37 protein-coding genes and 1 pseudogene (2 of these 38 only partly in view) are annotated in these 57,671 nt (G+C 35.5%); 20 read left to right on the plus strand and 18 right to left on the minus strand.

Translation table 11 applies throughout. From position 1 onward, the window contains the following. The 3 genes in view from BLP44_RS18705 to BLP44_RS18715 are tightly spaced (at most 18 nt apart) and all read right to left on the minus strand, a layout consistent with a single transcriptional unit that may run on beyond the window. Nucleotides 1-1,105, minus strand: partial view of an efflux transporter outer membrane subunit gene (locus tag BLP44_RS18705; protein WP_091135132.1) — the 5' portion only. Its footprint begins 302 nt before the window's first position; the window shows 1,105 of its 1,407 coding nt (coding positions 1-1,105); its start codon is at nt 1,103-1,105; its stop codon lies off the left edge, out of view. Between the two features lie 18 nt (nt 1,106-1,123). After that, nucleotides 1,124-4,294 (minus strand): efflux RND transporter permease subunit, encoded by a 3,171-nt coding sequence (locus tag BLP44_RS18710; protein ID WP_091135134.1) that lies wholly within the window; start codon nt 4,292-4,294, stop codon nt 1,124-1,126. Between the two features lie 5 nt (nt 4,295-4,299). Then, complete coding sequence (locus BLP44_RS18715; protein WP_008467540.1) at nt 4,300-5,454, minus strand: efflux RND transporter periplasmic adaptor subunit; 1,155 nt, start codon at nt 5,452-5,454, stop codon at nt 4,300-4,302. Between the two features lie 266 nt (nt 5,455-5,720). Between BLP44_RS18715 and BLP44_RS18720 the strand changes: the two genes are divergently transcribed. The 4 genes from BLP44_RS18720 to BLP44_RS18735 all read left to right on the plus strand — a co-directional run bounded on the left by BLP44_RS18720 (nt 5,721) and on the right by BLP44_RS18735 (nt 9,382). Next, nucleotides 5,721-6,767 carry a sensor histidine kinase gene (locus BLP44_RS18720; protein ID WP_066034295.1) on the plus strand — a complete coding sequence of 349 codons (1,047 nt, stop codon included), beginning with the start codon at nt 5,721-5,723 and terminating at the stop codon, nt 6,765-6,767. After that, entirely contained in the window at nt 6,764-7,495 is a 732-nt protein-coding gene (locus BLP44_RS18725) for a LytR/AlgR family response regulator transcription factor (protein ID WP_091135136.1), read from the plus strand. Before BLP44_RS18720 ends, BLP44_RS18725 begins: the two co-directional genes overlap by 4 nt. 18 nt (nt 7,496-7,513) lie before the next feature. After that, nucleotides 7,514-7,807 (plus strand): DUF3861 domain-containing protein, encoded by a 294-nt coding sequence (locus BLP44_RS18730; protein WP_008467546.1) that lies wholly within the window; start codon nt 7,514-7,516, stop codon nt 7,805-7,807. Nucleotides 7,808-8,152: 345 nt separating this feature from the next. Next, complete coding sequence (locus BLP44_RS18735; RefSeq protein ID WP_091135138.1) at nt 8,153-9,382, plus strand: PQQ-dependent sugar dehydrogenase; 1,230 nt, start codon at nt 8,153-8,155, stop codon at nt 9,380-9,382. 161 nt (nt 9,383-9,543) lie between these two features. On the opposite strand, the gene BLP44_RS18740 is transcribed toward BLP44_RS18735, so the two are convergent. Then, entirely contained in the window at nt 9,544-10,158 is a 615-nt protein-coding gene (locus BLP44_RS18740) for a thioredoxin family protein (RefSeq protein ID WP_091135140.1), read from the minus strand. Between the two features lie 6 nt (nt 10,159-10,164). Then, a complete protein-coding gene (locus BLP44_RS18745; protein WP_035691815.1) occupies nt 10,165-10,641 on the minus strand; it encodes a TlpA disulfide reductase family protein in 477 nt (158 codons plus the stop codon). 328 nt (nt 10,642-10,969) lie between these two features. Here BLP44_RS18745 and BLP44_RS18750 point away from each other — a divergent pair, with 328 nt between their 5' ends. Then, nucleotides 10,970-11,887, plus strand: coding sequence for a DsbA family protein (locus tag BLP44_RS18750; RefSeq protein WP_091135142.1), 918 nt, complete (start codon nt 10,970-10,972; stop codon nt 11,885-11,887). Nucleotides 11,888-11,956: 69 nt separating this feature from the next. Here the strand turns inward: BLP44_RS18750 and tnpA are convergent. Both tnpA and BLP44_RS18760 read right to left on the minus strand, forming a co-directional pair. Next, a pseudogene (gene tnpA, locus BLP44_RS18755) lies at nt 11,957-12,419 on the minus strand (IS200/IS605 family transposase). 432 nt (nt 12,420-12,851) lie between these two features. After that, nucleotides 12,852-13,325 (minus strand): CinA family protein, encoded by a 474-nt coding sequence (locus BLP44_RS18760; RefSeq protein WP_008467556.1) that lies wholly within the window; start codon nt 13,323-13,325, stop codon nt 12,852-12,854. Between the two features lie 331 nt (nt 13,326-13,656). Between BLP44_RS18760 and BLP44_RS18765 the strand changes: the two genes are divergently transcribed. From BLP44_RS18765 to BLP44_RS18775, 3 genes are read left to right on the plus strand one after another with little or no spacing between them, the layout of a single operon-like run. Next, a complete protein-coding gene (locus BLP44_RS18765) occupies nt 13,657-14,145 on the plus strand; it encodes a hypothetical protein (protein ID WP_091135144.1) in 489 nt (162 codons plus the stop codon). Between the two features lie 33 nt (nt 14,146-14,178). Then, a complete protein-coding gene (locus BLP44_RS18770) occupies nt 14,179-14,577 on the plus strand; it encodes a hypothetical protein (RefSeq protein ID WP_091135146.1) in 399 nt (132 codons plus the stop codon). A gap of 37 nt (nt 14,578-14,614) precedes the next feature. Next, the gene (locus BLP44_RS18775) at nt 14,615-14,887 is read left to right on the plus strand and encodes a PrgI family protein (protein ID WP_091135148.1); all 273 of its coding nucleotides are present in this window, start codon (nt 14,615-14,617) and stop codon (nt 14,885-14,887) included. 72 nt (nt 14,888-14,959) lie between these two features. On the opposite strand, the gene BLP44_RS18780 is transcribed toward BLP44_RS18775, so the two are convergent. The 5 genes from BLP44_RS18780 to BLP44_RS18800 all read right to left on the minus strand — a co-directional run bounded on the left by BLP44_RS18780 (nt 14,960) and on the right by BLP44_RS18800 (nt 22,652). Continuing rightward, complete coding sequence (locus BLP44_RS18780) at nt 14,960-15,328, minus strand: SpoIIAA family protein (RefSeq protein ID WP_066034288.1); 369 nt, start codon at nt 15,326-15,328, stop codon at nt 14,960-14,962. Between the two features lie 465 nt (nt 15,329-15,793). Then, nucleotides 15,794-17,563 carry a RagB/SusD family nutrient uptake outer membrane protein gene (locus BLP44_RS18785; protein ID WP_091135150.1) on the minus strand — a complete coding sequence of 590 codons (1,770 nt, stop codon included), beginning with the start codon at nt 17,561-17,563 and terminating at the stop codon, nt 15,794-15,796. A 5-nt stretch (nt 17,564-17,568) separates the two neighbouring features. Then, entirely contained in the window at nt 17,569-20,853 is a 3,285-nt protein-coding gene (locus BLP44_RS18790; protein WP_091135152.1) for a SusC/RagA family TonB-linked outer membrane protein, read from the minus strand. A 69-nt stretch (nt 20,854-20,922) separates the two neighbouring features. Further along, entirely contained in the window at nt 20,923-21,846 is a 924-nt protein-coding gene (locus BLP44_RS18795; protein ID WP_091135154.1) for a FecR family protein, read from the minus strand. Nucleotides 21,847-22,127: 281 nt separating this feature from the next. Next, nucleotides 22,128-22,652 (minus strand): RNA polymerase sigma-70 factor, encoded by a 525-nt coding sequence (locus BLP44_RS18800; protein WP_091135156.1) that lies wholly within the window; start codon nt 22,650-22,652, stop codon nt 22,128-22,130. 265 nt (nt 22,653-22,917) lie between these two features. Here BLP44_RS18800 and BLP44_RS18805 point away from each other — a divergent pair, with 265 nt between their 5' ends. Both BLP44_RS18805 and BLP44_RS18810 read left to right on the plus strand, forming a co-directional pair. Next, nucleotides 22,918-23,982, plus strand: coding sequence for a phosphatidylinositol-specific phospholipase C1-like protein (locus BLP44_RS18805; RefSeq protein ID WP_091135158.1), 1,065 nt, complete (start codon nt 22,918-22,920; stop codon nt 23,980-23,982). 227 nt (nt 23,983-24,209) lie between these two features. Further along, on the plus strand, nt 24,210-26,141 hold the full coding sequence (locus BLP44_RS18810; protein ID WP_091135160.1) for a metallophosphoesterase family protein: 1,932 nt from the start codon (nt 24,210-24,212) through the stop codon (nt 26,139-26,141). Between the two features lie 279 nt (nt 26,142-26,420). Here the strand turns inward: BLP44_RS18810 and BLP44_RS18815 are convergent, their stop codons facing one another. The 5 genes from BLP44_RS18815 to BLP44_RS18835 form a co-directional block, all read right to left on the minus strand. Beyond that, nucleotides 26,421-28,046, minus strand: a complete 1,626-nt coding sequence (locus BLP44_RS18815) for a glycosyl hydrolase family 18 protein (RefSeq protein WP_091135161.1) — start codon at nt 28,044-28,046, stop codon at nt 26,421-26,423. Between the two features lie 181 nt (nt 28,047-28,227). After that, nucleotides 28,228-30,876, minus strand: a complete 2,649-nt coding sequence (locus BLP44_RS18820) for a beta-1,3-glucanase family protein (protein ID WP_091135163.1) — start codon at nt 30,874-30,876, stop codon at nt 28,228-28,230. A gap of 124 nt (nt 30,877-31,000) precedes the next feature. Then, entirely contained in the window at nt 31,001-34,951 is a 3,951-nt protein-coding gene (locus tag BLP44_RS18825) for a family 16 glycosylhydrolase (RefSeq protein WP_091135165.1), read from the minus strand. A gap of 217 nt (nt 34,952-35,168) precedes the next feature. Then, entirely contained in the window at nt 35,169-38,096 is a 2,928-nt protein-coding gene (locus tag BLP44_RS18830) for a triple tyrosine motif-containing protein (RefSeq protein WP_244511815.1), read from the minus strand. 536 nt (nt 38,097-38,632) lie between these two features. After that, nucleotides 38,633-39,292, minus strand: coding sequence for an HAD family hydrolase (locus BLP44_RS18835; RefSeq protein ID WP_244511816.1), 660 nt, complete (start codon nt 39,290-39,292; stop codon nt 38,633-38,635). Nucleotides 39,293-39,489: 197 nt separating this feature from the next. Between BLP44_RS18835 and BLP44_RS18840 the strand changes: the two genes are divergently transcribed. Beyond that, nucleotides 39,490-40,659 carry a DUF4861 family protein gene (locus tag BLP44_RS18840; RefSeq protein WP_091135167.1) on the plus strand — a complete coding sequence of 390 codons (1,170 nt, stop codon included), beginning with the start codon at nt 39,490-39,492 and terminating at the stop codon, nt 40,657-40,659. Between the two features lie 182 nt (nt 40,660-40,841). Here BLP44_RS18840 and BLP44_RS18845 read toward each other — a convergent pair whose 3' ends face one another. Then, nucleotides 40,842-41,912 (minus strand): LacI family DNA-binding transcriptional regulator, encoded by a 1,071-nt coding sequence (locus BLP44_RS18845; protein WP_317040797.1) that lies wholly within the window; start codon nt 41,910-41,912, stop codon nt 40,842-40,844. Between the two features lie 121 nt (nt 41,913-42,033). On the opposite strand from BLP44_RS18845, the gene BLP44_RS18850 reads away from it, so the two are divergent. From BLP44_RS18850 to BLP44_RS18890, 9 genes are all read left to right on the plus strand, one after another. Continuing rightward, the gene (locus tag BLP44_RS18850) at nt 42,034-42,483 is read left to right on the plus strand and encodes a NanQ anomerase/TabA/YiaL family protein (protein WP_008467583.1); all 450 of its coding nucleotides are present in this window, start codon (nt 42,034-42,036) and stop codon (nt 42,481-42,483) included. A gap of 2 nt (nt 42,484-42,485) precedes the next feature. After that, nucleotides 42,486-43,148: a bifunctional 4-hydroxy-2-oxoglutarate aldolase/2-dehydro-3-deoxy-phosphogluconate aldolase gene (locus BLP44_RS18855; protein ID WP_091135171.1), complete on the plus strand. Its 663-nt coding sequence runs from the start codon at nt 42,486-42,488 to the stop codon at nt 43,146-43,148. A gap of 133 nt (nt 43,149-43,281) precedes the next feature. Next, complete coding sequence (locus tag BLP44_RS18860) at nt 43,282-44,094, plus strand: SDR family oxidoreductase (protein WP_066034275.1); 813 nt, start codon at nt 43,282-43,284, stop codon at nt 44,092-44,094. Between the two features lie 30 nt (nt 44,095-44,124). Next, the gene (gene uxuA, locus BLP44_RS18865) at nt 44,125-45,309 is read left to right on the plus strand and encodes a mannonate dehydratase (RefSeq protein ID WP_091135173.1); all 1,185 of its coding nucleotides are present in this window, start codon (nt 44,125-44,127) and stop codon (nt 45,307-45,309) included. A gap of 244 nt (nt 45,310-45,553) precedes the next feature. After that, nucleotides 45,554-47,182: a hypothetical protein gene (locus tag BLP44_RS18870; RefSeq protein ID WP_091135313.1), complete on the plus strand. Its 1,629-nt coding sequence runs from the start codon at nt 45,554-45,556 to the stop codon at nt 47,180-47,182. 127 nt (nt 47,183-47,309) lie between these two features. Continuing rightward, the gene (locus tag BLP44_RS18875; protein WP_091135175.1) at nt 47,310-51,401 is read left to right on the plus strand and encodes a two-component regulator propeller domain-containing protein; all 4,092 of its coding nucleotides are present in this window, start codon (nt 47,310-47,312) and stop codon (nt 51,399-51,401) included. Nucleotides 51,402-51,616: 215 nt separating this feature from the next. Further along, nucleotides 51,617-54,619: a SusC/RagA family TonB-linked outer membrane protein gene (locus tag BLP44_RS18880; RefSeq protein ID WP_091135178.1), complete on the plus strand. Its 3,003-nt coding sequence runs from the start codon at nt 51,617-51,619 to the stop codon at nt 54,617-54,619. Nucleotides 54,620-54,825: 206 nt separating this feature from the next. Then, entirely contained in the window at nt 54,826-56,346 is a 1,521-nt protein-coding gene (locus BLP44_RS18885) for a RagB/SusD family nutrient uptake outer membrane protein (RefSeq protein WP_066034270.1), read from the plus strand. Between the two features lie 278 nt (nt 56,347-56,624). Next, nucleotides 56,625-57,671 carry the 5' portion of a glycoside hydrolase family 88 protein gene (locus BLP44_RS18890; protein ID WP_091135180.1) on the plus strand. Its footprint extends 126 nt past the window's final position, so 1,047 of the gene's 1,173 nt are visible here — the first part of the coding sequence; it begins with the start codon at nt 56,625-56,627; its stop codon lies beyond the right edge, outside the window.

Genomic DNA, 57,671 nt, shown 5'->3' on the forward strand with positions numbered 1-57,671 from the left:
GCAATTGTTGCGACTGAGCTGTTGTCAATCTCATTTTATTAAGTCCGTTATTGAATAAAGGCTGTGTTAATCCTCCAATAATTGAATAAAAAATGGAATGGCTAAAAAAATCGTTCAGTTCTAAATTTGAAAAACCTGTACTTGCTGTAAGTGTCAAACTCGGATAGAAATACGTTTTAGCTAAATTAGTCGACTCAAAAGCAACTCTGAAATTAAATTCTGCTTGACGAACGTCCGGGCGGTTATTTAATAATTGTGCAGGCATTCCGATTGCGATTTTTTCAGGAATAATTTGTGTCCCCAAAACACCTCTATCAATTGGTCCAGGAGCTTGTCCTAGCAAAATATTGATTGCATTTTCGGTTTCGCGAATATTTTGCTTCAAATCTGGAATCAAAACTTCGGCTGCATGCTGATTCGCCTCACTCTGAACAACTGCCGCACCAGTTACGATTGCGCCTTCTTTTAAAGCTTTAATCGTTTCTACATTTTCAATACGGGTTTTTAAAGTCTGTTCTGTAATTTCCAATTGTTTATCGTATGCCAAAAGCAAGAAATAATTATTCGCGATATCAGCAATCAATTGTGTCTGAACGGCTTGTTTTGCAGCATCAGAAGCTAAATAGGTCGCCAGTGCGGCTCTTTTAGAACTGCTCAATTTACCCCAAACATCAATTTCCCAAGAAGTGCTTACGCCTAATTTATAAGTCGTTGTCAGGGTATTGATGTTGATTCCTGCCGGAAAGTTTAATCCTGCCTGAGACTGTTTGTTATGCGTTACATTGGCGTCTAACTGCAGACTTGGATAATATGCCAATTTGCTCTGACGCAGAGAAGCTCTTGCTTGAACAATATTCTCAATGGCATTTTTTAAATTCAGGTTCTGATCTAATCCTTTTTGAATTAGAGCATTCAGCTTTTCATCTTTAAAAACAGTATTCCAAGGCATATCTGCAATTGTCGTAGAATCGGTTGAAGACTGATCTCGGTACAATTGGTCTGTTTTTAATGTCGTGGGACGTTCGTATTTCTTGGTAACAGAGCACGCACTGATAAGCGCAGCTGTTATTACCAGTAAAATATATTTATTTGAACTATTCGTCATTTTTCTTGTAATTAAATTTTACTCTTTGTGAGCTTCTATTAAATGAATTTCGTCTTCATCATCATCGTCATCATCATAGCCATCTTTTGCCGGACCGCTTATTTTTTCCTGTAAAGTTTGGAAAATGATAAACAATACTGGAATTACGAAAACTCCTAAGATTGTTCCAATTAACATACCTCCAACGGCTCCTGTACCAATCGATCTATTTCCTACAGCTCCCGCTCCAGAAGCAAACATTAAGGGAACCAATCCTAAAATAAAGGCAAAAGAAGTCATCAAAATAGGTCGTAAACGTGCTACAGCTCCTTCGATTGCAGCTTGCACTATTGGAAGCCCTTTTCTTCTTCTATCCAAAGCAAATTCGACAATCAAAATACCGTTTTTAGCCAGAAGACCAATCAACATGATTAAAGAAATCTGCAGGTAAATATTACTGTTCAATTTGAAAATAATGGAGAACAAATATGCTCCTGCCAATCCAAACGGAATGGAGAATAATACGGCAAATGGCAAAATGTAACTTTCATATTGTGCACTTAGAAGGAAGTAAACGAATACCAAACATAAAATGAAAATAAAAATCGTTTCTCCTCCAGATGCTAATTCCTCACGCGTTAATCCAGAAAATTCATAACCATAACCCGCAGGAAGATTTTCTGCCGCCACTTCCTGAATAGCTTTAATAGCATCTCCAGAACTGTAACCTGGTTTTGGTGCTCCAGTAATCGAAATTGAGGTAAATAAATTAAATCTCGAAATAGATTCTGGTCCAAAAACTCTCGTCATTTTTACAAACTCAGTAATTGGCGCCATATTTCCTGCACTATTACGGACAAAGATCTTATTCAATCCTTCGGTATTGGCTCTAAATTCTGGTGCTGCCTGAACCATTACACGGTATTGTTTCCCGAATTTGTTGAAATTGGAAGCATACAATCCACCATAGTATCCTTGCATCGTTGATAAAATGGTATTTACCGAAACTCCCGCATCTTTCGCTTTCGCTAAATTAATATCCATCATATACTGAGGGAAACCAGGGTTGAATGGTGTTGTCGCGTATTGAATTTCTGGACGCTCAGATAATTTGGCTAAGAATTCGTTATTTACTTTATAGAATTCAGCTGTTGTATGTCCACCTTTATCTTGCAATTGGAATTCGAATCCTCCACTTTGTCCAAAACCTTGAATAGTTGGAGGTGAAATAAAGAAAATATTTGCTTCACGAATACCGCTTGTTTTAGCAAAAAGCTGTCCGATTACATCATCGACACTCAAATCACGTTCGTCCCAAGGTTTCAATTTCACGATAACCATACTGTAAGCACTACCTGCTCCAGCGGTAAAGTTCTGCCCCACAATGCGAAGTGTATTTTTAACTCCTGGAATGGTTTTCGCAATGCTATCTACTCGCTTTGCAATGACATCCGAACGTTCCATAGAAGCAGATGGCGGTAAGCTGATGTTAGCAAAAACAGTCCCCTGATCTTCTGAAGGAACGAAAGCCGAAGGCGTAGTTTTCATCATATAAACCAATGCCAAACCAGCAATTACAATCGATGCTAATGCAATCCATTTTTTAGCAGAAAGAAAACTTACCGAGCGTTTGTATCTTGCCGTAACATTATCGAATGCAACGTTAAATGAAGTGTAAAAACGCTGCAAATAACTTTTATGTTTATGGTCATCAGCGTGCGGTTTCAATAAAAGCGCACATAAAGCCGGACTTAATGTCAAGGCGTTTACTGCAGAAAGAATAATCGCAACTGCCAGTGTAATACCAAACTGTTTGTAAAAAACTCCTGTAGATCCTGTAATAAAGGTAACGGGAATAAATACCGCAGCCATTACCAATGTAATCGAAATAATCGCTCCAGAAATTTCGTCCATTGCGTGAATAGTCGCTTTTTTAGCCGATTTATATCCGTGATCCAGTTTGGCGTGAACGGCCTCGACGACCACAATTGCATCGTCGACCACAATACCAATGGCGAGTACCATCGCAAAAAGCGTCAATAAGTTAATCGTGAATCCGAATAAATTCAGGAAGAAAAACGTTCCTACAATTGCAACTGGAACCGCAATCGCCGGAATTAATGTCGATCTAAAATCCTGAAGGAAAATAAATACTACAATGAAAACCAATATAAAGGCTTCAACTAAAGTATGAATTACTTTTTCTATAGAAGCATCCAAGTTTTCGTTAACATCCACCATGATGGTGTATTTCATTCCTTTTGGAAAACTTTTCGCTGCTTCTTCAATCAGTTTTTTAGAATTGATGATTACATCACGCGCATTTGATCCGGGAGTCTGGCTAATTGCCATTGCTGCCGATTCCACACCGTTTGTTTTAATAGTTGACGAATAACTTAAAGACCCAAGCTCTACTTTGGCTACATCTTTAAGTCTTAGCATCTGCCCGTTTCCAACCGATTTTATGACGATATTCTCAAATTCCTGAGCGCTTGTTAAACGTCCTTTGTATTTAATTACATATTGAAATGCCTGATTTCCGTTTTCACCAAATTTACCTGGCGCTGCTTCAATATTTTGTTCTGCCAATGCAGCCGAAATATCACTCGGAATCAGTTTATATTGCTGCATTATATCTGGTTTTAGCCAGATTCTCATGGAGTAATCTTTCGCACCAAAAACAGTTACATCTCCTACCCCAACAACACGCTGGATTTGAGGCACAAGGTTAATCTTTGCATAATTTTGAAGAAACGTCTGATCGTATGCTTTATCATCGCTGTATAAAGAAAAGATCAATAAGTTACTACTCTGGCTTTTGGTTACCGTAACCCCAGCCTGAGTTACCTCTACAGGCAGTAAACTAGTCGCGCGAGAAACCCTGTTCTGAACGTTTACCGCTGCTAAGTCAGGATTGGTACCAACTTTAAAGAAAACTTTTATCGATGCGTTACCATCATTTGTTGCTGTAGAAGTCATGTACGTCATGTTTTCTACACCATTAATTTGCTCTTCAAGCGGAATCACGATACTTTTCAGTACCACATCGGCATTGGCTCCGGTATAACTTGCCGCAACGTTCACCGTTGGCGGTGCGATATCCGGATATTGGGAAATCGGTAACTCAATTAGGCCTAAAACACCTAAAATAACGATAATAACAGATATTACCGTCGAGAGTACGGGTCTTTGTATAAATTTTTTAAACATTTCTTTTATTTTAAATCGGCGTAAACTGTTTCTGGGCTTTGATTTTGAGGTTTAATTTCAGTTCCTTCTTTTAATGAAGCAACTCCTTCCAATACAATTTCATCACCAGGTTTCAAACCACTCGTCACCACATAATAGTTTCCTGCTGAATTGTCAAGTACAGTGATATTCGCATTTCTTGTCTTTTTGTCTTTACCAACAACTACTGCGAACATTTTATCCTGAAGTTCAAAAGTGGCGCTTTGCGGTATTATAATGGCATCTTTAACGAAATTCGGAATCTGCACTGTTGTACTGCTTCCGCTTCTGATAACTCCTTTTGGGTTTGGGAAACGTGCTCTAAAATTTACGGTACCTGTTTCTGTATTGATTAATCCGTTTACAGTTTCTATTTTTCCTTTTTGATCATAAGTCGACCCGTCAGAAAGCACTAAAGAAACTTCGGGCATACTTTTTATTTTTTGATTTAATGAACCTCCTGCATCTTTTGTGAAATTTAGCAGTACTTTTTCATTCATGGCAAAATAAGCATAGACATTACCAATACTTGAAACTGTTGTTAAAGGCTCTGCTGTATTTGAACTTACCAAACTTCCTAAACGAAACGGAATCGAGCCTACAACTCCATTTACAGGGCTCGTTACAGTGGTATATCCTAAATTAACTTTAGCATTTACTAAAGCGGCATTGGCCTGAGCTAAAGATGCCATAGCCGACTCATAAGTGTATTGAGCAGATTCTAGATCGTATTTGCTGATAATCCCTTTTTCAACCAATGGTTTCACTTTATTTACAGCCAATTTTGCCGAGCTTACCTCTGCCTGAGCGCTTTTAATGCTTGCCGTTGCAGTACGAACTTGCTGCTCATACTCTGGAGCACTGATTTTAAATAATGGTTGTCCTGCTTTTACGACTGCTCCTTCATCAACAAAAATTTTATCAATATAACCTTCCACTCTTGGGCGGATTTCTATGTTTTGCTGTCCTTGAATACTAGCAGGAAAATCGCTGTTCAAAGTCGCTGATTCCGGCTGTAATGTCACAGTTTTATATTCTTTAATCTGCGGTGCACCTCCGGCCTGAGCCGATTTATCATTTTTACCGCAAGAAGCGATAATAAGTGATGCTGCGAGAATGCTTAAAAATGATGGCTTATTCATTGTGAAAAATGTGTAGTTATCGATTATATGCCAACAAAAGAAATAAAATATTACGCACGAAATTTTTCAAATAGACGAACAGCAAGAGACAATCGATAAAGATAAGATGAGAACCGATGGAATTTTTCAAAATATTAAACAACTGTTTAATTTTTATCTTATCGGCTCTAAAATGCTTTTTAGAGACTCTAAATACGGTTTTAGCGATTGCTCAAAATTTGTATTCAAATAAAATGTAATATTGTCGATATAAACTATAAATTGTAATGACACCGAATATTTTCAGACCTTATTTATTTACCGGATTACACATTCTTGGCTGGTCTTTATTAGGATATCTGATGCTGTTTTATATTCCGCTTACTTGGAATGTTGTGCTTCCGCAAGTATTCTGGCTTTGGCAGAGCATAGTGCTAATTTTACTAATGGTTCTATTTTATTCTACAGCAAAAATCATAGTTCCAAAAACCATCATAAAAGACAATACTTCCCCTTTCTTGCTTTGGGCATTTGCGGCTGTTATTGCCATGCAGCTCATCGCTTATTTCTATACCTCACAAACCGATCTTCATAATCAGATTATGAAAGCCATTGGTTTTAAAAAATATAAAAATCCTTATTTTGACAATTATGTTTTTACTTTGACATTATTGGTTTTAGGAATAAGCACCAGTTGGGCCATGTTACAGCATTGGCAAAAAGCAGCGCAGCATAAACAGAAACTCGAACAAGACAAAACTGTAGCTGAGTTAGCAATGCTAAAAGCGCAAATAAATCCGCATTTTTTCTTTAATTCGCTTAATAGCATCTATTCGTTAACGTATACCAACATTGAGGATTCTAGAAATGCGCTTCATACTTTAAGCCGCATGATGCGCTATTTGCTTTACAGCACGGAAGAAAAAACAACTTTGCTGAAAGAAGCTGAATTTATGAAAGATTTCATTGCTTTAATGAAACTTCGCGCCAATAGCAAACTGACCATTACAACAGATATTCCTGAAAAAATACACGATTACCCAATTGTTCCGATGTTATTATTACCTTTAGTAGAAAATGCTTTTAAACACGGCGTTCATGCCACAGATAAAAGTGAGATTTACATAAAGCTTACACAAAATGAAAGCGAATTGGAGTTTGAAGTAGAAAATACTTATTTCGAAAAAACAGCTGTTTCTGATGTGGGTGGAATTGGTTTAGCCAACACCAAGCGAAGATTACAATTGATTTATCCAAATCAGCATTTTATTTCTTTTGGAGTTACCGATCACGGAACGTATAAAATTAAGTTGAAGATAAATTTAGAGCAATGACAGTATTAAAATGTATAGCAGTAGATGACGAACCATTGGCTTTAAGATTGGTGCAAACTTTTATAGAGCAAACTCCGTTTTTAGAATTAATTTCTACTTGCGACAATGCCGTTGATGCCATGGGACTTATCAGGGAAACAAAACCCGATTTAGTTTTCTTGGATATCAATATGCCCAATTTAAGCGGAATGGAGCTGGCAAGGTTAATACAGGATCAAGCTGGACCATTGCCAAAAATTATTTTTACGACTGCTTACAATCATTATGCAATTGAAGGGTATAAAGTAAATGCTGTGGATTATCTTTTAAAACCTTTCAGCTACGAAGAATTTCTGCGCGCCTCTAGCAAAGTTTTACAATTGTCTGAAGAAGCTAATAATCATTTTAATCCCATTGCTGCTGATGACAAGTTTATCTTTTTGAAAGTTGAATACCAATGGGTTAGAATTTCACTAAAAGATATCACGTACATTGAAAGCCTGAAAGATTATGTAAAAGTACATCTTGAGGATTCTCAGAAAGCTTTGTTATCGCTCATTTCCCTCAAAGCTTTAGAAGAAAAACTGCCTTCGTCAAAATTTATGCGAGTGCATCGTTCTTTCATTGTTTCATTAGATAAAATAAGCGCCATCAGCAAAAACTCCATTTTTATTGATAAAATAGAAATAACAGTTGGCGAACAATATAAGGAAGCCTTTAAAACATTGGTCGATAAATGGCTGAAATAAAATTAGAATTACAAAATCATGGAAAAAAGATCAAACAAATATTACCTTACTTTAAGTCTTAAGGAATATGCAAACGGTGAAACGAAACCAGCAAAAGAACTCGGAATAGAATTTGACAATCACGACGAAATTTTTGGAATCATTGAAAAAATCAAACAAAAAAATATTTTTGCAAACGATTCAGAAGCAGTTCAATTTGCTTTAGGATTAAAATTGTTTAGCGAAATCAAATTAAAAAATCGCAAAAACCCTCTTTTTGACGAATTGAACGAAGTTTTTCCCATTTTCATGAAAAAATTAAAAAGTCTTTAAAATCTTCTTTAAAAATAAGGACTCAGCTCAATTTCTTGTAAAATAATAAATGTTAAATTTCTGCTAAGATGAAGACAATCCAATTCGTATTGGCAATATTTTATCACAATTTTCCGTTCCAATTAAGCATGTCCCACTAAATGCTTTTTCCAAAAGAAGTTTAATTTCTCTTTTGAATTCTACTGCTCCATATAAAATGGCATCAGCATTTAGGCATTCTTAATTGAAAATAAACAGAGAATTCATTCGAAACTGACCATTTCAACCTTAACGAATCTCTATTCTTCTCTTTCGAAATGTTCGATAATGCAAAAATTTATTGTTAACCATTAAAATAAAAGCATTATGATAATTCAAAAAAGTATTTTTCTTCTTGCAGGAATTCTTGTTTTAGGCAGTTGCTCTAATAACGACAATACTGACGGAGGCACAGATCCAGGACCAACGGGGCCTCCTGTAGAAACGGGAGCGGCAAATACGACTTATCAGCCCGCTTTTGCAGGGCAGACACGCGCAGGAAGTATCCAAACTACCACCGAAATTGAATCTAAAATTATTACCAGCGGCTTAAGCGCTCCGTGGGGAGTTGCTTATCTTCCTGACGGACGTCTGCTTGTAACTGAAAAAGCAGGCAAAATTAAAATCGTAACTCAAGCAGGTGTTATCAGTAATGCCTTAACTGGCGTTCCCGCTGTTAATCCAGATAGCCAAGGCGGATTGCTTGGAATTTGTCTAGATCCTGCATTTGCTACAAATAGAATGGTTTATTGGGTATTCTCTGAAGTTGTAGGGGGCGGAAATATTACCGCTGTTGCGAAAGGAAGAATTTCAGACGACGAAAAAGCAATTGAAAATGCAACCGTAATTTATCGTTCTAACACGCCGAACGCAAGCACACTGCATTACGGAGGGCGAGTTCTATTTGATAAAACTGGAAATTTATTTGTAAGCATTGGCGAGAGATCAGTTTTAGAAACACGTCCGTTGGCGCAATCTGTAACAAGCAGTTTGGGTAAAATTGTTCGTATCACAACAAGCGGACAGGCAGCACCAGGAAATCCAGCGTTTACTCAGGCTGGGGCTCTACCAGAACTTTATACCATCGGACATAGAAATCCACAGGGATTAGCTATACATCCAACTACAGGCGAATTATGGCAAAGTGAGCACGGGCCTAGAGGCGGTGACGAAATTAACCGAATTAAAGCTGGAGCAAATTACGGCTGGCCAACAATTACTTACGGAATTGAATATAGTGGTACGAAAATTGGAGAGGGTATTACGCAGCAAACCGGAATGGAACAGCCTGTTTATTATTGGGATCCTGTAGTTTCACCAAGCGGTATGACGTTTTACGCCGGAAAGCGTGTTCCTGAATGGCAAAATAATCTTTTTATTGGTTCTTTGAGCGGTATGCATATTGTACGCTTAGCTTTTAAAGACAATAAAGTGGCTGGAGAAGAAAGATTATTGGCTGGAGAAGGACAAAGATTTAGAGATATTACACAAGGAAAAGATGAAGCATTATACGCCGTTACCGATCAAGGAAGACTTTACAAAATAGATAAAAAGTAAACTTGTTCATCTATACATGCCAAAAAAACGCCCCAAATATGGGGCGTTTCGTGTTTTTAAGATTTTGTTTTTTTTAGTTTCAGGTTTCAGGTTTCAAGTTAAACGCAACGGAATAAAATCTGAAACATGGAACTTGAAACCTGAAACCTGAAACAAAAAACTTAAGCTTTTGCTTTTCTTTTTACCGTACAGCCAATTTCTTTCGTTTGCGTAATTGCTGGTTTCTGTCCGCTTTTTAATGACGCGATTACATCTTCGGCATATTTTATTTTTTGAGGATTATTCCCTTCTGGATCATTATCGATTGCTCCAACATATTCAACAACATTTCCTTTTGCTGTTTTAGAAACGATAAAAATATGAGGTGTACGCTTTGCTCCATACTCATCCGTAATTTTCTGTCCTGGATCAAACAAATATGGGAAAGGATATTTTTTGTCTTTTGCTAAATCTTGCATTTTAGCAAAAGTGTCTGCCGTAGAAGCTTCTGGATCGTTTGGATTAATTGCAATCACTGGATATCCTTGCGGTTTAAATTTTTTATCCAAATCGATAATTCTCTTTTCATATCCAATTGCGTATGGACAAGTGTTACAGGTAAAAACTACAATATATCCTTTTGCATCTTTAAAAGTTCCGAAAGAAACTTCTTTATTGTCCACATTTTTCAGTTTGAAATCTGGAGCTGCATCGCCCGCTTTAAGTGTTACCGCATTTTGTGCGTGAGATAGAAATGCAGAAAATGCTAATGCCAATAATAAGATTATTTTTTTCATAATGGTTTACAGTTTTTTATATTCAGTTAATAATTGTTCATAGGTAAATTCGCTTTCGACAAATTTTCGTTTGTCATTTTTAATAAAAAGTGTTGCAGGAATACTTCCAGACCAACTCGGATCAATTCTATCAATAAATTCTTGTGGGCTGCTTTCATTTAATAAAAAGACTTCATTCTTTAGATTCTTTCTTTTCACAAATGGAACTACGTTGGATTCTAATTTCGATTTAAAATCTAGACTTACTAACAAAACAGCCAGTTTTTCTGCTTTATGATCTGCTGCTAATTTCTCAAAATGCGGTAATTCTTTTATGCACGGCGCGCACCAAGTTGCCCAAAAGTTAACAACATAAGTGCTATCTTTTCCGTTTTTAATTCTTTCATTAAGCTGATTAATATTAATTAGCTTCACATTCTGACTATAAGCAGAAACCGAAATAATACCGAATAAAAACATATAGAAAAGAGACTTAATTTTCATAAGAAGAATGCTTTAGAATTAATTTGTGTCTTACAAATATAAACTAATGAAATCTTACTTTTTGTTAATGAAAGTTTAATGATTTTTTTAGGTACCAAGTTGCAAAGAGGCAAAGTTTATTATACCGATCCAAACCTATTTATTCAGAAATGAAATCCCCTAGATTCTAGTCATGTTTTCTTGACTAATTGACTGGCTATGATATTCTGCTCAACTTTGCAGCATGTTCATAAATCCGAGAGTACCTTTAAAAATTACTATGAAAATACTGTCGATACTATTAATCCTGATTTTCAGTGTAAACTGTCAGTCACAAACAAATTCTAAAATGAGTGAAGACAAAACAAATCCGCTATTATGCGATCCTGTAAGCGGAATGTGCGAAATGCCTGCTGGCGAAAAAACGAATGCAAAAGCGGTTATTCCAGCAGAAAACAAACCAGTCAAGATCATTTACTATACCGATCCTATTTGCTCTTCTTGTTGGGGAATTGAACCTCAGCTTAGAAAATTAAAACTAGAATATGGCGACTATTTTGAAATTGACTATCGAATGGGCGGCTTATTGCCTGATTGGAGCTATAATAGTGGCGGAATAAGCAAACCTTCTGATGTTGCGCATCATTGGGACGAAGCCAGTTTGTATTACGAAATGCCAATTGATGGAAATGTTTGGCTTGAAGATCCGTTAGATTCTTCTTATCCGTCATGCATTGCTATGAAAGCAGCGCAAATGCAGAGTAAAGAAAAAGCTGTAAAATTTATGCGTATTCTTCGCGAAGAATTATATCTAAACAAAAAGAATATCGCAAAATGGGAAAACCTAGCAGAAGCTGCAAAAACTGCCGGATTGAATGTGGAAAAATTAAAAACGGATTATGATGGAGATGCTAAAAAGTTTTTTCAAGAAGATTTAAATCTAGGAAAAACTCTTGGTGTACGAGGTTTTCCAACTTTATTTTTGGCCGATGCCGATAATAACCAGCTGACTGTTTATGGCTCTAAACCTTATGCCTCTTATGAAAATGCTTTATTAGCCTTATTTCCTGAAGCAAAGAAGAAAAAATTCATGAATAGTAATTCATTGTCCATTTTTGAAGTTTATCCAACACTTGCTCCAAAGGAATATGCTGCTATTCACGATATTTCTGTTAGTGAGGCAAAAATAATTCTAGAGGAATTATTCAGCCAAGGAAAATTGGATAAAAAGACGATTAAAAATGGTTCGCTTTATATTAAAAAATAAGTAAAAATGAGAATATCTTATCGAAACATCTGATTGCCAAAACATATCACCTTAAAGTAATCTTTAGAATTACAAAAGAGGTTCTTTAAAAATATACTCTTTATCATATTCAATCTCAAAAGCTCTCAGCTGTTTCTGGTATTCTTCTAAAAAAAGTTTCTTTCTTGTGATGTTCTTCTTGGTTTTGAATATATCGAATGACATTTGGCACATGGCTTCTTGAATATGAAAATGCTCCGTAACCTTCTTGCCATGAGAAACCAGCTGACAATTTTTGCTCTTTAATCCATTTGCTGGTTTCTGTTTTTACATTCTGCACTAAATTAGAAATAGATTGTGTTGGACGCATCCCTATAAAAACATGTATATGATCTGGCATACTATTAATACATAACATTTTATGATTGTTTGCTTGAATTATACCCGTAATATATTGATGTAATTTGTCTTTCCATTCCTTTGCAATTAATGCTTTTCTGTATTTCACCGCAAATACAAATTGTATGTGCAATTGCGTATATGTATTTGCCATTACCAACCAAACGTCCCTACGGAACGAAAAAACATGATTAATTAAAGTTCTACCGATGAGATGTTCCTAGCGGAACATTTCTTTTCTCAACAAATGCAAATTTTAAAAATAATCACTTTTAATATGCCTTCTAAAAGTTTTTAGAATATTATTTTAAGACAAAAAAGTTCCACAGGAACATTTCTTTCTAGAATAGAAAAAAATAAAAAATGTTCCGCTAGGAACATCTCATCGATAGACAAAAAAAATGTTTGTCGAGTTTCGTCCCGTAGGGACGTTTGATTGGTTTATTAATTTCCTTCAAAATCAAATCCGCTACAACATCCAGAAAATATCAATCCAATAAAAAAATGTTCCGCTAGGAACATCTCATCGGTAGACAAAAAAAAGTTTTGTCGAGTTTCGTCCCGTAGGGGACGTTTGATTGGTTTATTAAATTTCCATCAAAATCAAATCGGCTACAACATCTATTGCTTGATTGATAATACTTTCTGGAGATCCTTTAAACTCATAACGTTTGGCAATTTGTTTTTCTCCAAAAATAATATGAATAAAAATAGTCCCCACAGGCTTTGACTCGCTTTCACTTCCTCCTGGTGTTGTCAGTCCTGTTAACCCGACACAGATATCCGAACCCACATAGCGGTAAAAATTTTGAGCCATTAACTTGGTTACCTCTGCAGATTCTGCACTATACTGTTCAATGGTTCCCCACGGGATATGAAGCAAATCTTCTTTCATTGAAGAATGATAACATACTATTCCTCCTATGAGAATTTTTCCCGAATTAAGAACTGTCGAAAATTCGTAACACATTTTTCCAGCCGAAGCGCTTTCCGCAAATGATATTGTGAGGTTCTTTTCTATTAAAGTCTGACAGCATGCGGTTACCTTATCTGACGCCATATTGATTTTAAATTTAATTACACGTTAATTTCAATCCAAATGTAGATTGTTACGACATAGTAAACTTACATAATTTCTTACAATATTTACATTATAAGTAACTGTTAATTATGCAACTATGGCTTATTTTTTTATAAGAACTTCCTTCTCCTAACGCACTAAATTTGTAAAAACAGCTTTTAAAGTCATTTATAATCCGAAAAAAATGTAAAAGCCTAAATGCCATGACTTTTAAAAGCAGGACAAGACAATTACAGTAAACTGTAAAGATTTGCAGGTTTCACTATGAAGATTCAATCTTTGAAAAATTAACAATCAAAAAAACACTATTATGGAAAAGCAACACAACCATGATTATGGTCAATTTGATCCTGATTATATCGAACAAAATACTCTTCTTGACGGCACTTACTCTAATGAAGACGAGTTTAAACAAGTTTTAAAAAAACATGACAATCGAGAATTTGGCGAAAGCGATCCTGATTATTATGAACAAAATACGCTGATTGACAATGACAATTATGCACGAGATGAAGATCCGTATCAGTATCAGGAAGAGTTTATTGAAGATCCATCGCATCCTAAGGGAGATTTTGAGCCGAATACAAATATCCGTTCAGAAAATATTCCGAATCAGGAAAGAATTGTTAATGAAGATGATGCCATTACAAACGATGGTACACAAGATGATTTAAATGATGAATATGATCCTGATTTGGATTATGAAAATGATCTGGAAAAAGACGTCGATCTGGATAAGGATGAAGAATTGGATGATTTTGATGCAGAACATTATCCTGAAAATCACCCAAGAGAATAACAAAATTTCGTAAATTGTAAAGCATTAAGCGATATGACTTTAGCCACTCAAATTGTCTGGCTTTTTGTACTAGCAATTCCAATTGCTTGCATCAGCTGGACTGTCACACACGAAGAGATTTTTAGAGAACCGCATGAATGGTGTGTCAGACATTCTAAAAATGACAAATACATACTGTCAAGGAAGTTTTTTTATCTCCTTACGTGTGAATATTGCTTTAGTCATTACGTTACAATTGCATTTCTGATTATCTGCGGTTATAAACTTTTGTTAAATGACTGGAGAGGATATATTTTGGCAGGGTTTTCTCTAGTTTTTATGGCAAATGTCTACATGAGTCTTTTTGCTCTTTTGCGCCAGGCCATAAAAAAGGAAAAGGTCGAAATTGAGAAAATTGAGAGTGAAACTGACACTGAAAACACTAAAAATTAAAAATAACAAATTAGTATAATTAAAATTAATTGGCATTATGGAGAATTTAAATTTTATAGACCCATTATTACACGGAATTAAACCTGAAAGCAAACCGTTAAATCTGTCAGTAAAACAAATGGTATGTGCTGGAGTTGGTGCTCTTTTAGCATCGGCAGTTTTGAAGAAAACGGGACATCCAAAAGCAAGTGCTGTTGTAGGAAGTCTTGCATTACCAATTTTGGCATCGGCATGTTATAAAAAATATAGTCAAGTATCTAAAGACAAAATTGATGCTCAATCAAGCAGCGGTATCGAATACAATCACTAAAAATTTTATAAACCATCATAAAAAAAGAGCGCTTATATGTGAAATAAGCGCTCTTTTTTATTGGTTACTGGATTAATTTATATTTCCTTCTACCCAGTTTAATGCTTTATTAAAATCAACTTTTTTATAACCACGAAACTCACCTGGAACAATATAGCTAAATCCGTTTGTGAAAGAAATGATTTCGTCTGTATCCGTGACGATTGCTGCTCTATTCCATTTCCCCAAATTTTTCAAACCGAGAAGAGCGTCTTGCAACCAAGCACCTGCTGTAAAATTTTCAATATCAGTATCTAAAACCAACAAAAAATTAATTTCATTAGTTTGTTTTACCAAATGTTCAACGGCTGGAGTTACTGTTGTCACAAAATCTTCTTTTGTCACTTCTGCCAATGCTCTAAAGGCAACAATATTATCTGTAGTATCAATTTGATGTATCATGATTTTTATACTTTTTGAGTTATTAATGATGTTTTCATTTGAGACATTTGAAAATGTAAAATTTCAACTCAAATTTACTTATTATCAATCAGATACGGATTATATTTAACTATTCGTTTATTATATTTTTTTAAGGCCTAAAGGGACAAAGTTCCAAAGAGACAAAGATTTCTTTGATTGCGGAAAATTCTTTGCGTTAGATGCACTGCAGTGCATCTCTACAGTGCAGAAAAAAACTTAGAATCTTAGCATCTCAGAACCTTAGCATCTAAAAAAAAGCCTGCTTTTTTTGAAAACAGGCTTTTTGGAAAAAAAATAAAAAATAAACTAACACACAAACTTTAAAGATTTTAAGTGACAAAGTTTTTTAATTGCTAAAAAATTCATTGTAAATATTAATATTAGATTTAGTGCTTTACTTTGCACCTTTGTCACTTTGTCACTTTGTTACTCTAAAAAACAAACTTAATTGTATCCTTGATTTTGTTTGAATTCCTTAGTCACATCAATTGTTGATTGTGGAATTGGGAATACTCTTCGGTAAGGTTGTGAAGCAGCTTTTGCGGTTCCAGGAAGATCAAATTTTCCGAAACGGATCATTTGCGGTCTTCTGTATAATTCCCAATACAATTCAAAACCAATTTCATTGTATAAAATGGTTTGGTCAATTGCTGTTAAAGCTTTTCCTGGTGTACTTCCATATAAAGATTCTCTTTTTCTGCTGGTACGCAATTTATTCAAATCATCCATTGCAGCACCAGTATTTCCTTTTCTAAAATAAGCTTCGGCTCTCATGGTATAAATTCCTCCTAAACGGAATAATGGAATATCAACATTACTGTTTCCGTTTCCTCCTTCAGGATCAAATTCATATTTAAAAATACGTGCTCCTTGATTGATTTCATTTTGAGCAAAAACTGCTTGAGCTGGATTTTTGAAAGTTAAAGAAGGCGTAAAATCCATTCTCGTCGTTGTACTTTTTTCCATGTATAATGGAGAAACTTTTATACGTCCGTTAACCATTTCCAATGAACCAGATGACAATAAGATTGGTCCATATTGTGGTCCATACTGAATTCCCCTATTAAAGTGAAACCAAGGCAAATTGGCACTTTTCGGTACAATATCAGTTGCTGGAACACTAATATCTGTTCCATCATTCATAAACCATGTTCCATCAGTATATTGGTATTTTTGCTGAAATCTCGGATCGTCATGATTGCCGTCCCATGTTGCAAAAAACTCAGGTGTTGTACAAGCCGCGTTGGTTCCTCTATTTGCAGCAGAAGTTCTCTGGTTACGCTCCATACACACATAAGCAAAACTGTTTGAACCATTTCTGATGTAATCGATCTTTTGAGAAATAGCAAAAATCAATTCTTTTCCTTTGTCATTGTCTCTTGCAAAGTTTTTGAAATAATCACTTTCTAAAGAATATTTTCCAGAATCAATCAATAATGAAGTATAATAAATTACACGATCCATATCTGTTCCTGTACCCGTTGCTGCCGCTTCAGTAAAATTAAAGCTTGAAGATGCATTATAACGATCTTTAAAAACAGCACGATTCAAATACATCTGCGCTAAAAATCCATACGCCGCTTCTTTTGTAAATCTTCCATGATGCGTCTGCTGTGTTCCCATTTCTGCCAAATCTGGCATTAAAGCTTCTACATCTTTTATCAATTGATCAATTTGCGTATCGGCTTTTAAAATCTGTAAAGGCGCATTCGGATTCATCGGGTCTCTATAAGGCGCTTGACCGTACAAATCTAAAGTCGTGTATAAATAATAAGCTAAAAGTCCTTTCGCTTCCGCTAAAAACAATTTCTTCTCTGGAATTGAACTTTCTTCAACTGATTGAATAGCCGTTAGGGAACGCGTAATTCCGTTTGTCAATTTATTCCAGTTATCCACTACAATCGCATTATCCGATTTCCAAGTAAACTCATGCATGTCTCTCCATTTTCCGCCATCTCCCCAGTCACTTCCGCGAGTTGGCAAAATGGCTTCATCTGTCGTATATTCTTGTAAAGAGAAAACACCGCCATGATCTACAAAAGTTCCATCTCCCAAACGGTCATAAGCTGCTGCCAAAGCTCCAGCTGGGTTTGAAGCGTCTTCTCCCAAAACCTCATCCAGAACAACTTCGTCAAGATTGGTACAGCTTGCAAAAAGCCATATAAAAGAGAATATCGCTAATGTTTTAATATTAAAAATTGTATTTGTCTTCATAATAATTATAGTTTTAAAGTTGCTCCAAAACTGAATGTTCTAGAAGTTGGATAACTCGCATAATCAATACCGATAGATTGGTTTCCTCCGTTAGATTTAGGACTGTTGATTAACGGATCGTAACCTGTGTAATTGGTAATCGTAATTAAGTTTTGACCTGTAATATAAAGTGTTAATCCGTTGATCCAGTTCAATCCTTTTAAATCAAAATTGTAACCAATACGAGCTGTATTCAATCGGATAAAGTCTGATTTTTCTAAGAATAAAGTGGACAAAATTGGTGAGTTTGCAGGATTTGCCCCAGACTCATAATAATTTGTAGCCACGTTACGGTCAGATGCAAGGTTATTGATATTTAATGCATTTAAACCTGTGTTGTTCAACAAATAGCCTCCCGTTTGCCCGATGATAGAAAATGAGAATGTAAAGTTTTTGTATCTCATATCACTATTAAATCCGTAATAGAAAGTTGGTAAAGCTCCTTCGATAATGATTCTGTCGCTATTGTCAATTTTACCGTCTCCGTTTTGATCTTTAAAGATATTTGCTCCATTGGCATCAAAACCAATGTGTTCCAACAAATAGAATGATCCCGCTGCGTATCCGCTTTTGTAAATATTCGCATTTACACCCGATTGTCCAGGACCAGAAATTGTTCCTGTCAAAATTTCTGAAACCGGAAGATCTTCAATTTTGTTATGAAGCGTTGCTCCATTCATATCAATATTCCAAGAGAAGTTTTTAGTGTCCACTATTTTTGAACCTAACATAAACTCGATTCCTTTATTGATGATTTTACCATCAATATTCGTCCAGATTGTAGTTGTTGGGCTCAAAGCTTGAGATGGAACATTTAAAATCGCATCGGTAGTCGTTTTATTGAAATAATCCAATGTTCCATATAACTTGTCATTCCATAAATTGAAATCTAGACCAACGTTATATTGCGTTACAACCTCCCATTTCAAATCAGGATTTGGTGTTCTGTTTACAGAAACTCCATTCACTAGATTTAAATCGTCGTATAAATAATATCCATCAGCTCCAGATAAAGAGTAGCTTGCTTGCGTAATTTTGTTTTCAACTTCTTGGTTTCCTGTCTGTCCCCAGCTTGCTCTTAGTTTTAAATTGTTCAAAGTAGAAGAATCTCTCAAGAAACTTTCGTTAGCAATATTCCATCCTAAGGCAAATGATGGGAAATAACCATATTTGTTGTTTTTACCAAAACGAGTAGAACCATCACCTCTCATTGAAGCTGTTAAAAGATATCTGTTATCAAAACTGTAATTCAATCTTCCAAAATAAGACTGCAATTCGTTTTCTTGCGCGTAACCTGTTGTTCCAGATTGCGTGCCTTTAAAACCAGGATTGATTGAAGGCGGAACTCCCTCACCTTGATTTGCGATTCCGTCAATGCTGAAACTTGTTCCTGATCTTTCAAATTTTTGGTATGAAAAACCACCCAAAGCTTCAATTTTATGTTTATCCAAATTCAAATTGTATGTTAGATAATGCTCAACCAAAGAGTTTTTAGAATCTAAATTATTCTGAACATATTTACCTTTCGGATTCAAATCGGTTAAGTTTGGAAAAATGGTTGTGTTTCTCTCCGCCATCGAACGATCGACACCTATATTCAATTTATATTCCAATCCGTCAATAATTCTAAGAGACGCTTCTAAGTTTCCTAAAACTCTTAAAGTTCTAGTCTGATCTTGGTAAATGCTCAACAAATACGCTGGGTTGTAATGCGCATTCATATTGAAATTGGTATAATTTCCATTCGCATCAAAAACAGAACGGGTCGGGTTTGCCATTAAAGTATGCACAATCAATTGTCCGTTTGAACCACCGTCATCACTTGTTGGAACACCGTCATCTTTAGTTTCACTCGCCGTAAGATTCATTTTTACTTTCAAACGTTTGTTATCCAAAAATGATTCTGCTGCATTAATTCTTCCAGAAAGACGTTTGAAATTACTATTGCGAACCACACCTTCCTGATCCATTTGAGCAATCGAAGCGTAATAGTTTCCAGAATCTGTCTGTTTAGAAAAAGAAAGCGAATTGTTTGTTGTAATAGCTGTTCTGTAAATTACATCTTGCCAATCTGTATTTCCACCGTGATCAAACGCTTTATCTTTAATGGCATTTCTATATTCACTTGCGCTTAAAACATCAAGTTTGTTAGCCACAGTTGCAACTCCTGTATAAGTATCAAAAGTTAATGTTCCTTCTCCTTTAGAACCTTTTTTAGTTGTTACCAAAACCACTCCGTTAGATCCTCTTGCTCCATAAATCGCAGAAGCCGATGCATCTTTCAGAACCGTAATCGATTCGATATCGCTTGTATTCAAAAAGTTCAATGGATTTTTAGCCGAAGAAGTTCCAAATCCAACATTACTTCCCGACGGACTCACATCGTCATTTGACAAAGGCACACCATCTACAACAAACAAAGGCGTACTTCCGCTTCTTATAGATCCAACTCCACGAATGGTTACATTTACTCCTGCTCCTGGCTCACCGCTAGTATTTACAACACGTACACCAGCCACTTTTCCTTGTATTAAATTATCTACAGAAACGTTTACACCTTGTTTGAAGTTTGCTGCTTCCAATTGTGTAACCGCACCAGTAACGTCTTTTTTAGATTGTTTTCCGTAACCTACAACCAAAACTTCATTTAATTCCGCTGTATTTGGATCTAATTGAATGGTCATAAAACCAGTTTGTACGGCAACTGTTTTAGTTTTATAACCCATATAAGAAATATCAATCGTTTTTCCTTCTCCAACTGTAATTTCAAATTCTCCATCGAAATTAGTTACCGTTGAATTTGACGAACTTGTTTCTGTAATTGTTGCTCCAGGAATCGGCAATTTATTTTCATCGACCACTTTTCCTTTTACTTTAATTCTGTCAACCGCTTTAGTATTAACTGCTTTTGGCGCGGCTGTTTTTTGAATTAAAACTAGTTTTCCGTTAATGTTATAATTAAAATTGGCTTTTTTAGAAAGATCATTCAAAATCGCCGTAATAGACTCACTGTTATAATTTACTGCATAAACTGTATTATCAGCAATTACAGCTTGTCCATAACTGAATTTGTAGTCAGTCTGCTGCGTTAATTTTGAAAAAATAGAGACAAGGGTAGCTTTTTCTATTTTATTTGTTACTTTTGGCTCTTTTAGCAAATTAGTTTTACTATAACCGCTCTGAAAGGCAAGTAAAGCCAGAACTAAAAAGACAAAACTCTTTAGATTTAAATAAGAAGGTTTAAAATACATGATTTAAGTAATTGTTTTTACGATGCTTAATTATTAATGGCAGTTGTTCCCGCAACTGCTTTTTTGTTTTTAATCCACTTTTACTATTTCGCCATAAACTTTAAATTTTAGGTTTGTGATATAATTTATTTGTTCCAAAACATTTTCTAATGTCGCGTCCTTCTTGATGAATACCGTTAACGGCGTTGCTAATACGTGTTTGTCATCATACTCAAATGAAACTCCGTATTTGTATTGTAAAATGGTGATTACTTGTTTTAAAGTAGTTTGCTCCAACGTCACATCTTCATTATACCAATTCACCAAAAAAGCTTTATCAGCCATTTGTTTGGTTAACTTTTGAGACTCAAATAAAGCTTCCTGATTCGGCACTAAATCTACACTCTGCCCTTTTCCAGAAACATTTACTTTTCCGGTTACTACGATTACCTTACAGTTTAATTTTGATAATTGAATGTGGAATGAAGTTCCTACAACTCTGGTTTGTATTTCACCAGAATGAATAATAAAAGGATGCTGTTTGTCTTTGGCAACTTCAAAAAACGCGTTTCCTTTTAGTAAAGAAACCGTTCTTTGATCGCCTTCAAATTTTTCAGGATACTGAAATGATGAGTTTGCTGCCAGATAAATTTTCGAACCGTCACTTAATTGGATAGATTTGGGAATCGATGACGTTTTAAATGTGATTTGTTTTTGGTTTAAAACATTTGGTCTCAAGAAAAATCCTAAACCAAGTAGAAAAAGAATGCTGGCAGCAGCTATATATTTTAAATAAGGACGGAAAGATCTCTTTCTTCCAATTCTTAATTGAATTTCTTCATAGATATTTTGAGATTCGATTTCTGGGTTTCCCATAAAATCATTATCCCATTTTGAATTCTGATATTCGCTGAAAGCAAAATCATGCAATAAATTTTCTTCTGCTGACGAAGTTTTTCCTCGCGAACTTTTATCCAGCAGATATTCTAAACTATGTTTGATTCTTTTTATCATAATACTTATTACTGCCTATCAGTGTAATTTTTCAACACATAGAATCATAGTTTTTCGCTGTTTGTTAAAGGCGTTTCACTAGTTTAAATAATCATAGTTGTATAGCTATGTGTAAAAACTAGTTTTTTTAAATACCTTTTATTAAAAAGAAAAATCTATGTTTCTATGTGTTAAAACAAAAATTGCTAATTACACTTAACAGACTATTGTTTTATATAAGTACCAGAATCACGAAATCGTACTATCGCCAAATATTATGAAAACATCAAGCGAAAGTTATTTTAAAATTTTTGATTGAAAATAATGAAAGGAGCTAGCCAAGCTAAGTCTTTTAAGCCTTCTCGAAGTTGTTTCACCGCCGATGAAATCTGATTTTTTACGGTTTGTTTAGAAATTCCAAGTTCTTCTGCAATCTGATCTATTGTCATATCTTGAAATTTATACATCAGCAAAACTTCTTTCCTTTTTTCTGGAAGTTTGTCTAATAGAGAATAAAGTAAATCCATCAATTCTGGATCAATTGTCGAAAAATTATCTATAATGTAATCTTCAAATTTTTCTTCTAAAATAGTCTTATCAAAACGATTATTCTGATAATGTTTGAAAACCTGATTTTTTACTGCACGAAACAAAAACGGTTCAATTGCATTAATATTCAGTTCTTCTTTTCTTTCCCATAAATCAACAAAAACATCCTGAACAATGTTCTGTGCCAAGTCTTTATCCTGAGTCATCGTATAAGAAAAAGCGTTGAGCTTTTTCCAATATTGGTTATACGTCTGTTCAAAAATTTCAGGATTATTCATACGGCAATTAGAGGCTTTATACTATCGTAAAATAAGGAAATGAAACTCCAATCTTTTTTGTGTCAATGTTATCTTTAAATTAAAAAACAAACACATTTGATGTAGAAATACTACTTTTTTCAAGCAGAAATAGGAATGTCTTTGCGATTTCTTTTTATTAAACTAACATCAAAATCGAGCATGACATTTAATTTAGTCACTTTCAAAAAATGGAATTTTCTTTTGATGCGTCCCAGTCAAACAGCTTTAATTACATTTTAGAATTATGAAATCATTCTTGTTCACTTTATTATTTGCCAGTGCTTTAAATTTAAGTGCTCAAATGCAAAACGACAATCTGAAAATTAACCAGCTTCAGGTTATCGGATCACATAACAGTTATCGTCACGCGATCGAAACTGACTTATACAATCTTATTCAAGCTAGAGACACAACTCGTTCGCTTAAAGGTTTGCAATACACTCACATCAGCATTACCGATCAATTAAACAAAGGCTTGCGAAATCTGGAAATTGATATTTTTGCTGACGCGAAAGGCGGAAAATATGCACACCCGAAAGGTTTGGATATTGCTAAATCTGAAGAAGCTTACGACCCAAACGGATTAATGAAAAAACCAGGTTTCAAGGTTTTCCACATGCCAGATATCGATTTTAGGACTTCTTGCTATACCTTCGAAATCTGTCTTCAGGAATTAAAAAAATGGTCAGATGCCAATCCAAATAATGTTCCTGTTTTCATTACTCTAGAACCAAAAGACGGCGATGCTAATTTCTTCGGAACAAAACCAGAAGATTTCACCACTGCAGTTTTTGACGAAATGGATAAAGTAATCCGTAAGGAATTAGGAAAAGACAAATTGATTACGCCAGACATGGTTCGCGGAAAATATAAAACACTCGAAGAAGCAGTATTAAACAACAATTGGCCAACCCTAAAAGAAGCAAAAGGAAGATTTTTATTCTTATTAGATAACAACGGCGCAAAAAGAGATTTGTACGCATTGAATCATCCGTCCCTTAAGGGACGCGCCGTTTTTATTAACGCCGAACCAGGAAAACCAGAAGCAGCTGCTTTATTTAGAAACAATCCTGAAGATCCGCAAATCGAAGAATTAGTTAAAAAAGGCTATTTAATACGAACCAGAGCCGATTCTGACACGAAAGAAGCACGTGCCAATGATTATTCCCATTTTGAAGCTGCTAAAAAATCTGGCGCGCAAATCATCACAACCGATTATTATCTGCCAAGCACTTTCTTTAATTCTCCTTATCAGATTAAATATGATTATGGAAGTTATGTTAGAAATAATCCTGTAAACGTGCCTTAATTTTTTTTCTTAACCGCAAAGGACGCAATCCCGATAGCTATCGGGATACGCAAAGTTCGCAAAGATTTTTTTATTTAAGATTACGTTTATAAACTCAAAGTTCGCAAAGCTTTGTGGGCTTGTTTATTTTATAAATCATACTTAAAATCTTTGCGACCTTTGCGAAAAAACTCCGCGATCTCCGCGATCAAAAAAATGATTCCTAATTTATTCAAAGTATAAAACCTATGAATTCAAGATTTACAATAGTATACATAATATTGCTCCAAATTTTCTTTAATAATACAGCATCAGCACAAAAAGCAAAAAACCTCAACGGAACACAAATCGCATTTTTATCTGATGTGCATTTACAAGATTTATTTGGCAAGCTTTCAGACTCTGATTACAAAGGCGTTTTGAATCAGAAAACGGGTCAATATACCTTGCTTCGAACCATGTCATCTCAGCTACATTCTACACGAATTTTCAATGAAAACTATTTTGCATTTATAGCTGCTTTAGAAGATATCGCAAAGCGAAAAATCAAATACGTGGCGCTTCCCGGAGATTATACCGATGACGGTCAACCGATTCACGTTCGCGGATTAGCCACAATATTGGACCAATATACCAAAAAATACGGAATAGAATTCTTCATCACAACAGGAAATCACGATCCAGTTGGGCCTTTTGCTCAAGAATCTGGAAAAGAAGATTTCTTAGGAAATGATGGTAAAAGTCAGCCCATTTTTAGCAAAGACGGCCTTTATAAGCCCAATTTAAACATCGAACAGCCAGTAGTTGTTACAGCCGATATTGCTAAAATGGGTTATTTAGGAATTACAGATCAGCTTCATGATTTTGGTTTTCATCCCAATAAAAAATACAAATTCTGGGCTACTCCATTTTCTTCTTATACAAGCAAAAATTATACATTCGAAAAAGCTCTAGAAAGTTCAAAATTGGCAAATCGCGTATACGAAGTAGCTCCAGATTACGAAGTTCCAGATGTTAGTTATGTCGTAGAACCTATCGACGGACTTTGGTTAATGGCTATTGACGGAAATGTTTATATTCCGAAGAAAAATGCTTCTGCTGAAAAAGATTCTAAGAATTACAGCGAAGCCAGTACAGGTTACAACAATGTGCTTTCTAACAAAAAGCATCTCATAAAATGGGTTGAAACGATTTCGGCGGAAGCCAAAAAACAAGGAAAAACCTTGATCGCTTTCAGCCATTTCCCAATGATTGATTTTAACAATGACGCTTCCGCAGAAATAAAAGAATTGCTTGGCCCTAACAAATGGCAGTTAAACCGTGTTCCTGTTGAAGAAGTCGCACAAGTTTTTGCAGATGCAGGATTAAAAATTCATTTTGGCGGACATATGCATATCAACGATACGGGAGTTCGAACTTCTGCAAAAGGAAATACTTTGGTTAATATTCAGACGCCATCGCTTGCGGCCTATATTCCCGCTTATAAATTATTGACTTTCAAAAAAGATAATCTTGTAGATATTCAAACTATTACTATTGATGATGTTCCGAGATACAACGAACTTTTTGATTTGTACAAAATGGAGTATCAGTTTTTGGAAAGTCAGAACGCACAAGACATTTGGAATATTGATATTTTAAAAACGAAAAACTATCACGATTTTACCGATTTCCATTTGAAAGAATTAGTTCGCCTTCGATTCTTAAAAGACGATTGGCCTACTGCTTTCAAAGATTTTATATTGAATGTTTCTGCGAAAGATTTACTGGTTTTGGCCAATATGCAATCGGATAAAGATTTTGATTTTATTCTTAAAAACAAAGATCAATTTCAAAAACAATGGAATGAAGCTAAAGCTAAATCTGAAAAAGTTCTATCTCAAAACAATCTCAAAAAAGAAAATTTTAAGTGGACGGGTTATGATCTTCTAATAGATTTTTATCGTTTTAGAAGCGCCGACGAATTAGCTTTAGCCGATGTTGGAATTCAAAGAGCAAAAGAATACAAAGTCTTATCTCATTTATTTTTAGAAGGTTCTAAAGCAGATCTTTCAAAAGACACTGCGCTGCAAAAACAGATGAAATTATTTCTTATTATCTTCAATAAATTTATGCACGAAGTTCCAGCAGATCATTTTACAGTTGATTTGAAAAATGGTGAAGTAAAAAGTTTGAAATAACTTTGTAATTTAACCGCAAAGAACGCAAAGTTTTTATTATTTGAATACACTTAAAAACGTAAAGTTCGCAAAGCTATATGGATAAAGCTTTGCGAACTTTTCATTTTATAAAAATTTAGCTCAAAAAAACTTAGCGTGCTTTGCGTAAACCTTAGCGCTCTTTGCGGTTAAACTTAAAACTCTGCGCTACAAAAAAGGCTATCTAAAAAGACAGCCTTTTAATCACATTAAAACCTAAAATTTAATGTATCTAAAACCATTATGGCAAATGGGTTAGTATTATTTTTTAATAAAACGTCTTACCGTTTTGATTCCGTTTTTCTCTACTGAAATCAGATAAATTCCTGTTTTTAAAGTAGAAACATCAATACTGTTATTGTTTACAGTGTGAGAGAAAACAGTTGCTCCGCCTTCTGTGTTAATGACATTTACATTTCCGCCAGAAACCTCTGTACTAAAGAAAAGCTGGCTTTCAGTTGGATTTGGATAAACTTCCAAACTTGCAATTGATTGTTCTGTAGTTGGCGCAGCTGTTCTTGCCGTTGAACCCGATTTTGTTATTCTAAACCAGTTGATATTAAAACCAGTATTTTGAACATAGATTCCAAAATTATACGTTCCTGCATTTACGTTTACGGTTTGCGTAATCGTCTGCCAATTTTGCCATCCTCCTGTATTTGGAACATTTATGGCACCAAGCTGAATCGTTCCTGCATTTAAATCAGATGATAATCTACCGCCTGTAACCGCACTTGAAACGCGATATTCTATTTGATATGAACCAGAAGTTGGAAAATTAATATTGTAATACGCCATCCAGTCTCCTGTATCGCAATATCCAACGTTTAAACCTCCACCTGTATCAGTTGTTGCTTCGGTTTGAACCCCACTCATCGTATTGTAATTTTCGGCTTGAATTAAAGTTCCTGTTCCTGGAGAAGTACCTCCAGTAATTACCTGATTAATGGCATTTAACAAAGATTTTGTTCCTGTTGCATCTTGAGATAATTCCCAAATCATAACTCCTCCCGCATTCTGAATAGCAAAAGTCGTTTTTTGTTTGATGGTTGGAATTCCGTTATAATAAATCGTATTTCCTACCTGATCTAGATTTTCAGCTCCTGGATATTGCGCTACGATATTCGCATAAGAAATTCCCTGATTGGCAGAAGCGCCAAAACCGTAGCCATAAAACGGAAGTCCAATAATAGCTTTACTTGCTGGTAATCCTCTTCCTGTCCAATAATTAAATTGGTTTACCGCCATGCTGTAAGGAGAATGCTGACCCGGATTGTTTGGCGCCCAAGGCCCAGTTGCATCATAAGCCATAATGTTGATCCAGTCGTAAGCCGCAAAAGTAGATGAAGGTACATTGGCACCACCATATCCTTCTGAAAGCGCTGCTGAAATCAATTTGCCATTGGCATGCAGTTTATTAGCCAAAGCGATTACAAATCCGCCGTAATCTCCGTTAATTGCTGGACCTTCCAAATCAACGTCTACTCCATCAAAATTGTGAGCCACTACATAATCGTAGATTTTCTGGATAAAAGCCGTTCTGTTGGCTGGCGTTATTAAATTAAAATAATTATCGCGAATTGGTCCGCCTTCTGAAACAGAACCTCCTCCTAGCGATACAAAAACTTTAACGTTTTGGGCATGCGCCGCATTAATAATGGCATTACTTCCTGAATTAAAACTTAAGTAACCATTGGCATCAGGATTTTCGAATGCAATATTAATATGCGTCAATTTACTGTACTGAATCGTACTTGAAAAGGCATTCAAATCAATCCAGTTCGGAACATAAGCTATTACTTTCTTTTGGGCCGAAACTAAATTAAAAGCCCCCAACACTAAAATAATCATGCATTTCTGCAGCATTCTTCGGTAATTGTTTTTCATAATAATTGTTTTAATAGATTAATAAACTCGTAAACATGGGACGGTTATTTGAGTTATATATTTTGATTTAAGATTTAAGATTTCAGACTTTAGATTTTTTGATTTGATTTATAATCTAATACCGTAGAACTAACACTACGTAAATTATAATCTAAATTTAAAGCCTGAAATCACTTTAAAACTATTTCTTTATGAATCGCTTGATGGTTTGCTTACCATCTTTCTCAAAAACTATAAAATAGATTCCTTTTCTAAGATGCGAAACATCAAAACTATTGTTGGTTATTTTTTGTGAAGCCAAAGTAGTTCCAGTTTGAGAATCCACAATTTTTGCAGTTCCTCCAGAAAGATCTGTGGTAACAAAAAGAGTATTTTCTACTGGACTTGGGTAAACATTTAAAACCGTTTCTTCTGGTTCTTCTACTGTTTCAGCTGCTGCCATTCTTGCTGTTCCTGCCACTTTTGTGATTTTAATCCAGTTAATATTCATTCCCGTATTCTGAATGTAGATTCCGAAATTATACGTTCCTGCATTTACATTTACAGTCTGCGAAACAGTTTGCCAATTCTGCCAACCTCCAGTATTCGGAATATCAACATTTCCTAAAACAATTGCTCCTGCATTCAAATCAGAAGATAATCTTCCGCCAGTCACAGCGCTTGCCACTCGGTATTCAATTAAATAAGATCCTGTTGTCGGGAAATTAATATTGTTATACGCTAACCAGTCTCCAGTTTCTGTATAACCAACATTTGAACCACCGCCTGTATCTGTAGTTGCTTCGACTTGAATGCCACTCATTGCTGAATAATCTTCTGCTTGAATCAATACTGAAGTTTGTGAACTTGTTGCGAGAACTAATTTCCACTGTCCGCAAGTTTGGTTGTTATTATCCCACTGCTGAACAATTGCGCCAGAAGCTGTACTTGCTCCTGCAACCTCAACAATTCTTCCGCTATGACGGGCAACAATTTTATAATAGCCATCTCCAGTAGAAACTAAAATAAACTGCTGATTTGTTGTGGCGTTATACGGATACTGCTCTACTCTTGCACCATTGGCCTTATTAAAATTATTGATATCCATTGACATACCGCTATGGTTAGCAATGATTTTATACATTCCGTCTCCTAAATGCGTAAAAGTAAATTTCTGATTGTTTCCAGAATTCAAAGCACCTTGATTGATTCCTGCTCCGTTTGACATACTAGAATTCCAAACATCCATGTATAAACCACTGTTTCTGTTTTGAAGAAAGAAAGTCTGATTTCCTAAAGTTGCCGTTCCGTTTGCAATCACTCTGATCGAACTCACTTTATCATTCCAAGTGGTATTCAAACAAGAATTATCAGAATTGATTACGGTTGAAGCACCTCCAAAATTATCGTCTTGATATAAAATGGCTTGATAACCTTGAGTGATTTTAAGTGAAGAAATATCATCATTCAAAACTCCTAAAGAATTCAAACGAGCCAGATTATAATCTCCAATTGTTAATCCGCCTGAGAATCCTGTATAATTGCAATCTTTATAAACGGTAATAACATCTGTTGAAGCTGGAACCGAAGGTGTTGTAAGTCCGTAATAACCTCCAAATGTTGCGATAACTTTGGTTGGCTGTGGCGAATGAAGCGATGGCGACTGATCGGCTACATCATCATAAGCAAATCCATAAGCTAGATTATCAATATTAATTCCCGGTAAATGCCAGAATTTAGAATAATGATTGGTTGGGTTTGTTTGATAATATTTCGATGCGTCGTACCAATTCTGTTGTCCTGGATTTGCCGTTGTAGTATTTACCACATGTCGATTAATTGCGGCTGTCAATTGTGCCTGAATTACTAAATCCAAATCTCCGTCAACCAATCTTCTATCCAAAACACCTTTTCCTTCAAGAGCTTCCTGCGTCGTTGGTCGATTTTGAACGCGTCCAGTTCTTCCGACAAAAGCTCCAGACTGTCCAACCATTTCTAGTTGTTCGCCAATAACTCTTCCTTTAAAAACTCCTGCATCTCCTGCATAAAAAATTAAATCTTCATTTTTGTATTTGTTCCAAATGGCGTCGATATACGATTTTAAATAGTTTTCATACGGTCCTCCTTGTGCATAAGCTGGAGTTTTAGATGGAGCAGTAATTTCTCCCGTTGCATCATTTACACAACCTTGAAATTCTGCTGGAACATTCGCTTTAAAAGCGGCAACAATATCAGCATGTTTTTTCAAATCGCCTACTTTCTTTTGGTAACCATTTGCGCCAAATAATTCCAATCCCATTGGATATTTGTATGAATCTACTCTTGTCGGATTTCCGAAGAAACCGTATTGATTATTAGTCAATTCGATCATTTCATACAAAATTCCCTGATTTGGATCTGTAGCATTCTGCGGATTTGGCGATGCATATCCTGAAGGCGCTCCGCTGGCACCGAAAAAGTAAAAATACAATTGTGAGCCTTTAGAAATAAAAACTCGGCACCCCGCAATTAAAGGTAAAGTGAAAGTTTTGTTTGGAATTTCACTTAGCTTGGTAAAACAAGCGGCATATTTTGAGTTTTGCCCGGGACCTGTATTTCCGCCATAAGTTGGTCCTGTAACGGTATTGTAAGAAGCACTCATTGGCAAAACCTGACTTGTTTTTGCATTTACCCAAACATGGTTTCCTGTGGTATAGTCAATTCCGACAATCGCCACATAAAGATCGCTGTCTGCAAAAGTGGAATTATTACTTATCGTAAAAGGAACTGGCCCCTGACCGTACATAAAAGTCGAAAACACTAGAAACAGTGCGGTCAGAATAGAAAATCTTTGAAATTTATTGTTTTTCATATCTAAATAATTTTGGGGTTACATAATAATTAGATTCTAAAACCAAAGTCATTTTCAAATGACTAAATGATCCGCTAGGTGCAACTGGTATGCCCTCCTTGAATTGCACCCAACGGATTTAAAATTATTTCTTAATCAGCTTTTTGCTCCAGCTTTTCTGGTCCGATTTGAAGTTTAAAATGTAGATTCCTCGACGAAGTCTGCTTACATCAATTACACTCTCATTTCCTTGAAGCTTATTTTGCAGAACCAGATTTCCTGTGTTGTCGTAAATCGTAATGACTTTATTGTTTAAGTTTTCAGGAGATGAAACTTGAACATAATTAGTCGTCGGATTCGGATATACTGCAAAAATAGCTTCTTCTGTTTGAGACTGTTCCTCAACATTCAAAGCCATTCTAGCCGTTGATGAAGATCCGTAAGCTTCAATTTCATACAATGAATATCCATAAGGAGCCAAAGCTTTTGCGGTACATAAAATGCGTAAATATCTTCCTGTTCCGCTTACCGCTAAATCGTCAGTTCCTCCATCGCTTGTCGTTTGCGTACTGATGGTTTCATTTTCTGTGAAAACATTATCTGTCGAAAGCTGTACTTTATACTGAGTTGCATAAGCTGCTTCCCATTTTAACACCACACGGTTAAGAGTATAATTACTTCCTAAATCCACATAAATCCATTCGGTTGCATTCGCAAAAGAACTCGCCCATCTTGATACTGTTCCGTCTCCGTCTGTAGCTTTGTTTGCTGAAAGTGTTGCATTTTCTTCTGTAGAAGCCGTTGCAGTTTTGCCTAAAGCTAAATTCACATTCGGATTTGCTGTAATATTTCTAACCGTTACATCACTGAAAACTCCAGTTGCCAAAGTTCCGTTTACATGAGAAGTAACTGCCATTCCCACATAAATTGTGCTTGCCATTGCAATTGTTTTTGGAGTTCCAACTTGTGTCCATGTTGTTCCATTATCTGAAGAGTAAGAAGTAAATACATTTCCAGATCTTACTAAACGGATCCATTTTGGAGCCACTCCTGTCGTAACTGTAGCAGTTGTTGCTCCTGAAGTCGTATCACGGGTTAAAAACTCAATTCCCGCCGCGGCGCTTGCATCTGTCATCGCATGTTTTGAAGTCGGTGTTAGCGTTTCACGGAACATTACTCCTGCTTTTGCGTACGTGTTGGTATTGGTTAACGAATTTACTTTAGCAATAATTTCAGCATCTCCAGTAATAGACTGATTCACAAATTGAAATTGATCGCTTGTATCCCAAATATCATTTCCTGCTCCTTTAATGGTAAAAGTACCGTTTGAGTGTGCCGCTTCTCCTGCTGGCGTAACTGCACCTAAATCGGTGCTAATCCAAGGCGAAGGCAATCCTGCTGAAGTTTCTGTAGGGACTAAATTTAAAGCTCTTAAATTGTCAAAATAATACGTGTTTCCAGAGTTAGTTCCTGGCTCAAACAAGAAAACAAAACGGTTTACATCAGCATCTGGCGTCGAAGCATCTGGAGTACTTACATAAGTAAAAGTAATAGTATGCCAAGCATTGCTTTGTTTTACAACTCCCTGATAAATACTATGTCTTCCAACAGGATAATTGGACGGAACCGAAGCGCTGCTTTCTACCTGCCAAGAAATTATTGATCCAACTGGTGCAGAAGTGTAAACATCCATCGCAAACTTTTTAGTTCCCGCTTTAAAATCTCCAATGTTGTTTAAAGTCGTATTGAATGAGAAGTTATCATACAATTCTGTTGATTTACGAACATATTTTCCAACATTAGAAGAAGTATTAATGCCGCTTGCATTTGGATTTGCCGTATTTGGCGTATAAGTCCCAATCGCATCTCTAAAAGTAATATTGTGAATCGTTTGATAATCTTCATATACCACACCTGGCGTAAAAGTATCTGGAAGTTTAGTCGAACCAATTCTGATATTATCAAAATAATAGGTATCGCTTGTGTAAGAACCTGAATTAAACAATAAAACCATTTGGTTCACAGCTAAGTTTGAAGTTCCAGCATCCGGACTGGAATTATAATAGAAAGTTAATGTTTCCCATTGATTTTGTTTGGTTGTAATGGCTACATAATTACTATTTCTTCCTGTCGGATAATTGGCTGGAAGCGAAGTCGCGCTGTTTTCAAAATTCATGCTTACAACCGTACCAATTGGTGCTGTTGTATACACATCAATCATAATTTTATTGGTTTGATTTTTAAATAAACCAGCATCTTCGATTGAAGTTTGTGTATTAAAGAAAAGCACATCGTACTGCTCTGATGCATTTCGGACATACCTTGCCACATTTGCAGAAGAGTTAACTGAATTTGAACCCGGATTTGCCACAACAGAATACGTTCCAGTTGTAGTTCCTTTTATGATTTTATTGGCTCCATCATAGTTTTGCAGAACGTCTGTTGCTACAATTGGTTTTTCTGGCGCTGCTTTTGTCAGCAAATTATCAAAATAATACGTTGCTCCAGAATTAGAATTTGATTCAAAAAGAATCACTACATTATTAATCGCCAAAGCACTTGTATTTGGATCGATTACTTTTTCGAACTCAAATTCAATGGTTTCCCATTTGTTCTGAACTGTTGTTGTTGCTTTAAAACCGCTATGTCTTCCTAACGGATAATTGGTCGCTGTCGTTACATTGCTATTTTCCAGCTGCATGGATATTTTTGTTCCAACAGGAGCCGAAGTATAAATATCAAACGACAATCTTTTTCTTCCGTAAACATAATCGTTCGCATTCGTAATCGTTACGTTTCTGATATTCAAAACATCATACAATTCGCTTGAATTTCTAACGTATTTTCCAACCAAAGCCGATGTGTTAATTCCTGTTGCAGAAGGATTCGCAACAGCTTCTGTCAAAACTCCAGTTTTTACAGGATACAATACATTTCGATTGCTTTGAAAATCTTCATGTATTTTTTCAACTGGCAAGGCAGGTTCGGTTGTAACCGCCAGTTTGTAGGTATTGACATTACAGCCTGAAACTGTTGCCGCTACAGAAACATCTCCTCCAGAAGCTCCCCAATTTACAGTAATCGAATTTGTTCCCTGTCCTGATGCAATTGTTGCTCCCGCTGGAACAGTCCAGTTGTAGGTCGCGCCCGCAATTGCATTTACAGAATAGGTTTTACTAGTTTCATTTTGGTACACTTTGTTATCGCCTGTTACCGCATATTTAAAACTCCCATCGTAAACACGAACATAATCGACTTGTAATTTTGCTGGGAAATCGGCAGGAATAGGCTCAACTCCTACACCGTTTACTCTCGTGTAAGGCGTTCCATAGCTTCCAACTGCTAAATTCAGAATAATATAAAAATTGTTGTCATTAAAAGGCCATCCTCCATTTACCGTTGTATTTGGCGTTGCAGTGTGAAATAACACATCATCAACAAACCATTTAATGATATTTGGACCCCATTCTACAGCATAAACATGAAAATCAGTCGATAAATCAATTGGAGAACTGTAACTTCTTCCTGTAAACTGATAGCCACCGCCATCGTAATGAATAGTTCCATCTATAGATTTCGGGTTTCTATGTTTGGCTTCCATAATATCAATTTCTCCTGTAAAAGGCCAGTTTCCTCCTACTGGCAGCATCCAAAAAGCTGGCCAAGCGCCCATTCCGTTAGAAAGTTTCATACGCGCTTCTACTCTTCCATATTTAAGCGAATATTTTCCTTCGGTAGTTAATTTTGAAGAAGCATACGGCTGATCAGGAAATTGTGAACTCGGCGCATATTTTGCTTCAATATTTAAGTAGCTGTTTGTCCCTTCTTTTACAATTGTTGCCTGATTGGGATCGTAGCGCTGTGCCTCAGCATTTCCAAATCCGCAAAGCGACGGGCATCCATTTCCTGAGATGCTTTGCCATTTGGTCAAATCTACCGTAGTGCCATTAAATTCATCAGACCAGACAAGCGTATTACATTGGGCCTGAGTTTTAAGAAATGGCAGCAATAAGAATAAAACTGCCAGACAAAATTGTTTAAATAAATAAGAATTGCTTTTCGGTGGTCGGCCGAAAAAAAAGTCATTTTGCTTCATTTTTGATAGGTTTTTAGTTAGTAAATGTTATTTCATCAATACATTCAATTTGAAAAAGCAGATCGTATTTTCTGACAATAACAGCGCAATATTAACTAAAAAATCAGGCAAGACTTACATTTTGGAGTACGGTTTGACTACGGTACTATCGAAGAAATGTAACAAATCATCGATGAAATGCATAAAATCACTTTAAATTCCATTTTTCCGAGAAAAATTAAAAATTAAGAATGAATTCGGTGATATTCGTATCAGACGGAAGCTGTAATTTTTTACGAATGCGATAACGGGTATCTTCGACCCCACGAACAGAAATTCCCAAAAGCGGAGCAATTTCCTTCGTATTAAAGTTCATTCGCAGATAAGCGCACAAACGCATATCACGAGGAGTCAATTCTGGATAAGTCGATTTCAACCGCTGCATAAAATTGTCATGCAGCTGATTAAAGATTTCTTCAAATTCGTTCCAATGTTTGTCTCCCTGCAATTCGTGATCAATCAATTTATTGATTTTTGTCAGCAGGCTAAAGTTTACATTCGGATCATTTTTCTTATCAATCTGTCCAATCAAATCTTTAATAGAAAGCAAAATTTCATTTAAATGAATCAAATTGACCGTATTTGAAGCCACCTTAGCATTTTTAAGATTTATGGTCGTTTCAAGATTTTCTCGAATAATAGCCATATTCTGCTGTTCCAATGTGAGTTTCTGTTCGTTAAGTTCGGCACGGCTTCGGAGCAATTCCTTTTCCTGATTCTCTATCAATTGACGACGTTGACGCTCCGCAACAGATTTCTGATATCTAACAATTAAGTAAATTACAATGCTATAAAGCGTAAAATAAAATAAGTAAGCCCAAAAAGTTCTATACCAAGGCGGTAAAATTTCAAAGTGAAAAACGGCTTCTTCACTCACCACATCATACATATTTTTTGCTCTTACATGAAAGACATATTCGTTTTCGGGCAAATTGGTATATTCTTTCTCGGTCTGAAGACTATAATCTGACCACGTTGGTTCAAAACCTTCTAGCCAATATTCATATTTCGTCGCATCGGCATCTTCAAAACATAATGATGCAAAAGAAAAATGAAGCGCATTACTAGAATATGGCAATACCGTTGAAAGTTTATCATTTTCTGATCCTGTTTTATTAGGCAAAACATCATAACGGCTGGAAAACAATAGGCTGTCTTTAGGAAAAATGCATTTTACTTCAGAAATAAGAGCTTTATATTTTGTTTGATATTTCTTGTTTTTAATAGCACTGTAATGAATCAAACCTTCTTGCGTTCCAAAAAAAACATCACCTCCTTTTGTAGTCTGAATATTTTCAAAACCAGGAACATATATATAACGAAGTTTTCGAAAAGGAAGTTCTTCAATCTTAAAGCTTCCATTTTTCTGCCTGCTCATTTTCCCAGTATTTTCGCCAGAAATGTACCAGATATTATCCTGATGGTCTGGTTTTAATAATCGAATATGATTTTCTAACCCCAGATATTTTTTGAAAACTGGATCTGGAATCATTTTTTTAGAAGACAAATCCTGTCTGTAAACGCCTTTTGTTGTTCCAAATAAAATCTGATTATCCACTTTAAATGTATTCAAAAACAAACTCGACGGAAATCCGTTTTTATCATTATAAAACTGAATATCCTTAACGGAATCAAATGTCGCGTTGAATTTGAGTTTATAAATTCCTTTGTATCCGTGCGCAATCCAAATGTTTCCTTGTTGGTCGGTTTCCATAATTCTGCTGCTTTCATCAAAACCTTTTATACGATGCTGAAAAACCCAAGAACCATTTATTTTTTTCAAAAGATACAATCCTGTATAACCTCCAACAAGCAGTAAATCAGAATGATTTGGAATTAGAATTCCTTGCCAAGCGCCATCAATTTTTGCCAACGCTTTCGCGGAATTTCCACTGATTTCAAATATTCCGTTTTTCTCAAAAGCTAGTAATGAATTACCAAAAACTCCCACATTCCAGACATTTTCAGACATTCCAGAAATGTGCTGAAAGGTTACATTTTCTCTTTTTCCGCTTTTGTAAGCTTCCCAATCCAGCCAATACAAACCGTTGTCGGTACCGATATATAATTTATTTTGGTAAATCTGACTGCAATAGATTTTGGTCTCAGAATTAGTGCTGTCTATAATTTTAGACAAAGGAGATGAAATCTGAATCAATGAAATTCCGCCTTTGAGCGTCACCCACAGATTTCCTTCCTTATCAATTTTAAAATTGGTCACATATTCATTCTGAAGTCCCATTTGTTTATCAATATGCTGAATCAAATGTCCTTCACCGTCTATAACTATCAACCCAGATTGACGGGTTCCGATTCCGAAATAGCCATCTGAAAGCTGAATTCCTGCCGAAATCTGATTCTGCTTCAGCAAATGATCCACTTCTGTTGCAAATGGTTTAATTTGATTTTCATCGAAAATGAAAAGGCCATTTTTTTGAGTGAATAGCAAAAGTCCGTTTTTGGTTTGAAAAATCTTTCGAACCTGTAATCCAAGAAACTTCTGGCCATTTTCTACTGGAACTAAAGCATCGTTTTTTAGTTTTAATAATCCTTTTTCGTTATCCGAAACATAAATTTCTTTCCCAACTTCGAAGAAATCATCAAAAGCTTTTTTAGCATTTATGACCTTGATTGTATTATTCTTATAAATAAAAAGCCTTTCATAGGAGAAAAAAATCACTTCGCCATTTCGAATGACCGTATGAAGCACATCACCAAAATTTCTAGCAGTTTTAGGAAGCAGTTTTACTAAAGAAGTGTATTGATATTGTCCGTTTGGAAGCTGAATTACAAACCCGAAATCGCCTTGAGCGCCAACATATATTTTATCCTTTCTGTCAATTGCCATAGAACGAACCATGCTTCGATTTTCTGGCTGCGTCACAATCGCCCAGCGAACACCATCAAACTGCATGATTCCAAAATGGTTGGCAAAAAACATCATGCCTTTAGAATCTTGCAAAACATCCCAATTTTCCGATGCAGCTTTATAAGCTTTCGGACTATAATTGGCTATAAAGGGAACTCCAATCTTTTTGATTTGGGAGTTGGTAATCGAAGAAAATAATAGGAATAGAAGTAAAATTCTGGTTTTAAATTTCATCATTCTGTTGCGGGTCTGTAGGTTAGTTTTGTGATTTTTTGCAATCACAATCCGGAAATGCTTCTTTGGGAAAAGTCATTTTCTAGACAAAAACATTCTTTCTTTTTAAATGTGTAAATAACAATTATTCATTATTATTAAAGCAAAAAAGAGAATGTGGAAATTCAAATATATAAAATTTTATTTTATTGCAACAAATTACATTTTAATGAGTGAATTTGATAATTAGAAAATGTGGCAATGAGAAAATTAAACTTTGTCAAAGTGCAAAAAGATGTTCTTCATTCCGTAAGAATATCTGGTTGGTAGATTTTCGAATTAGATTCAGAGTTACACGTTCCGTAGGAACGTTTGAACATACGTATAACATTCATTACGCAAAAACAGGTGTCCCTACAGGACACTATGCAAATGCGTTTTTATTTTTCTACCGACCAAATATTCCTAACGGAATAATTTAATCGTAAAAACAATCCCGACAGGTTTTTAAAAGCTATCGGGTTTAACTTGAAACTTGAAACCTTAAACTTGCAACAAAACTAAAAACCTAGTTTCTCGCTTAATTCCTCATACGAAGTAAAAAGCTCTGCTCCTTCTTCTTTTAAATCCTCATTATTGAAACCATTTGCAAAACCATACACTTTAAATCCGCCGCTTACTCCAGCTTTTACACCTGCTTTACTATCTTCAACAACAATACAGTCTTTTACCTCAAAACCCATTGCTGCCGCTGCATGAAGAAATATTCCAGGTTCTGGTTTCCAGCTTCCAATTTGATACGAACTAAATATTTTATTTTCAAATCTATCCAGCAATCCTGCCACTTCAAGATTCAAACGAATTTTATCTACCGGTCCACTCGAAGCAACGCAATATGGAATTTCTAATTTTTCTATATTTTCGATAAAATCTATAATACCTTCCATTGGTTTTACCTGAGTTTTAAAAGCTTCAAAACTCTTTTCGCGATATTCGGTTTCAAAATTTTCTGGAAGTTTCTGATCGATTGCTTCTTCAATATGTCTGAAACAATCTTTTAAGTTTCGACCGTTAAAATGACGATAGGCATCTTCCAATTCCATTTCAAATCCGTGTTCTTGAGCCATTTCCAGCAATATTCCGTTGCCAATTTTTTCTGTATCGACCAATACGCCGTCACAATCGAAAATAATACATTTAACCATTTTGTTGATTTTCATTTAATTATATAATCTCCCGAAATAAAAATCAGGAAATGTAAATTACGAAAAATAATCTATTTCATTCTCAAAGCTTTTCTGCTCATTTTCAAAATTATGTACAGAATTACCCCTATTCTGTATTTTCAATTCCGTTTTGATTTGTACTTTTATAGTCTATCAAATCTAATTTTTGAAATATTAAAAAACTGAGAATTTTGAAAAAACATCTTTTTATCATAACCATTCTGACAGCTAATTTTGCTGCTTTTTCTCAGAATAAAATCATTACCGTTACCAACAATTTGAAAGTTGACAGAGAATTTGAAACTATCGAATTGACTAAAAAATCACTTGGATTACATGCAGATTCGAAACTTGAAAATTATGCCGTAAAAGAAATTGGAAGCAATGCTTTCTTAGAAACTCAAACAGTAGATAATGATGGCGACGGAAAAGCAGATGTATTGCTTTTTCAGCCTAAAATCAAAGCTTCTTCAAAACAGGATTTTGAAGTTATAGTTGGAACAAATCCTTCGGCTTCAAAAGAAATCAGCTGTTATTCTCGCTTTGTTCCAGAACGCACAGATGATTATGCTTGGGAAAACAACAAAGTCGCATTTAGAACTTATGGTCCTGTAGCTCAAAAAATGGTGGAAGATAAAATTCCTGGCGGAACGTTAACTAGCGGAATTGATGCGTGGCTAAAAAGAGTCGATTATCCAATCATTAATAAATGGTACGAAAAAGCTACTAACGGAACAGGAACGTATCATAAAGATACCGGTGAAGGTTTGGATAATTTTCACGTTGGTGACAGCCGTGGTGTGGGCGGAATTGCTGTAAATGTGGACGGAAAATATTATTTTTCTAAAAATTTTATCAGCTGGAAAACTATTACAACGGGGCCAATTAGAACTAGTTTTATTTTGACTTATGCAGATTGGGATGCAAAAGGAAATAAAATAACGGAATCGAAATTAATCAATTTAGATTACGGAAGCCAGCTTTCGCGTTTTGAAATCAATATTACAGGAACCAAACAAATTGCTGCTGGATTAACGCTTCACGATAAAAAAGGAACTATTGGCACAAATCTAAAAGAAGGTTGGTTGAGCTATTGGGAACCCATTGACGATTCTGAAATCGGAATAGGTTTAGTTGCTCCAAAAAACACTTTGTTAAGTTTTGACAATCACATTACTGATGAAAAAGATTTAAGCAATCTCTATGGAAATATTTCAGTAAAAAACAATAAAGCCATTTATTATGTTGGTTTTGGATGGAAAAAAGGAAGTCCGTTTCAAACTAAACAGGAATGGGAAAAATATTTGAGTTCTTTTGCTGAGAAGATCAATAATCCTTTGATTGTGAAGGTAAAGAAATAATGGTTTTGCCACAAAGACACTAAGGCACAAAGATTTTGTTTTCTGGATGAAGATAACCAATGGTTTCAACCATTGGAACGCAATGTAAATCACAATACCTTTCCCAAGGTTGAAACCTTGGGCTATGTTCGCCTCTTTTTGTTTTAAAAAACTTCACGCCTTAGTGTCTTTGTGGCAAACAACTATCGCTTTACAGGAAAATAATTCTCCTTCAAAATAATCTCCAGCGGAATATAATGTGTTCGTTCTGTTTCTTCCTGAAGAACCATTTTTTTATACAAATAATTAATTCCCAAATATCCCTGTTCTTCTGGCCTTTGATTGATTAAAAAATCAATTACGCCTTTATTTAAATATTCGATATTCTCTTTTAGCAAATCAAAACCAATTATTCGAACACCTTTTATATTGTTTTTTTCTAAAAACTGAGCTACAATATACGCTCTTGAATTGGGCACAAAAACACTGTTTACTCCAGAAAACATTTCCAAACTCAGCTGATCAATTCCTGAATCTTTCAAAGTTACTTCTGAGAATTTAAAATGAGTCAATTCGTTATGATCTTCAAAATAAGAGTAAAATCCTTTGATGCGCTGCTGATAAACCGAAGTGCTTTCAATCTCGCGGGTAATTTTAAAAATCAGAACTTGTCTTTCATTTTTCACGGCAAAACTGATTAATCTTCCAGCTAAATAGCCACTCTGAAAAGCGTCCTGACCCACATAAGCATGCTGGTTTTCTTCAGAAATATTCGAATCGATCATCACAACCGGAATATTTTTCTTTTCATATTCTTTTAAAAATCGAACCGAATCCTCATAAAAAATTGGAGCAAATAGCAAACCGTCACAATCAAACTTCATTATTTCCTGAGCCGTTTCCTTAAAAGATGCCAGATTGTAATCGTAAAAAAAGTAGTCCAATACGATTCCAAATTTGCTAAACTCCAAAGCTGCTTTTTCAATACCTTCTGCCTGACTTTTCCAATATTCTAATGTTTCAGATTTTGGAAGGAATACTGCAAAATGAAATTTCTTATTCAGCGCTAGATTACTTGCCAGAATATTTCGCGTATAGCCAAATTCTTCAATAATCGCATTGACTTTGTCAACGGTTTCCTGAGCCACTTGTCCGCGTTTGTGTATAATCCTATCCACTGTTCCAGCAGAGACATTAGCTAATTCGGCAATTTTTTTAATTGTTATGATATTGATTCTTTTTAAGTTAAAAATATAAAAGCAGTAGGGTAAAATTAATTTATTTTGTCAAAAATAAGTTGTTTTACATCACATTTTGCATACATTTGTAAAATACCGTGTACGCACACGCAAATATACACATAACATCAAAAAACCAAAATAAAAACCGTACAAAATGATAATAGACTCATTACATAATGCAGCAAAATACTACGGTCTGCACCCCAATTTCAAAAAAGCTTTTGATTATGTAAACCAAAATGATATTGCCAATCTTGAAGAAGGCACTTATGAAATTGGCGAAGGTTTAAAACTTATCGTAATTGTTGGCGAAGGAAGCACGAGGGAAGAAAGCATTAAAGGTTTTGAATGTCATGATAAAAACATCGATATTCAGATTTCTATTATTGGTCCAGAAACCTTTGCATGGAAACCTAGAGAAAAATGCATCAGTCCAAATGGAGATTATAATGACGAAAGAGATGTTCGTTTCTTTCATGATAAACCAGATATGTTTTTTGAAATAAAAGAAAAACAATTTACAATCCTGTTTCCAGAAGACGTTCATTCGGCTATGATTGGAAGCGGTCCACTGAAAAAAATTGTTATTAAAGTAAAAATATAATTATGAGCAGTATTCAGAACTCTATAGATGTCATTTTAAAACAGGGAATGCTGCCGCTCTATTTTAATGCTGACGAAAGCAAAAGCATTGCCATTTTAAAAACACTGTACAATGCAGGAATCAGGGCTGTAGAATATACAAGCCGTGGCTCTGAAGCACTTTCAAACTTCAAAAAAATGATTGAAGTAAGAAATGCTGAAATGCCTGAAATGCTTTTAGGAATTGGTACCATCAAAAATTTAGCCCAAGCAGAAACGTATTATTTAACTGGTGCTGATTTTTTTATAAGTCCTGGATTTGTACCTGAAATAGCTTCGTTTTTAGTGGCAAAAGAAGTTCTATACGCCCCAGGCTGCATGACTCCGACAGAAATTATTGCGGCTGAAAATGCTGGTGTAAAATTCATCAAACTTTTCCCCGGAAATATTTTAGGATCAGATTTTATGAGTGCCATAAAAGATGTTTTTCCAAATTTAATCTTTATGCCAACAGGCGGTGTTGACACTACGAAACAAAGCATTGAAACTTGGTTTAACGCTGGTGTTTCTGCTGTTGGAATGGGTAGCAAATTAATTAGTAAAGAAGTAATGGAATACGGCGCTTACGAAACCATCGAAAAAGAAACTAAAAGGGTTTTGGAACTGATTGAAACTATCAGAAAATAAATTCCAAATTTGAAAACCCAGTTTGAACTGGGAGACTAACTAAATCAAAAAAAATAAAAATTAATTATATAAAAATGTACTTTATTTCCAAATTGGAATTTAGGATTTAAAGTATTGAAAATTAAAAATTAAAATGGATTCAATATTTAATTTAAAAGGAAAAATTGCATTAATAACAGGCGGCGCTGGTGTTCTGGGAAGCCGATTTGCAAATGTTTTGGCGCAGCAAGGCGTTGTTGTCGGAATCGTTTCGCAATCATTAGAAAAAGCTGAAAACACAGTAAAAGCAATCGAAGCAAACGGCGGACAAGCATTTGCTGTTCAAGCAAATGTTTTAAACAAAGAAGAACTAGAAAAAGTAAAAGACTTAATTGTTGAAAAATACAGCCGCTTAGATATTTTAATCAATGCAGCTGGAGGTAATATGCCGGGCGCAACAATTCAGCCAGATCAAGCAATTTATGATATGAAAAGCGATGATTTACAAAAAGTTATAGATTTGAATATTATTGGAACTATGCTTCCAACTCAGGTCTTTGCTGAGCTTTTCGCTAAACAGAAATCAGGAAATATCATCAACATTTCATCTGCTTCAGCGCAAAGACCTTTAACAAGAGTTGTGGGTTATTCTGCTTCAAAAGCGGCAATCGACAATTTCACACAATGGATGGCGGTCGAATTGGCTCAAAAATATGGCGAAGGACTTCGTGTAAATGCTATTTCTCCAGGTTTTTTTATTGGCGAACAAAATCGCGCTTTATTGTTAACTCCAGAAGGAAAACTAACGCCAAGAGGCGAAAAAATCATCGATCATACGCCAATGGGAAGATTTGGAACTCCAGAAGATATTGACGGTGCTCTTTTATTTTTATGCAGTGACATGTCTAAATTCGTAACGGGAACTATCTTAAAAGTTGATGGCGGATTTGCCGCAACGAGCATTTAAAAACTAACTCACAAAACAACATAATACAAAATGGAACAAACATTAAGATGGTTCGGACCAAATGACCCTGTTTCTTTACAAGACATCAAACAAACTGGCGCAACTGGAATTGTAACGGCTTTACATCATATTCCAAACGGAGAAGTTTGGAGCGTCGATGAAATTATTAAACGAAAAGTTGAAATCGAACATGAAGATGGAGACCCTAAAAAAGGCCCTTCTGGTTTGACTTGGTCGGTTGTAGAAAGTATTCCGGTTCACGAAGACATTAAAAAGCAGACTGGAAATTATTTGCAATACATTGAAAATTATAAAGAAAGCATCAGAAATTTAGCTTTATGCGGCATCAAATGCGTTTGCTACAACTTTATGCCGGTTTTAGACTGGTCAAGAACAGATCTTTCTTATACGGTTGAAGACGGTTCAAAAGCTTTACGTTTTGATATCAATGCTTTTGCTGCTTTTGAATTGTTTATTTTAAGAAGGCCAGGCGCAGAAAACGAATATTCTGAAGAGCAGAAACAAAAAGCAAAAAGCTATTTTGAAGCCATGACTCCAGAAGATAAAGTAAAATTGCAGCAAAATATTTTAGCGGGACTTCCAGGAGCTGAAGAAGCTTATACAGTTGAAGATTTCTTGGTAACCTTAAGTGCTTACAATCATATTGATAGACAGGCTTTAAAAAATAATCTGTTTCACTTTTTAAAAGAAATTATTCCCGTTGCTGAAAGTAAAGGCGTATTGATGGCGATTCACCCAGATGATCCTCCTTACCCAATCTTAGGCTTGCCAAGAGTCGTAAGTACAGAAGAAGATTTGATTGAGTTAATGAATGCTGCTCCTTCTAAATCAAACGGATTTACAATGTGTACAGGTTCTTACGGTGTTCGCGCTGATAATGACTTGCCTGGAATGGTAAGACGTCATGGCGATAAAATGAATTTTATTCACTTAAGAAGCACACAGCGCGACGAAGAAGGGAGTTTCTACGAAGCAAACCATCTCGAAGGCGACGTTGACATGTACGAAGTTGTAAAAGCAATTTTGGAAGTAGAGAAAAGAAACAACAGCACTTTGCCAATGCGTCCAGATCACGGACACCAAATGCTGGATGATTTAAAGAAAAAAACAAATCCGGGTTATTCTGCGATTGGGCGTTTAAGAGGCTTGGCAGAATTGCGCGGACTTGAAATAGGGATTAAACGATCTTTATAATTTTGTTTGCCACGAAGGCGCTAAGGCGGGAAGTTTTTAAGTTCTGTTTGTCATCCTGACGAAGGAAGGATCACACTAGAAGCTCGACAAAGATTTTCGATTCTCTTTGAGGAATTTCTTGTGTGATCCTTCCTTCGTCAGGATGACAAAAAAAAACAGTAAATCTTCAAGCAAAAAAACTTCGTGCTTTAGCGCCTTAGCGGCAAAAACAAAAAAACTAACTAACCACAAAAACCACAAAACCATGATTCGCCAAGCCATTCTTTTATCCTGTGGCTTTTTTATAAACACTTTACTGGCGCAGGAAATACCCAAAATTCTTACTTCAAAAACCAATTATCTGCCTGATTTTAGTTACGCAGGATATCGTTTTGGCGAAAGTCCCATTCCTCAAACTAATGGAAAAATCATTAACGCAACAGATTTTGGTGTAAAAGCCAATGACAATTTAGACGATTCAAAAGCACTTTTAAAAGCTTTTAAAGCTGCCAATGCTATTGAGGGAAATGTAATCGTACAATTGCCAGCAGGACGTATTATTTTAAGTGAAATTCTCTACATCGAACGAAGCAATTTTGTACTTCGAGGCGCTGGTTCTGCTGAAAACGGATCTGAAATCTATTGTCCAAGACCGATGATGTATCTTAAAGATTCTGATGTTTTGGCTGAACTTCGCGAATACTTGACCACATTTGACAAAAGACAGCGAGAGCCAGAAAATAATATTGATCTTCCTTTTTCGCAATATGCGTGGTCTGGAGGTTTTATATGGACTCAGGTTCCGGGTGAGCGTGTAAAATCATATTTAGATAAATACGAACCAGAATCTAATCCGTTGGCTAAAGTCAGTTCGGGAAAAATGGGCGAACATATTATTACGGTTTCTGATGTAAAAGGATTGAAAGTTGGCGATGTTGTCGAATTGCAATTGTTCAATAAGGATGGCGAAAACGGCGAAATCATCAAGGATTTGTATCAAGGCGCTAAAGTAAAACCAGGTTCGCACCACTGGAAATTTCCAAAGCTTCCTATTGTAAGGCAGCAGGTTGAAATCGCTAAAATCTCTGGTTCTAAAATCACTTTAAAAACACCTTTAACTATTTCGATAAAACCGAGTTATCAAGCGCAATTGGTTGAATGGAAACATTTAAATGAAGTAGGAATTGAACAGCTTCGTTTTACGTTCCCTGACATTCCGAGGGTGGCGCATCATGTAGAACCCGGAAATAATGGGATTTTCTTAACCCGATTATTCAATTCATGGGTGAAAGATGTTAAAATTACCAATGCTGACAGCGGAATTTTAGCCGAAGAAGTTTCTAACGTAACCATTCAAGATGTTACAACCGATGGACTGCATTTGGCGCATTATACAGTAACTTTAGGCGGCGTACATAATGTTTTGGTTAAAAATCTAAAGATCTACAATTCAGCGGTTCATCCTTTAAGTTTCAACACTTTTGCGACTAAAAATGTGTATCAAAACTGCGAAATATTTACAGATCCTGTTTTAGATCAGCATTCAGGAGCTAATCATCAAAATTTGTTTGACAATATCACGGTTCATCTAAAAGCCGATAAAAATAATAGTTATTCTTTATTTGGAGGCGGCGGCGCTGATTATTGGAAACCTTCTCACGGGCCTTTCAGCACTTTTTGGAATTTAAACATACAGGTTGAAAATACAGATCAATCAAAACCGGTTTTACTGTACGGAATGAAAGACGGCGCTTTAGCCAGAATCATTGGCGTTCATGGAAACACGAAATTTGAAATTAAATATGGCATCGATCCATATATTGAATTTTTAAACGTCCCTATTGAGAAGATTCCTTCTTTGTACGATTATCAATTAAAAAAGCGATTGAAATAAAGTTCTTTTTTAATCTCGCAAAGTCGCTAAGACGCAAAGAGAAAATTAAAAAAAAACTTGAAAAAAGAAAACTTTGCGACTCTGCGACTTTGCGAGAAACTCAATTCACAACATAAATCTGTGCGCTATGAAACATAAAATAGCTCTTTTATTATTTGTATTTGTTTTCGGAAATATCTTTTCCCAAAATAAATACCGTCTTAAAAATTTTTCTACTACTGACGGGCTTTCGCAGAGTTCTGTCATTGCCATTCATCAGGATAAATTTGGACAAATGTGGTTTGGTACGCGTGATGGTCTGAATAAATATGATGGAAGCCGTTTTACGATTTTTAGGAATGATGCTACAGATAAATATTCGATTAGCAACAATGATATTTTAGCTATTGAAGAAGACAACGCAGGAAAAATCTGGGTGGGAACTTATAATGGTTTAAACTGTTATGATCCTGTTTCGAACCGTTTTACGAGATATCTTCATACGAAAGCAAATCATACGATAAGCAATAACGCTGTTTGGAGCATCAGAGAAATTGGTGGCGAAATGTGGTTTGGAACTTCAAAAGGATTAACTATTTACAATAAAAAAACAGGATTATTTACTTCTGTTTTTCATTCAGATGATGATACTTCTACTCTTCCCAGCAATAATATTCTCAGCATTTTAAAAACCAAAGAAGACCAAATCTGGATTGGAACGACAAAAGGGTTATGTAAGCTGACAAATCGAATGAACGGAAAATTATTCTTTAAAAATTATCCGTTAAACACAACTGATTTATTAAACGTTCAATCGGTTATTGAAGACCAAGACGGCAGTTTGTGGGTGGGAACAAAAAACAAAGGCCTTTTAAAATTCAATCCAAAAGAAAAAGCTTTTGTTTCTTTTTTGCCAGCTGAAAAATACCTCGAAATCAATACCGATATTCGATCTTTAGTAATTGACAATCAAGGCTCTTTATGGGTTGGCGCCTATGACGGAATTTATATTCTTGGAAAAGATAAAAGCCTTCAGAAAATAAATAATAGCAATAACAATAACGGAATCGACAAAGTGAAGTCCGTTTTTATGGATAAAAAAGGTTCAATCTGGATTGGATGTTATTACAAAGGTGTGAATCTTTGGGATGTTTCAAACGTCAATTTCTCTAATTATAATCAGAATTCGAAAAAGATTCCGATGAGTTTTGATGTGGTAAGTTCGATAATTGCCGACAAAAACCAGAATATCTATTTTGGGACTGAAGGAGGCGGAATTACGATTTACAATAGAAATACTGAGTCTGTAAGTTACATCAACAGCAAAACTGGACAAACGAATAAAAATGATATCAAAGCGATGTGCCTCTCTGATGATCATATTTTATGGAGTGGAACTTTTTCGAAAGGCTTATCAGCTTACAATACCATTTCTAAAAGAATTGAAGATAACAGAATTTCTTCAGATTTAAGCGAATTACTAAAAGACAGCGGTGTTTATGCTCTTAAAACTGAAGGTTCAATTTTATGGATTGGAACTTTCGGCAAAGGCTTAATTCGGTACAACACCATAACCAAAACCTTTGGTGCTATTGGAAATGATAACACCAAACCAGTTTTCCTTACCAATAATATCCTGCGCACGATTTTAGTCGATAAGCAAAATTTTCTTTGGGTTGGAACTCAAAATGGTTTGAACCGAATTCCGCTCAAAAATTTCAATCCGCAGAAATATACGATTCAGCATTTCTTTTACGATCATTCGACTGTGTCTGGCGATGATATTCTGACTTTGTTTCAAGATTCTCAAAACAAAATTTGGGTTGGGACAAAAGCAAAAGGATTGCATTATTTTGATGGAAAAAAATTCAACCGAATCAATTTGAGATTTGGAAATACGGTTATCACTTCTATACATTCTATTTTAGAAGATGATGATAAAAACCTATGGATTAGCACCAATCAAGGAATTATAAAATATAATACAATTAAGAAAACGGTTGTTATTTACGACCAGAAAGACGGTTTGGCGAGTAATGAATTTAATGATAATTCGGCTTTAAAATTAAGTTCCAATCAGTTTTATTTTGGAAGTCCGTCTGGAGCAACATTTTTTGATGCCACAAAGATTTCCTTGAATAAATATGCTCCACAGGTTTTAATTACTGATTTGAAGATTAAAAACGAAATTGTTCATGCGCACGATAAAGATGGAATTTTAGAACAAAGCATTGGTTTTACCAAAACGATTACTTTGGATTATGACAAGGCCAATTTCTCGATCAGTTTTGCGATTCCGAATTATATTCGATCTAAAAACAATCAATACAGTTATCGTTTAACCGGTTTGGAAAACAACTGGACAACAACTAAAAACAGTGAAGCCAATTTTGCAATCCAAAATCCAGGAACATATACGTTTGAAGTGCGCGGTGCCAATAACGATGGCGTTTGGAATCAGAATCCGACAACATTGACTGTTATTGTAAATCCAGCTCCTTGGCGCAGCATTTGGGCATTTATGTTGTATGGAATTGTAATTGGTTTAGGTCTATATGGTTTGATTTGGATTATGAAATCGAAAGCAAGATTGAAACAGAAACTCGAACTGGAATATTTGGAAACACAGCGAATTGAAGAAAACAACAAGCTGAAATTGGATTTCTTTACCAATATTTCGCATGAATTCAGAACGCCATTGACTCTGATTTTAGGACCATTACAGCAAATTCTTTCTGATTATAATGGAACTAACGAAATGTACAAAAAGCTTCTGGTGATTGAAAGCAGCGCCAATCATTTGCTGAGTTTGATTAACCGTTTAATGGATTTCAGAAAACTAGAAAATCATCAGGTTACGCTTGAATCGGCAAACGGAAATATTGTCAAATTTACTAGAGAAATCTTTTTATCCTTTATAGAATATGCGAAAGACGGCGGTTACGATTATACATTTGAAACCGAAAACGAAGAAATTCTGGTTTATTTTGACCGATATAAACTCGAACGTGTATTTTACAATCTGATTTCGAATGCTTTTAGATATACTCCAAAAGGCGGTTCGATAAATATTAAAATCAATCACGATCAGCAGAATCTTTTCATTGCAGTTGAAGATTCTGGCGTTGGAATATCAGAAGAACATATTGACAAAATTTTTGATTTATTTTTTGAAGTTCCAACACACAATCAGGTTCAGAAAAACTATAATAAAGGAACTGGAATCGGACTTTCAATCGTAAAAAACATTGTAGAACTGCATAAAGGAAAAATCGATGTTACCAATAAACCAAGTGGGGGCGTAATTTTTAAAGTGACTTTACCGCTGGGACGCGAACATCTTCTGGACAGTGAAATCATTCCTGATTTTAAAATTAGTGACGATATTGAGCAATACCAAGCGCAATTGGAACCTTCGGAAGTCATCGAACATGAAGACATCGAAGATTTAATTGTAAATGAAGAAAAACAGACAATTTTATTGGTTGAAGATCACAAGGTTCTGAGAAAATTCATGAAAAACCTTCTGAAAAAAGATTACAATATTATTGAGGCTGAAAATGGTAAAATTGCTCTGGAAAAAGCATTAAAATTTGTTCCAAACCTGATTATCAGCGATGTCATTATGCCAGAAATGGTAGGGACTGAATTGTGTTCTAAAATAAAGGAAAACATCAAAACCAGCCATATTCCTGTTATTCTGCTGACTTCGAGATCATCTTTGGTTTACAAATTTGAAGGATTAGAAAGCGGTGCGGATGATTACATCAGTAAACCATTCAATCTAATGGAGTTTAAGCTTCGTGTTAAAAATCTCTTGAACACCACAGAACGTTTAAGAATCAAATTCTCAAGCGAGGACAGTTTTATTCCGTCAGAAATAACGGTTTCATCATTGGACGAAGAACTATTGAAAAAAGCTTTCAAAATCGTGGAAGAAAACATTTCAAACGAACAATTTGATATTCCGTTTTTTTGTTCAGAATTAGGCGTAAGCCGAACCATGCTATTTTTAAAAATCAAAGCATGGACGAATTGCACTCCAAATGAATTTATTCATGAAATAAGATTAAAACGTGCGGCTCAATTATTAGAGCAAAACAAGTTAACCGTTTCTGAAATCAGCTATAAAGTAGGCTTCAACAATCCGAAATACTTTAGCAAATGCTTTCAGAAAAAGTACGGCGAAACGCCTTCTCAATACGCTGACAAATTTTATAAATCTTCAGCTGTACTTTAAAAATCATCGGTTTTAAAGGGTTTAAAAAGGGTATCTGTATTTTTAGATACCCTTTTTTGTATTTCTATATCGTTTTCGGCTTTTACATTTGCGATATGAAAATCAAAAAAACGAATTACTTAGTGCTTCAAATTTTATTTGTCATTCTCGTCATCGGAATGAGTTTATTGTTTTTCTACTTAATCTAACTTATTAACTCTAAAACCAAAAAATGAATGTTTACAAACCAAACAAACAAATCGTTTAAATGGTGTTTACTGGTATCTTTTTTACTGATAAATATCGTGATGCACGCACAAGAACGAAAAGTGACTGGAAAAATAACTTCTAGTGAAGATTTACTTGGACTTCCTGGTGCCAATGTTTACATCAAAAATTCTTCTGTAGGCGCTTCTGCCGATATGGACGGAAATTATACTGTGATTGTAGGAGAAAAAAATGCTGTCTTAGTTTTCAATTTCGTCGGATTTCAAACGGTTGAAGTTCCAGTTGGAACCAAAAGCGTAATCAATGTAAGCTTAAAACCAGATACAAAAGCACTAGACGAAGTTATCGTAGTAGGTTACGGAACACGTAAAAAGAGCGACATAACAGGTTCTGTATCTTCTGTTACAGCAAAAGAACTGACTGCTTTTCCTCTTTTAAATGCTGAGCAGGCTTTACAAGGTCGTGCTGCGGGTGTTTCGGTAATGACCAATAACGGTGGTGAACCTGGAGCTCCTGTAAAAATCAGAGTTCGTGGAGGAACTTCAATTAATGCAAGTGGAGATGCTCTGATTGTTGTGGACGGTTTTGCAGGCGTTTCTATGCCAGCACCGCAGGACATTGCTTCTATTGAGGTTTTAAAAGATGCATCTGCAACTGCTATTTACGGATCAAGAGGTTCTAACGGGGTTATTATGGTAACGACAAAAAAAGGAAAACCAGGAAAACCAGTAATTGAGTTTAGCAATTCGACTTCTGTCCAATCGGTAAATAACAAATTGCATTTATTAAATGCAGACCAGTTTGCAGCTTACAGAAAAAGTTTTACAACGCATACTCAAGGTCCAGCAAATACAGATTGGCAAGATGTAATTTATCGTGATGGAATGATTTCGAATTCACAATTGTCTTTTTCTGGCGGATCTGAAAATATAAGATATTATGTTTCTGGAACGTATTTCAATCAAAATGGTGTTGTAATCAATTCAGGAATTGACAAATACACAATCGTAGGAAATCTTGAAGCTGATTTATCTCCAAAATTCAAAGTGGGCTTAAACACTTTTACAAGCAAACAGAACAAAGAAGGAATTGTAAGCCAGACTAGCGCTGGAGGAACTGGAGCTGCGGGTGTTATCGCATCGGCGTATCGCTTTATGCCTGATAAAGGAATTTATAATGCTGACGGAACTTACACGACAACAGCTCCAATTGGTGATGATATTGATAATCCGTACGCAACTGCAATGGAAAATATCTTGGAAACCGTTTCTGTTACAAACCGAAACAATTTCTTTGCACAGTATCAAATTACAAAAGATCTAGATTTTAAAACCACTTTAGGTTTAACCGATAGTAATTCGCAAACTGGGAGATTTATTCCTTCAACTTTAATTGCCGGAAAAAACATCAAAGGAGAAGCTTCTGTAAACAATACACGATTTTCTTCTTTCCTAACAGAGAATTATTTGACTTTCAAACGTGAAATTATCGACAAAGGAATGCTGACGGTTTTGGGAGGATATTCATATCAAAAAAACAAAAACGAAAATTCGTATGCCGCTTCAAGAGGTTTTTTAACGAATACCAATTCGTATAGAAATTTAGGAGCAGGAACAGTTTTCTTAAAACCGGATTCTGGCTTATCTGAAACGGAATTAATCTCTGCTTTCGGAAGGTTGAATTTTGATTATGCTGATAAATATTTACTGACCTTCACAGCAAGACGAGACGGCTCTTCTAGCTTTAGTAAAAACTACAAATACGGAACTTTCCCTTCTGGAGCAATTGGATGGAACATTAGCAAAGAAAACTTCTTAAAAGACAATAAAACGGTTTCAAACTTAAAATTAAGAGCAAGTTACGGAGCAACAGGAAATCCTTCAATTGGTGCCTACTCTACTCTTTCTAGATTCTCTGAAATCTATTATGTAAGCGGTGACGTGATTACCAATGCGGTTCAGTTGACTTCATTAGATAATCCGAATTTAAAATGGGAAACGTCTTATCAGCAAGATTACGGAATTGATTTAGGTTTGTTTGACAATAGAATCAGCATAACGGCGGATTATTATAAAACAATTACCAAAGATTTGTTGTTCAACAGACCACTTCCTGGAATTTCTGGAATTGCTTCTCAGCTTCAAAACGTAGGTGAATTAGAAAATAAAGGATGGGAATTGGGTATTAACACTAGAAATTTCATTGGTGCAGATTTTACTTGGTCAACCAACTTTAATATTTCTTCAAACAAAAATAAAGTATTAAAATTAGCCGATAATAAAGATCTTTTAATCAACTCTGCGCCTGGGCATTTCTTAGCGACTGAGTCACAGATTTTAAGAGTTGGACAGCCGGTTGGCTCTTTCTTCGGATTTATTTATGATGGTGTAATTCAACAAGGAGAAACGGTATTACCAGGAAACTTTGAAACGGCTCCTGGAGGAGAAAAATTCAGAGATTACAATGGCGACGGAAAACTAGATTCTCAGGATAAGACCATCATTGGAAACCCAAATCCAGATTTCATCTTCGGATTTAACAATGATTTCACCTATAAAAATCTTGATTTGAATATCTTCTTTCAAGGTTCGCAAGGAAATCAAATCCTAAACTATACTCTGATGGAATTGGCTTCTGGAAACAACAATGCTACAACTGAAGTTTTAGATGCTTGGACACCAACTAATACGGATACAAATGTTCCTGCAAATGCGGCTAGAACCAAAAGAATTACTTCAAGATTTGTTTATGATGGAAGTTATATTCGCTTAAAAAACATCTCTATCGGATATAGCTTAGATGAAAAAATTGTGTCAAAAATAGGCCTAAGCAAAGTTCGTTTTTACATCAGCGCGCAAAACCTTTGGACGATTACAGATTATCCAGGTACAGATCCTGAAACGAATTACTTAAATGACACCAACTCAAGAAGTAATACCAATTTAGGATTGGATTATGGAGGATATCCAAACGTAAGAACATTTACAGCAGGATTCAATTTAAAATTTTAATCTAATAACCTATTTGGATCTAATAACTTAACACATAGAAACATAGATTTTATGTGTTAAAAAAAGAATACAAAAAGAAACATGGTTTCTTACACATAGCTCACTATGTGTATTTTAAATAAGTGAAACGCCTTTTTTAAGAGTTTTAAATCTATGCTTCTATGTGTTAAAATTAATTACATCCAATTAGCTCTAATAAAAATACTATGAAAAAATATATAGCTTTTCTTTGCTTCGGAACAATGGCGTTTTTCAGCTGTTCTGATCTGGAAGAAAAACCAGTAGGAATTATTCGTCCAGAGAACTTTTTCAACAATACAGACGATTTGCAAGCTGCTGTAAATGGAGCTTTCGCTAATATTGCCCACAATAATTATTGGGGAAGAGAATTTACAATTGCCCTTATGCTTCGTGATGATATGGCTGACATCGGCGATAGAACCACTCAGGCTGCACGTATTGACGTAAACGACATGTCGATGAATGACACCAATGCACTTGTAGCTAACTTTTGGCCACAATCTTATGTAATTATTACCGCGGCAAATCAAGCCATTGAAGGTGCTAAAAAAACACCTGGAGATCCAGCAAAAGTAAATGCCATTGTGGCTCAGGCGTATTTTGCAAGAGCTTTTGCCTACTATCATTTAGTGCGCCTATTTGGAGATATTCCTTATGTTGATTTTGTTGTAAATGATGTGAATCAAGTAAATTCTCTTAGCAAAACAAAAGAGGCAGACGTTTACCCAAAAATCATTGCCGATTTGGAATTTGCCAAACAATGGCTAGATGACAAACCAAAAGTAAAAGCTGTTCCTGGAAAAGGTACTGCTGCAGGGTATTTGGCTTCTGTTTACCTGACTTTAGGAAATTTTCAAAAAGCGTACGACGAAGCCAAATTTGTTATTACAAACGAAGCCAAATTTGGTTTAGGTCTTGATGCTGATTTTCAGGATTTATTCAATGCTACCAAAACAGCTTCTTTAAAAGAACCTTTATTTACAATTGACTTTAACAACTTGACTTCTGGAAATTACGGTCAAGATTATACCGCGTTTTTTACAGGATCGTTAAAAGATGATAGTTATAGTTACGGACAAGGATTTTCTGTTGCTGTTCCGTCATTAAAAGTATTCAATACTTGGGATCAGAGAGATTATAGAAGAGCCGTAAGTTTTGATACCATTATCAGAAAGAAAACAGGTCCAGGCGGATCGCTTCAGGTTTATCCTTCAAGCGACAATGAAAAAGCGCCACGTCCACATATTGCTAAATATTTCCGTTTTCCGGGGAAAGCTGGAGCGAATGGAAGAACTTCTCAGCACAATTACATTACAATGCGTTTCGCAGAAGTTTTACTAACTGCAGCTGAAGCTTTAAACGAAATTAATCCCGGAACAACTGAAGCTGATGGTTACGTGAATCGCGTTCGTGCAAGAGCGAGAAATAAAGCTGGAAAACTGGTTTCGTTTCCGGCAAATGTAACGCCAGGACTTTCTCAAACCGATTTCAGAAAAATGGTTATTGACGAAAGAAGACTAGAATTGGCGTTTGAATATGTGAGATGGTACGACATCAAAAGGCTTAAAATCGGACCAGAAGTATTTGGACCAAATGGTTTAGAACCACATGCCAATTTTGATCCAAACAGAGATTATTTATGGCCGTTGCCTGGAACAGAACTGGCTATTAATCCGAATCTCAAACCAAATAATCCTGGTTATTAAATCAGCACAATTAGTATTGAACACGGATGAAACGGATTCGCTATCGGGAGCTGATTTAAACGTTTTTTTTTAAGTTACGATTAATTGGTTTCCGCAGATTTAACAATTTGAGCAGATTAAATTAAAAACATTTTTAATCTGCAGGAGACAAAAAAATCTGCAAATCTGCAAAATCTGCGAGAGAAAAAGTTTAGATCAACATCTTCGCGATAATGAATCCGTACAATCCGCGTCTAACATTTTAGTATAGAAACTAAAAATAAAGATTAATTAGTAATATGAATAAAATTAGTTTCATTTTAATCCTTGGGTTTGCATCGCTGGCAACAGCTTGCAAATCTGGGGTTAAACCTCAAACAAAAAGCACAACAGAGGCAAATAATCTACTCGAAACGCGTTACAAAATGCTTTTGGATTATCCAGTAGATTCCATGTCAATGCCGAGAAGCATGAATACCAAAACTCTCGAAATTCGCAAAGTGCCCTCGAGAGACTGGACAAGCGGTTTTTTTGCTGGAAATCTTTGGCAATTGTACCGATTGAAAGGCGATTCAAAATATAAGGAACAAGCTCAAAAATGGACTCCTTTCAGCAAAAAGGAAAGTGTCAACAGCAATTCGCATGACGTAGGTTTTAAAGTGTTTTGCAGTTTTGGAGAAGCGCTGAAAGTGGAAAACAAGAAAGAATATGAAGCGGTAATTGTAAAAGGCGCCGAAACTTTATGCAAAAGGTTCAACCCAAAAGTGGGCGCGATTCGTTCTTGGGATTTCAACAAAGAAATTTGGGATTATCCAGTTATCATTGATAATATGATGAATCTGGAATTGCTTTTTGAAGCATCCAAAATATCAGGAAATCCAAAATATCGTGACGTTGCGATTCAACATGCTAATACCACTTTAAAAAATCAGTTTAGAGCAGACAATTCCTGCTATCATGTTATTGATTATAATCCAACAACAGGCGAAGTTAGAAAGAAAACGACTCTTCAAGGATACAATGATGATTCGGTTTGGGCTCGCGGTCAGGCTTGGGCAGTTTACGGATTCACGATGTCATATCGATATACAAAAGATCCAGCATACTTAAAGCAAGCCGAAGGAACAGCGAAGTTTTTTATGACGAATAAAAACCTGCCAGAAGACGGAATTCCGTATTGGGATTTTAAAGATCCTAGCATTCCAAATTCGGCAAGAGATGTTTCTGCAGCAATGGTGATTGCGTCTGCCCTATACGAATTGTATGGTTACACAAAAAATGACAGTTATTTGGCTTTTGCCGATAAACTGATGACTTCAGTACAAACGGATAAATATATTTTAGAT

The sequence above is a fragment of the Flavobacterium anhuiense genome, assembly GCF_900101855.1.
GTDB classification, from domain to species: Bacteria; Bacteroidota; Bacteroidia; order Flavobacteriales; family Flavobacteriaceae; genus Flavobacterium; species Flavobacterium anhuiense.

What these genes read in the sequence shown, in the direction of transcription:
- BLP44_RS18710 (WP_091135134.1), bottom strand. Translation starts at nt 4,294, where the DNA reads ATGTTTAAAAAATTTATACAAAGACCCGTACTCTCGACGGTAATATCT.
- BLP44_RS18715 (WP_008467540.1), bottom strand. Translation starts at nt 5,454, where the DNA reads ATGAATAAGCCATCATTTTTAAGCATTCTCGCAGCATCACTTATTATC.
- BLP44_RS18720 (WP_066034295.1), top strand. Translation starts at nt 5,721, where the DNA reads ATGACACCGAATATTTTCAGACCTTATTTATTTACCGGATTACACATT.
- BLP44_RS18725 (WP_091135136.1), top strand. Translation starts at nt 6,764, where the DNA reads ATGACAGTATTAAAATGTATAGCAGTAGATGACGAACCATTGGCTTTA.
- BLP44_RS18730 (WP_008467546.1), top strand. Translation starts at nt 7,514, where the DNA reads ATGGAAAAAAGATCAAACAAATATTACCTTACTTTAAGTCTTAAGGAA.
- BLP44_RS18735 (WP_091135138.1), top strand. Translation starts at nt 8,153, where the DNA reads ATGATAATTCAAAAAAGTATTTTTCTTCTTGCAGGAATTCTTGTTTTA.
- BLP44_RS18740 (WP_091135140.1), bottom strand. Translation starts at nt 10,158, where the DNA reads ATGAAAAAAATAATCTTATTATTGGCATTAGCATTTTCTGCATTTCTA.
- BLP44_RS18745 (WP_035691815.1), bottom strand. Translation starts at nt 10,641, where the DNA reads ATGAAAATTAAGTCTCTTTTCTATATGTTTTTATTCGGTATTATTTCG.
- BLP44_RS18750 (WP_091135142.1), top strand. Translation starts at nt 10,970, where the DNA reads ATGAGTGAAGACAAAACAAATCCGCTATTATGCGATCCTGTAAGCGGA.
- BLP44_RS18760 (WP_008467556.1), bottom strand. Translation starts at nt 13,325, where the DNA reads ATGGCGTCAGATAAGGTAACCGCATGCTGTCAGACTTTAATAGAAAAG.
- BLP44_RS18765 (WP_091135144.1), top strand. Translation starts at nt 13,657, where the DNA reads ATGGAAAAGCAACACAACCATGATTATGGTCAATTTGATCCTGATTAT.
- BLP44_RS18770 (WP_091135146.1), top strand. Translation starts at nt 14,179, where the DNA reads ATGACTTTAGCCACTCAAATTGTCTGGCTTTTTGTACTAGCAATTCCA.
- BLP44_RS18775 (WP_091135148.1), top strand. Translation starts at nt 14,615, where the DNA reads ATGGAGAATTTAAATTTTATAGACCCATTATTACACGGAATTAAACCT.
- BLP44_RS18780 (WP_066034288.1), bottom strand. Translation starts at nt 15,328, where the DNA reads ATGATACATCAAATTGATACTACAGATAATATTGTTGCCTTTAGAGCA.
- BLP44_RS18785 (WP_091135150.1), bottom strand. Translation starts at nt 17,563, where the DNA reads ATGAAGACAAATACAATTTTTAATATTAAAACATTAGCGATATTCTCT.
- BLP44_RS18790 (WP_091135152.1), bottom strand. Translation starts at nt 20,853, where the DNA reads ATGTATTTTAAACCTTCTTATTTAAATCTAAAGAGTTTTGTCTTTTTA.
- BLP44_RS18795 (WP_091135154.1), bottom strand. Translation starts at nt 21,846, where the DNA reads ATGATAAAAAGAATCAAACATAGTTTAGAATATCTGCTGGATAAAAGT.
- BLP44_RS18800 (WP_091135156.1), bottom strand. Translation starts at nt 22,652, where the DNA reads ATGAATAATCCTGAAATTTTTGAACAGACGTATAACCAATATTGGAAA.
- BLP44_RS18805 (WP_091135158.1), top strand. Translation starts at nt 22,918, where the DNA reads ATGAAATCATTCTTGTTCACTTTATTATTTGCCAGTGCTTTAAATTTA.
- BLP44_RS18810 (WP_091135160.1), top strand. Translation starts at nt 24,210, where the DNA reads ATGAATTCAAGATTTACAATAGTATACATAATATTGCTCCAAATTTTC.
- BLP44_RS18815 (WP_091135161.1), bottom strand. Translation starts at nt 28,046, where the DNA reads ATGAAAAACAATTACCGAAGAATGCTGCAGAAATGCATGATTATTTTA.
- BLP44_RS18820 (WP_091135163.1), bottom strand. Translation starts at nt 30,876, where the DNA reads ATGAAAAACAATAAATTTCAAAGATTTTCTATTCTGACCGCACTGTTT.
- BLP44_RS18825 (WP_091135165.1), bottom strand. Translation starts at nt 34,951, where the DNA reads ATGAAGCAAAATGACTTTTTTTTCGGCCGACCACCGAAAAGCAATTCT.
- BLP44_RS18830 (WP_244511815.1), bottom strand. Translation starts at nt 38,096, where the DNA reads ATGATGAAATTTAAAACCAGAATTTTACTTCTATTCCTATTATTTTCT.
- BLP44_RS18835 (WP_244511816.1), bottom strand. Translation starts at nt 39,292, where the DNA reads ATGAAAATCAACAAAATGGTTAAATGTATTATTTTCGATTGTGACGGC.
- BLP44_RS18850 (WP_008467583.1), top strand. Translation starts at nt 42,034, where the DNA reads ATGATAATAGACTCATTACATAATGCAGCAAAATACTACGGTCTGCAC.
- BLP44_RS18855 (WP_091135171.1), top strand. Translation starts at nt 42,486, where the DNA reads ATGAGCAGTATTCAGAACTCTATAGATGTCATTTTAAAACAGGGAATG.
- BLP44_RS18860 (WP_066034275.1), top strand. Translation starts at nt 43,282, where the DNA reads ATGGATTCAATATTTAATTTAAAAGGAAAAATTGCATTAATAACAGGC.
- uxuA (WP_091135173.1), top strand. Translation starts at nt 44,125, where the DNA reads ATGGAACAAACATTAAGATGGTTCGGACCAAATGACCCTGTTTCTTTA.
- BLP44_RS18870 (WP_091135313.1), top strand. Translation starts at nt 45,554, where the DNA reads ATGATTCGCCAAGCCATTCTTTTATCCTGTGGCTTTTTTATAAACACT.
- BLP44_RS18875 (WP_091135175.1), top strand. Translation starts at nt 47,310, where the DNA reads ATGAAACATAAAATAGCTCTTTTATTATTTGTATTTGTTTTCGGAAAT.
- BLP44_RS18880 (WP_091135178.1), top strand. Translation starts at nt 51,617, where the DNA reads ATGTTTACAAACCAAACAAACAAATCGTTTAAATGGTGTTTACTGGTA.
- BLP44_RS18885 (WP_066034270.1), top strand. Translation starts at nt 54,826, where the DNA reads ATGAAAAAATATATAGCTTTTCTTTGCTTCGGAACAATGGCGTTTTTC.